Annotated in this window: 29 protein-coding genes; 10 read left to right on the forward strand and 19 right to left on the reverse strand. The window is 47.7% G+C overall.

The window, feature by feature from the left end; genetic code table 11:
* Positions 1 to 5: 5 nt before the first annotated feature.
* The 4 genes from ABFZ84_RS13260 to ABFZ84_RS13275 all read right to left on the reverse strand — a co-directional run bounded on the left by ABFZ84_RS13260 (position 6) and on the right by ABFZ84_RS13275 (position 7640).
* Positions 6 to 1775 carry an amidohydrolase family protein gene (locus ABFZ84_RS13260; RefSeq protein ID WP_369314497.1) on the reverse strand — a complete coding sequence of 590 codons (1770 nt, stop codon included), beginning with the start codon at positions 1773 to 1775 and terminating at the stop codon, positions 6 to 8.
* Between the two features lie 44 nt (positions 1776 to 1819).
* Positions 1820 to 3064 carry an amidohydrolase family protein gene (locus ABFZ84_RS13265; protein ID WP_369314498.1) on the reverse strand — a complete coding sequence of 415 codons (1245 nt, stop codon included), beginning with the start codon at positions 3062 to 3064 and terminating at the stop codon, positions 1820 to 1822.
* A 3-nt stretch (positions 3065 to 3067) separates the two neighbouring features.
* Complete coding sequence (locus tag ABFZ84_RS13270) at positions 3068 to 4435, reverse strand: amidohydrolase (protein ID WP_369314499.1); 1368 nt, start codon at positions 4433 to 4435, stop codon at positions 3068 to 3070.
* A 100-nt stretch (positions 4436 to 4535) separates the two neighbouring features.
* Positions 4536 to 7640 carry a TonB-dependent receptor plug domain-containing protein gene (locus ABFZ84_RS13275; RefSeq protein WP_369314500.1) on the reverse strand — a complete coding sequence of 1035 codons (3105 nt, stop codon included), beginning with the start codon at positions 7638 to 7640 and terminating at the stop codon, positions 4536 to 4538.
* 458 nt (positions 7641 to 8098) lie between these two features.
* On the opposite strand from ABFZ84_RS13275, the gene ABFZ84_RS13280 reads away from it, so the two are divergent.
* Entirely contained in the window at positions 8099 to 8683 is a 585-nt protein-coding gene (locus ABFZ84_RS13280) for a hypothetical protein (RefSeq protein ID WP_369314501.1), read from the forward strand.
* Between the two features lie 38 nt (positions 8684 to 8721).
* Positions 8722 to 10110 carry an alanine/glycine:cation symporter family protein gene (locus ABFZ84_RS13285; protein ID WP_407067094.1) on the forward strand — a complete coding sequence of 463 codons (1389 nt, stop codon included), beginning with the start codon at positions 8722 to 8724 and terminating at the stop codon, positions 10108 to 10110.
* A gap of 203 nt (positions 10111 to 10313) precedes the next feature.
* Here ABFZ84_RS13285 and ABFZ84_RS13290 read toward each other — a convergent pair whose 3' ends face one another.
* The 4 genes from ABFZ84_RS13290 to ABFZ84_RS13305 all read right to left on the reverse strand — a co-directional run bounded on the left by ABFZ84_RS13290 (position 10314) and on the right by ABFZ84_RS13305 (position 15274).
* Entirely contained in the window at positions 10314 to 11885 is a 1572-nt protein-coding gene (locus ABFZ84_RS13290; protein ID WP_369314502.1) for an ADP-ribosylglycohydrolase family protein, read from the reverse strand.
* Positions 11886 to 12086: 201 nt separating this feature from the next.
* Positions 12087 to 12986 carry a WD40 repeat domain-containing protein gene (locus tag ABFZ84_RS13295; protein WP_369314503.1) on the reverse strand — a complete coding sequence of 300 codons (900 nt, stop codon included), beginning with the start codon at positions 12984 to 12986 and terminating at the stop codon, positions 12087 to 12089.
* A 165-nt stretch (positions 12987 to 13151) separates the two neighbouring features.
* Positions 13152 to 14303, reverse strand: a complete 1152-nt coding sequence (locus ABFZ84_RS13300) for a CaiB/BaiF CoA transferase family protein (RefSeq protein WP_369314504.1) — start codon at positions 14301 to 14303, stop codon at positions 13152 to 13154.
* Between the two features lie 404 nt (positions 14304 to 14707).
* The gene (locus ABFZ84_RS13305; RefSeq protein ID WP_369314505.1) at positions 14708 to 15274 is read right to left on the reverse strand and encodes a TetR/AcrR family transcriptional regulator; all 567 of its coding nucleotides are present in this window, start codon (positions 15272 to 15274) and stop codon (positions 14708 to 14710) included.
* Positions 15275 to 15722: 448 nt separating this feature from the next.
* On the opposite strand from ABFZ84_RS13305, the gene ABFZ84_RS13310 reads away from it, so the two are divergent.
* From ABFZ84_RS13310 to ABFZ84_RS13335, 6 genes are all read left to right on the forward strand, one after another.
* Positions 15723 to 16418 carry an isochorismatase family protein gene (locus ABFZ84_RS13310; protein WP_369314590.1) on the forward strand — a complete coding sequence of 232 codons (696 nt, stop codon included), beginning with the start codon at positions 15723 to 15725 and terminating at the stop codon, positions 16416 to 16418.
* Between the two features lie 127 nt (positions 16419 to 16545).
* The gene (locus tag ABFZ84_RS13315) at positions 16546 to 17031 is read left to right on the forward strand and encodes a YHS domain-containing (seleno)protein (protein ID WP_369314506.1); all 486 of its coding nucleotides are present in this window, start codon (positions 16546 to 16548) and stop codon (positions 17029 to 17031) included.
* A gap of 78 nt (positions 17032 to 17109) precedes the next feature.
* Positions 17110 to 17514 (forward strand): DUF1348 family protein, encoded by a 405-nt coding sequence (locus tag ABFZ84_RS13320; RefSeq protein ID WP_369314591.1) that lies wholly within the window; start codon positions 17110 to 17112, stop codon positions 17512 to 17514.
* 28 nt (positions 17515 to 17542) lie between these two features.
* Positions 17543 to 18133, forward strand: a complete 591-nt coding sequence (locus tag ABFZ84_RS13325; protein WP_369314507.1) for a pyridoxamine 5'-phosphate oxidase family protein — start codon at positions 17543 to 17545, stop codon at positions 18131 to 18133.
* 709 nt (positions 18134 to 18842) lie between these two features.
* Positions 18843 to 19904 (forward strand): YncE family protein, encoded by a 1062-nt coding sequence (locus ABFZ84_RS13330; RefSeq protein ID WP_369314508.1) that lies wholly within the window; start codon positions 18843 to 18845, stop codon positions 19902 to 19904.
* 95 nt (positions 19905 to 19999) lie between these two features.
* A complete protein-coding gene (locus ABFZ84_RS13335; RefSeq protein ID WP_369314509.1) occupies positions 20000 to 21094 on the forward strand; it encodes a PepSY-associated TM helix domain-containing protein in 1095 nt (364 codons plus the stop codon).
* 5 nt (positions 21095 to 21099) lie between these two features.
* Here the strand turns inward: ABFZ84_RS13335 and ABFZ84_RS13340 are convergent, their stop codons facing one another.
* The 7 genes from ABFZ84_RS13340 to ABFZ84_RS13370 all read right to left on the reverse strand — a co-directional run bounded on the left by ABFZ84_RS13340 (position 21100) and on the right by ABFZ84_RS13370 (position 34112).
* Positions 21100 to 21813, reverse strand: coding sequence for an ABC transporter permease (locus ABFZ84_RS13340; RefSeq protein ID WP_369314510.1), 714 nt, complete (start codon positions 21811 to 21813; stop codon positions 21100 to 21102).
* Between the two features lie 80 nt (positions 21814 to 21893).
* Complete coding sequence (locus ABFZ84_RS13345; RefSeq protein ID WP_369314511.1) at positions 21894 to 23186, reverse strand: amidohydrolase family protein; 1293 nt, start codon at positions 23184 to 23186, stop codon at positions 21894 to 21896.
* Positions 23186 to 24421 carry an amidohydrolase family protein gene (locus ABFZ84_RS13350; RefSeq protein WP_369314512.1) on the reverse strand — a complete coding sequence of 412 codons (1236 nt, stop codon included), beginning with the start codon at positions 24419 to 24421 and terminating at the stop codon, positions 23186 to 23188. The genes ABFZ84_RS13345 and ABFZ84_RS13350 overlap by 1 nt, the downstream gene beginning before the upstream one ends.
* Before the next feature lie 425 nt (positions 24422 to 24846).
* Positions 24847 to 25923, reverse strand: a complete 1077-nt coding sequence (dgcN, locus tag ABFZ84_RS13355; protein WP_369314513.1) for an N-acetyltransferase DgcN — start codon at positions 25921 to 25923, stop codon at positions 24847 to 24849.
* 434 nt (positions 25924 to 26357) lie between these two features.
* Positions 26358 to 28451 (reverse strand): amidohydrolase family protein, encoded by a 2094-nt coding sequence (locus tag ABFZ84_RS13360; RefSeq protein WP_369314514.1) that lies wholly within the window; start codon positions 28449 to 28451, stop codon positions 26358 to 26360.
* 58 nt (positions 28452 to 28509) lie between these two features.
* A complete protein-coding gene (locus ABFZ84_RS13365) occupies positions 28510 to 31755 on the reverse strand; it encodes an amidohydrolase family protein (RefSeq protein WP_369314515.1) in 3246 nt (1081 codons plus the stop codon).
* A 197-nt stretch (positions 31756 to 31952) separates the two neighbouring features.
* Complete coding sequence (locus ABFZ84_RS13370; protein WP_369314516.1) at positions 31953 to 34112, reverse strand: TonB-dependent siderophore receptor; 2160 nt, start codon at positions 34110 to 34112, stop codon at positions 31953 to 31955.
* Positions 34113 to 34453: 341 nt separating this feature from the next.
* Here ABFZ84_RS13370 and ABFZ84_RS13375 point away from each other — a divergent pair, with 341 nt between their 5' ends.
* A complete protein-coding gene (locus ABFZ84_RS13375) occupies positions 34454 to 35239 on the forward strand; it encodes an AraC family transcriptional regulator (protein WP_369314517.1) in 786 nt (261 codons plus the stop codon).
* Between the two features lie 29 nt (positions 35240 to 35268).
* Here the strand turns inward: ABFZ84_RS13375 and ABFZ84_RS13380 are convergent, their stop codons facing one another.
* The 4 genes from ABFZ84_RS13380 to ABFZ84_RS13395 are packed head-to-tail and all read right to left on the reverse strand — an operon-like array spanning position 35269 to position 39446.
* Positions 35269 to 35865, reverse strand: a complete 597-nt coding sequence (locus ABFZ84_RS13380) for an FMN-binding negative transcriptional regulator (RefSeq protein ID WP_369314518.1) — start codon at positions 35863 to 35865, stop codon at positions 35269 to 35271.
* 5 nt (positions 35866 to 35870) lie between these two features.
* The gene (locus tag ABFZ84_RS13385) at positions 35871 to 36899 is read right to left on the reverse strand and encodes a dipeptide epimerase (protein ID WP_369314519.1); all 1029 of its coding nucleotides are present in this window, start codon (positions 36897 to 36899) and stop codon (positions 35871 to 35873) included.
* A complete protein-coding gene (locus ABFZ84_RS13390) occupies positions 36896 to 38467 on the reverse strand; it encodes an amino acid permease (protein ID WP_369314520.1) in 1572 nt (523 codons plus the stop codon). The genes ABFZ84_RS13385 and ABFZ84_RS13390 overlap by 4 nt, the downstream gene beginning before the upstream one ends.
* A 16-nt stretch (positions 38468 to 38483) precedes the next feature.
* Positions 38484 to 39446: an alpha/beta hydrolase fold domain-containing protein gene (locus tag ABFZ84_RS13395; protein WP_369314521.1), complete on the reverse strand. Its 963-nt coding sequence runs from the start codon at positions 39444 to 39446 to the stop codon at positions 38484 to 38486.
* Between the two features lie 377 nt (positions 39447 to 39823).
* On the opposite strand from ABFZ84_RS13395, the gene ABFZ84_RS13400 reads away from it, so the two are divergent.
* Positions 39824 to 40288: a hypothetical protein gene (locus ABFZ84_RS13400; RefSeq protein WP_369314522.1), complete on the forward strand. Its 465-nt coding sequence runs from the start codon at positions 39824 to 39826 to the stop codon at positions 40286 to 40288.
* The last annotated feature ends 207 nt before the right edge of the window (positions 40289 to 40495 follow it).

Below are 40495 nucleotides of genomic sequence, written 5' to 3' on the forward strand. Positions count from 1 at the left end.
ACTATTTAGTAAAATGACACATTATCGATTTCGACCCACAATTCCTCTCCGGGTTCGCGGTAACCACCGATCGCAACAGCCAGAAGTGAATCAATTTTGGGCGCGCCGTCTGCCTTCATATCGCTAAACGGGACTTTCACAGATCTCCATTTTGTTCCCCCCTCGACCATTGCGCTTAATCGGCCCTCGACAGCATCCAACCGGACCTGATATTCGCCGTCGCCCCGAATTTCGAACGCCACGCCTTTAAATTCAGACGCATCTTTTGGTGTAAAACTACCGAGCGACAAAGGGAAAGCAGCGAAGGCCCGAGCGTTATTTTTCTCCGCCATATCAGCGGAAAGGTGTAATGCATGTCCGCCCTTCTCTCGCGCTTCCGTCTGTACAACAAGATTTGAACGCGGGTGCCCAGCATCGGCAAGCTCAAGCCGAGATGCACCGGATGCCGTTTTACCATCGGCACTTTCGAAATCATCAATCAGCTTTCCTGCTGGCACCGCATCGGGGCGCGCACTACCTTGCTCTGCGGTCAGCGAACCGCCCTTTGCCACGACTTCACCGTCAATGATGACATATTCAAGGTTGCGGAAATCGGAAATGTTTTTCCACGGTTTGCCTTTAACCAACACAAGATCTGCGCGCTTTCCTGACTCGATTGTTCCGCGATCATCGCTCAACCTAAGTGCCGCCGCGCTATTGGCCGTCCCCGCCATAAGGGCCTCTTTGGGTGACAACCCAAAATCAACAAGCAATTCAAGCTCCCGCAGTGTAGACTCGCCCAATGGGGTTGATGCAATTCCGGAATCTGTACCGAGAGCAATTTTCACGCCATTTTTTGCGAGGGTTTTTAGATTGTGTTTGGAATGTTTTTGACGCTTCCAAATACGATCCAATACCTCTTGGTCATCCTGACCTTCGAGTTTATCATCACGTGGTTCGTATACGGCCAATGTTGGCGCATAAATTGTATTATGCTTTGTTAGCAACTCCACCAACTCTTTGTCGGAATCCCGATCTTGAATCGCATGAACAATCGCCGAGACATTTGCTTTGGCTGCGCGTTTACCCAAATCTACTGAAACCACATGAGTTAGCACCGGAATATCGAGTACGTTTGCCTCCTCAACGATCGCCGAAAATGCATCGATATTGATGCTTGTATCATCAACGCCCGTGCCATACCGCCATCCATCAGCAAAAACCTTGATCACATCTGGCTCAAATTGGCTCAGCGATTTGACCGCTGCCCTTGCCTGACGCTCCGACCAGATGGCGCGGGTCATGTTTTCATCACCCCAGTCCGCCCCGTGACCGCCGGGGGTACCTACACGCGACGTATAAAGCACATGAGGAGAAATGAGTGTTTCATGATGTGCACGCTTAGGTCCGTAAGATTCTGGTGCCGAATGAAAATCGGTCACCGTGGTGACGCCACTAAGAACTAAGGCCGTTGCGGTTGTCGCACGATCCATATTGTCATTCGACGTCCAATGTACATGAATGTCGATTAGACCCGGAAGCAAACTCAAGCCGCTACCGTCGATAATTTCAAAATCAGACGACGGTTGGTCAATATCTTGTCCAACCGCAGAAATGCGCCCATCAACCACCAAAACATCTGCGGCGTATGGTTTGTCACGAACAGAATCGAAAACCGTTGCGCTCTTGATCAATAACGAACCACCCTCAGCATATGCGGCTGTCGTAACGCTTAGCGCACTCGACAACGCCAATGCCATTAGGTGAATTCCGCTTTTAGATCTTTTCGCTGTCATTCCGTCACTCCGATTTTCGTTTCTGTCCGCTTTAACTCAAAAGCTTAGTCGGCGCTCAAATATTTGTCGCGCAATATACTTTGTCGGTTCTCAAGGCTTTGCTCTTCTCCGTTAACATAGAGCGCCACAAGGTCAGTCAGCGGTTCAAATGGATCGCCAGACCAGATCGCAATATCTGCTTTTTGGCCAACAGCGATTGCGCCATAATTTTCCTGGCCCCAAATCCGGGCCGGGTTGATTGTTATTGCCTCCAACGCCGCCTGGCGCGAAAGACCATGCGAAACCGCAATACCCGCGTGATACCGCAGTAACCGAGCGTCATGACCCGCACGCGGGCCGATAATCGCGATTTTCACGCCCGCATCAACTAACCGCACTGCATTTTTGAACGATGAAGCGAGACGGTCAAAGGATTGCGGCAAGTTATCCGTTGGATCAAGAATCACGGGGATGTCTGCCGCCGCGATCTGATCAGCAACCACCCAGCCTTCGTTCGCGCGAGACAAAATAATCTGGATCTTCTCGTCTTTGCTCAACTGAATAATGTTGAGAATATCCGACGCTCGATCAACCGAAACGATAAGCGGCTTTTCTCCGCGCACTATTGGCACCAACGCATTTAGATCTGCCTGTGTCCAATCATTGGCATTCAACTCACCATTGTTCAACGCAGACGCCCTTTTCGCGTATAACCGAACATCCGCAAAAGCAGATTTCAGCTGTACGAACAATGCACCGCGACCAATATTTTTATCACTTAAATTCAACGTGACGCCAAGTTGCGACACATCAATAACCTTTAGACCCCCACCGGTATTAATAGACACAGATTGGCCGCCGAATTTTAACCCGCTCGGGTCACGACCAGAGCTTGTCGGCGTAACAAATGCACGCGTAACACCACCACTTCGAGCAACAGGTAACAGCGAAGATTGTGGATTGATCGCATATTGAAGATCGACCCCAGACGTCAGCGTGCTCTTCGCGCCAGAACCATCATTGGCATTTGCACCCGCATTGACCTCAACGGCACCGAGCGTCGTGTTCGCGACCACTAAACCGGGCGTAACTATCGCCCCTTTTAGGTCAACTATTCGCGCGCCATTCGGTACCCGAAGTTCCGCCCCAACAGCCGTAATCGTTTCGTCTTCAATAACAATAGACCCGGTCTTTAATTCGGCTTCCGGCCCGCCCGTAAATATCGTCGCATTTTGCAATAAAAGCGGCTGTGCGACAGCAGCGCCAAAGAGGCAGACAGATGAAACGAAAGCACTAAAACAGTAACGCATTGCCTATTCTCCCAAGCCTGGTTGTCCGAGTTCAAAATCTGAATGGTTTTGATATTCATTGGTTGCACGATCTACCATCAGTACACCATCGATATAGACCTGATCTGCGCGCGCATAGACACTAAATGGATCAGCCGACCAAAGAACAACATCAGCCATTTTGCCGACTTCAAGCGTTCCTGTTTCGTCAATAATGTCGAGTAATTTCGCTGGGTTCGCGGTGATCCATTTTATCGCTGTCTCACGATCAAAATTAAGACCGGACCGGCGCGCAGACGCCATTCCCAAGGCGGCTTCTACGTTAAGCCGCTGTATCAGCTTCGCACTGTCAGAATGCAAAATGGTGTTGACGCCAGCTTTTTCTAAAATCGCTGCATTTGCGTCGATCGCATCATAGGCTTCGAATTTGAAACCCCAGCGATTCGCCCATGTGGCAACGCCGATATTTTCTTTCGCAAGCATGTCTGCAATTTTATAGGCTTCAACTGCGTGATGAAACGCGCCGATGTTAAAACCAAACTCTTTTGAGACATCGACCATTTGGGTCATTTCGTCAGCACGGTAACAATGAATGTGTGGAATGATCTTACCGTCAAGAACATCGGCTAACGTCTCTAGCTGAAGATCAACCGTAAACGCATCGGGCTTAGCTGACCCAGCCCGCACAGCCGTTCGATGCTTTAACCGTTTTTGTTGATACGCCTTCGCTTTTTGCCAATGTTCACGAAAACCGGCGATATTTCCCATACGGGTAAAAGGCGTTCTCGCCTTTGAACCATATAAGCGCACTGGATTTTCACCACACGCCATTTTCAATCCCTGTGGCGCATCCGGAAACTTCATCGCTTGAACAGAAACGGCCGGTACATTTTTCAGTGTAACGCTCCGCCCACCGAATAGGTTTGTCGATCCCGGTAGCACCACCAAAGACGTTACCCCACCGTCGCGTGCGGCATCAAACGCAGGGTCCTGTGGCCAAATCGCATGTTCTGCCCACACTTCTGCGGTATTATTCCCCGTTTTCTCATTCCCGTCACGATTCGATGGAAGTGATGGCGACGGAAAAACACCGAGATGTGAATGCGCATCAATTATGCCGGGCGTAATCCAGCGGCCATTTGCATCAATGACATTCGCATTCTGCGGCACCGAAACATCTTTGCCAATGGCAGTAATTTTACCGCCTGACAGGATGATTGTACCGCCATCAATTCGTGGGCCCGCAGCAGTCAGAATAGTTGCGTTGATAATTGCCGTGGTCGGCGACTCCTTCGCCACATAAGTAGACGGATACAGCCCATCGCTTTGCGCGAACGCACCACTCAAAGTTGCCCCAAGGGCCGCGATTATAGAGAAAACAAGTCGGAACATGTGATCGACCTTTTATAAAAACGACAAAATAGCAAGGTCCGCTTCACCGTATTTCGCCAAGCAAGGCTATAATACGGTGAAGCGGCATCAGTTGAGTTGTTTAGAACTCTTTGCTGACATTTACATAGAGATATCGACCGATAGGTGACGCTAGGCGACCCATATATCCGTATGTTTCATCGGCAATTGGTGGCTCGTTGTCGAATAAATTTCGAACCCCAACGCGAATACGCGACTCGCGCAGCAATCCATCGTCGAAATTATATTCACCGAACAAATTCACCACAAGGTGCGAGTCCGTCAGATAGGTATCGCCGGTAACGTCATTCGTTAGTGACGTGTCATAAACACCACCAACATAACGCGCATGCGCACCAATTCTAACTTGATTTAATGCCCAGGTCAGAGACGTCGAATAGCGCCATTTTGGGTTACCATTCTGTTGGATAAGATCCGCTGACTCTGGAAGATCTGTACCGGAATTAATGGTCCCGTCTTCTTGGGCTGTAATCAAGTCATCAACACCATCAAGAACACCACGAGAGAATGAGATCAGCCGCGCCGCGTTAAAGCTTGCGCTAAAATCACCAATCGATGTTCCATTTAGACGCCACGACATACCAATATCGAGACCTTCAGCAGATTGTGGCGCCAGGTTTCTATATTGATCGTTAACATAGCGAACCTCACCGACGGGATCTAAGCCCGTACCAGCAAATTGCGCAATGTCAGTCGCAGTTGGTGCCGCACGTACAACATCAGGGTTTTCACTTCCCTGAAGGCGATTGAGATAATCTAGAGCGAGGGCATTTCCTCCGCCAAAGACGCCAACAATACCTTCTTGTTGGACCGACCAATAATCCGCCGTAAGTGTCAATGCACCCATTGATTGCGGAATAAACTGCGGTTCAAGCACTACACCGACCGAATAGTTTTCGGATGTTTCCGGTTTAAGATCTGGGTTACCAGCGCGTCGCGCCGTTGCAACAACATCAGCGTTACAATCGTCAAATGACGCAATTCGACCAGCCCGTAAGTCAGCTTCACAGCGGACCCAATCCGTACGCGTATTACCACGCGTAACGATCAGCGCATTTACCTGTTCAAGGTTTGGCGCACGGAAGCCTTGTGAGTATGACCCGCGGAAACGCAACCCATCTAAAACATCCCATTTGAAAGCGACCTTCGGCTTACCAACGCTACCAAAGTCACTGTAATGTTCAAATCGCCCCGCAAGCTGAAGATCAAGTGATCGCATCAAAGGTACACCCATCTCAGGTGAGACAAGCGGTACCGCAACCTCTACATATGCCGATGTCACTTTGCGAGAACCAAAATTATCTGGTGTTGGACTTACGCCAAACAAGTTGCTGTTTTGCGTAATTCCCAAAACCGAGTCGAACCAGACATTGGTGCCATCAACATTAGGGTCACGGTCATCAAGTTGCGTTTCTCGGCGGAACTCAAGACCACCTGCAAAACCAACATCCCCGGCCCACATAGTAATCGCATCGGGGCGTGAAAAGCTTAGGTCCCATTGAAACAACGTCGTTTTGTTCCGGCGGTTTGCTTCTATACTAATCGCATCAATTGCCGCTTGAGAACTAACCGTCGTATCCACACCCGGATTGGCGAGATCCCCGCCATTAAATGGGTTGAATGCATCCGGCGTAGATAGCGCTAGATTCTGTTGGAAAAGAGTGGCGTCTATTCCCTGTTGGCGATCATCGACGCTCGCTTCGCTATACAGAAATGCCGTTTCCCAATCGAGGCCAAATGCTTGGCCGCGAACCCCTGCAAGCGCCCGGAACTGTTCTGCTTTAACGCGAACCGTAGTTGGCCCCAAGTCCGAAAAGCGTAGCGTACGAAGGATTACAGGAACGCCTTCTGCTGGCGCGTCAATGCCCGGCAAACGATTGGGATTAACCGACCCATCCGCAAAGGTAACAGGGCCGAATGGGTTCCAATAATTCGTTGCAGGAACGGTCATTCTGATCGAACCGATTGTGAAGATCGAGTCCTGAACACTTTTGGTGTTAGAGCGATAATAACCGCCCTCTCCGAATAATTCCAAATTGTCAGTTAGCTCATACTTACCGGTTGCGAATAGATTTAAACGCTCAAGGTCGGGTAGCACTGAGACAGGGTTGACAGCCAAATTATCCCAACGAAGGTTTTCATCTGTACTTGTTGTTGATGGATTTCCATCATCAATACAAACGCCGACTTGCGCTGTATCAGCTCGACATCCGACATTTGTCGCCGGTTGCAAATGGAAAATCCCGCTGGAATTCGTCACCCCAACTCCGCCTTGGCTAACAAGGGATCCATCCGCCGTCTGAAAAACGCCCCAGGGTGTCGTTGTGCTGGTATTACGAAGCTGTGTGTCACCCTCGTAATCAGTGCCTTCAAAAAGGAATCTCTTGTCTGCTGACGACGTGAAATCTTGATCACTAGAGACTAAATCGGTTCGGTCAGTGTAATTTGCAAAAAGCGTGATGTTTCCGCGACCACCGTCGAAATTTTTGCCAAAAACACCGTTGAGATTGATCTCACGAAGGTTCGTACCCAACGCGTTACCATACTGAGCATCAATTTTTGCTCCGTCGTAATCATCAATCAAAACAGTGTTCACAACACCAGCAACTGCGTCTGAGCCATAAATTGCGCCCGCGCCATCGCGTAGCACTTCAACCCGTTCGACACCATTCACAGGGATAGTATTACTATTGAACGTCAACACAGGGGCCAGATTGCTGCTGGCTTGACTGCTCGGGTAATTGACGCCGCGTCGGCCATTGATCAGTACAAGTGTATTACCAATACCTAAATTACGGATGTCAATTGAACCGACATCGCCGCGAGCAAAATTGCTACTGACCTGGCCGGATGTCTGGTTAAAACTTACATCACCAGCCTGTGGAATGGATAGAAAAAGCTCCTCGCCAGATACGGCAGCGATTGTGTCAATTTCTTCGCGGTCCATGACGGTAACCGGTAATGCATCGCCAATCTGGGCACCTGATATTCGGCTACCAACAACGACGATTGTATCGTCGTCTGTGCCTTCTACTTGCTCTTGTGCTTGGGCCGTTCCGAACGCCCCTATCATTGCGACCAGTGACACCGAACCCATCGCGAAATGACGTTTCAAGTGGGTTGATTTTGATGCGAGTGAATGTGTGGTGATTGTCATTTTAGACATTATTCCCCTCTTCGTTTGTTCGAATTTATTATCGAGGCGCAAATTCGAATGTGCTGAATAGTTTCCCTCGCAAAAATCCTAGCGCGAGATTCGCGACGGATTTTTTTTATAAATGGGGGATTGGGATCAATACGAAGTAGGATTTCTTCTGTAACTCGATAACTAAAGAAAAATTTTTTGCAGCGCTATTCTCTGCTAGTGCAATAAGTCTTTCGCGTTTCGCTTTGCGCAAGAGCGGTCGCGCCACGAGAACGAATGAATACCAGACACTTTTACGGGCCATGCAGCGAATACAGCGCATTCAAAGAGAAATTTTCCTCAAGAACGCAAAATTTGAAATTTTCTACGATCCATTCCGAAGATTGAACTTAAGAACAAAAATTTTTTCTCAGGAATTGCGGCACAATCAGATCGGTACACAAAGGCCCGAGATAGAAAAGTAATTGGTATTTAAATTGATGATACAATCTACGCCGACTTTTGAATCCCCAACAGCCGCAACCCACAAAACGCCAGATTTCGTCTTAAAAACGCGTGATGACATTCGCGATAGCCTTCAAGCATCTTCGAGTCATCACCGTAACAACCTGCTTAAAGAGTGCGTTAAAGCGGCCGCCAAAAATTCGGATTTTGAACGATACATCACAGCACCAAAACCGGGCGCTTATGACCGCGCCATTATTTATACAGACCCCGCCTTCTATTTTAGCCTAATGATGTTGACGTGGGCACCGGGCGCTAAAACACCGATTCACGGGCACAATTCCTACGGCTTTGTGGGTATTTGCTCAGGCAAGATTGCCGTAGAGTGCTTTGAGCGGGTCAACCTTGGGGATAGCCAATTTTCCATCGTACCCAATTATAGCTGTATCAGTAATGCGGGCGATGTTGCGGATGCCCATAGTGGGGCCGAGGGAATTCATCGATTGAGCAATCCGACCACAAGACAAGCGGTATCACTTCATCTATACCGGATGGATCTATCAGAAGATCCCGCTGCGATTAATGATGTTTACGAAGAACGCCGTTTATCGTCCTTGTGAAAACATATACCACATCTGCTTTTTAGAAAGATAAAACCTTGGGTGCGTTCGAAGCTTTAATTACGACGATGGCAAACTGGATTTGGGGCTTGCCGCTTGTTCTGTTGATCACGGGCAGCGGGATGTTCTTCTTTCTGTTCTCTCGGTTTCTGCCGTTTCGACACCTGCCTCACAGCATCGCTGTGCTTACCGGGCGTCACGACCAATCGGGTGATCCAGGTCTCATTAGCCATTTTCAAGCGCTTTCGGTCGCCCTCGCCGCCACTATCGGCATGGGCAATATCGCTGGCGTTGCTATCGCCATTTCTGTGGGAGGGCCGGGCGCAATTTTTTGGATGTGGATGTCTGCGATACTCGGAATGGCGACGAAATATTTCACTTGCACACTCGCCGTAATGTATCGCGGCCGCGACTCCGAGGGTGTCCTCCAGGGCGGGCCAATGTACGTCATCGTTGAGGGCCTCGGTAAAAAATGGAAGCCCCTCGCCATCTGGTTCTGTGTCGCAGGTATGGCCGGCTGTTTGCCGGTGTTTAATGCAAATCAGCTCACCCAAGCCGTACGGGATATTTTACTGATCCCGGCGGGTGTCGAAGACCTGAAAACCGCAAGTTTTATCATTGGGCTGATCTTAATGTCGATCACCGCAGCCGTCATCTTCGGCGGACTCAAAAGGATCAGTCATGTCGTCACGATGGTCGTGCCATTTATGGTCATCATCTATGTGATTGCCGTCTTGGGCATCATTTTAATCAATGTGGAGGATGTCCCGAAATACTTCACCTTGATCTTTACTGATGCGTTTTCCGCTAACTTTTTTAAGGGCGATGCAATGTTTGGCGGAGCCTTGGGCGGCTTGATCCTACTCGGCGTGCGACGTGCGGCCTTTTCAAATGAGGCCGGTCTTGGCACCGCCCCCATGGCCCATGGCGCAGCAAAAACCTCAGAGCCAGTCCATGAGGGCCTGGTCGCTATGCTTGGTCCGGTAATCGACACCCTTATCGTCTGCACCATGACCGCACTCGCTATCCTCATGACCGGCGTGTGGCAATCAACTGAAAGCAATGGCGTGACCCTAACGGCCAATGCATTTGAATCCGCCTATCCCGGTTTTGGCGGCTATATCCTCTTATTGTGCATTTTATCATTTGGCGGATCGTCGCTGATCTCTTACTCATATTTTGGAAAGAAGTGCTTTTCCTTCCTCTTCGGCGTCAAACGATCTTGGGTTTATAATGCCGTCTATGTGGCAACTATTCTTATGGGTGCGGTCTCATCTCTTGGGCTAATTCTCAATTTTATTGATTTCAGCTTTGCCATGATGGCCATACCGACCGTCACCTCTGCCCTCATCCTCTCTCCCAAAGTCATCAAAACGTCAAAAGAGTATTTCCAAAGACAACGCGCGGAAGAACAACAAAGTATCTAGGGGCGACCTACTCTTTTGAACGCAGCCACGCTCAGGTAGCAAAATGGCTGCATCAAAGAAGATGACGGACGCATGAACAGCAAAAGCGTTTTGAGAGCCCTAACCAATGTGATAATGGCGCACGGCGTGTCTGATCACATTCGCACTGATATTTGAATTTGCAAAAATTCCGGATTTTCGGGCCAATCCAAAAGTCGGAAGCGTTAGTGGAGAGTAATGCGTTCCTTCGGCTTCTCATCATAAGTAATGATATCAGTCAAATAGACCGAAGCCCCCTCGGAAGGGTTAAGCAATTTTATTTCCACCTGATGATCACCCGCAGCAAGTTGGTATTTCCAAAATAGGTAAAATCGGCGAACGTCAAAATCACTCGGCAACGAAGCAGTCTCCACCAACTCTCCGTCTACATATAATTCTGCTTTAAACTCATGTTGATTTTCCGTATCATCCTTTGCGTATCCCATAACCGCAAAACCGTTACCGTTGAAATCAAACTGATAACTCCCTTCGACCCGCGTGCCATCAACGGTCAAAAACGGAATCACCGCCGTGTAATAGGATAAATTACGACGTTCTTTCAAATAGTGGCCATCGAAAGAGACTTCTAATGGCACGACCTTTGGGTCCTGAATTTTTATCGTGACCTTTTCGCCCGTAACGGCACCGCCACCGCTCTCTATCACATCAACGGCATGATCGAATGACATTCTGTATGCATCATTTAGTGAAATTTCTGTATGCGCAAACTGCGTATCCTCGACATCACTTAGCCCTTGCATCCAATAAGTCGGGATCGCGTCATATCCGTATATGGTACCTAAAATGCCAGCAGCCGTTGCAGGGTTACAATCGGCGTCGTCACCAGCACGAGTTGCAATTTCAATCGTTTTTGCAAAATCACCATCGCCATACAATAACCCTAACACAACCCATGCAGCGTTTATTTTCGCATCGATATTAAACGGAGAATGAGCGCCTGCGGGACCAAGATCCGTATCCGACCATTTTTTGTGAATTTCAAACCACGCGTGTTTCCAATCCTCAGGATTGTCATCATGTAGTTTTACAACGTCTAAAATGGTCTGATGAAACTGGCTTTCTGGTGGAATAGTTGACAGCGCCGTATCAATAATCTCACTAATATCTGCGGTGATAAAAGCTTGCGAATACATCGCGGCTACAAAAACTCCGCCATACCAGCCATCTCCATAATTCATGATATGGCCGATTTTATCGCTCAACTGGGTCGCCGTATTAATCATTCCAGGGCTCATTATACCAATGAAATCGGCTTCAATCTGAAAATCAATATCATCCGCTGCCGGATTATTAAGCCAATGACCGGACGCAGGCGGCGTTAAACCATTCAAAACATTATATCGCGCCATTTGATTAGCGAACCACAACGGATATTTCGCATTTGCAAATGCGTCGGCAAAAGATTGAACAGGCGCGTCCACGCCTTCATCTTCGATAACCTGAACAAAACTCAAATCCATATAAATATCATCATAAGCACCCGGCGAGTATTCATATGTATTTTTCAATGAATTCTCGTCCCACGGGACCGGGAAACTTTCTGGTACCAAAGCGCTCTGGAAACGAAATTCGACTGGAAAACCATAGGTCACGCCAATCGTTTGCGCCGCCCACGCACCTTTAATTTTATTCATTAATTCGTCGCGTGACAGCTTGAATTCCTCAGCCAAAGCTGGCGCGGAATACATGACGCTGGAACAAAATAAACAAACGGCAAGTCGGCGAAAGTGTTTCATTGACATCATGGCTCCTGCTTTTCGCTCCTACTAGCCGAAGTAACATGGCGGCTCGCCTAGGATTCGGTCATAACGATGCCCACGTCTACAGCAACTGAATAGTCATTTTGCGCAGATTAACCGACCGAGTATCAAAAAACTTCGTCGCGCACACAGGCGGTTACGACAGGCATAATACTTTGATGCAAAAACGTCTAACTACTATAGTTGGAACGCACGATAATAGAGCGATTCCATATCGAGATCTGATTGACTGAACCATAGATCTTTGTGTTCGATTATCTGTTCGACAATGACATCGAATGGTTTCGTCTCGTGTCTTTGCAGCGCCTCAAGGTCAATGATTTCTATATGGTTTTCAACGCTACCAATAGCGCATGATTTACCAAAGGGGTGGTATCCCACGGAAAATATTTGCGATGTGGTATTTCTATAAACCCACAATTTCGTTTCTAAACTAAATAATACCGAGCCGCGCTTGGTTCCGGCCAACAAAAACTTTCCATCCGGACTAAATGAAAGAGCCGCCTCATGATCGGGTGCTTTGAACTCCCCGAGATACTCACCACTCTCTAATGTCCATACCCGAACCGCATTATCATATGCATATGAAACAGCGACATGCTGATTATCATGGCTGAACGCGACATTTACGGTACAGGCCTCATATGAATCGCGCTGCCATGATAATTGCGCAACTTGTCGCCCCGTCGCGTTTTCAAAAACCCCGACATAATCGCTACGGTCTGCGTAATAGACCCCGTCGTCACTTTTTCTATTTACGCGTGAAGCTACTTCTGCGCCATCAGGCGGCGGTAGCCGCTTTCCGTCCGATACCCGAATATGGGTCGGCCCATCTTCACTAAGGTAGAAAATACTCTCGCCAGTCGCAGAATAATTTATCCGTTCAAAAACTTCCGGCCCCTCTTCGACCGATATTTTCTGAACATTGGGCCCTATGGTGCCAGTGGTTTTATATCCGTCGAGCAGTAGAGTAAGGCGTAAAGAAAAACTTTGATGCAAGCCAGGGTCAAGCGGCACGTTCTCGCCCGTATCAATCCGCGATTGCAAATATTCGCTAAACTCTGTCAACGCATCCATATCTTATCTCACTAGTCTTCAGTTTTTAGATAAGAATATTATTAATGCATGCCTTTCGAGAAAGCCAAGACCGAGAACGCGACGCACCACAGTCAATGCGTTGTTGGTTTATCTTATCTCCAGCGGAACCACCGACATCAATTCTTTTGGCATTCTAAGGACTGCCTAGTCCTCGTCATCAGACTGAATTTCAGACAAAACCTCTTCGCGGTCTGCATCAAGCGCAGGAGCCGGACGGTCTGGCATTTCTTTCGCTGTGTAGCTCGCGAAGGGTGAACTTGCATACAGCAATTTACCTTCGCGCGGATGCGACATCGTTTTAAAATATCCGGTTTCCGCTAAATGGGGCTCCGTGGGCAAATCTTCCAATTTATTGACGGGCGCGCAAGGGATGTCAGCTTTGCGTAACGCCTCCAGCCATTCTTGCGTGGATTTTTCCGGCGCTGCCTTTTCAATTAACTCATAAAGTTTTTCGATCTCGCTGGACCGAGTCTCATCATTTAAAATCAGTGGCGAGTCAGCGAGATCATCCCGATTGATCAGACGCAGAAACCGCCGCCACTGAGCCGCCGTATAAGGCATGATAGCAACATAGCCATCACGCGTCGGATAAGGGCGGCGCCCGGCCGCGTTTAGCCGTGCATATCCGCGATCCGGAAGGTCGGGAATAAAGCTTTGACCACTGAGTTGTTCAATTAAAAGGAACGATGCCATCGCTTCGTACATTGGCGTTTCAATATGACACCCCTCACCCGTTCTAGCGTGAGCTGCAACGCCCGCTGCGATCGCAAATGCCAAATGCAGACCGGCCACCTTATCGCATATTATTGTACGAACAAAACGCGGCGTCCCACTTTCATCTGCGTTCAACCAAGCCATGCCCGAAGCAGCTTGAATGCAATCATCATAAGCCGGCTCATCACCATACTTCCCTTGTCCGAAGCCTCTGGCAGAGCAGAAAACAATGTCTGATTTGTAGTTTTTGATCGACGTGTAATCGACGCCAAGTTTAGAGGCGCTGTTGTCGCGCAAATTGTGAACGAAGACATCAGCCGTTTGAACTAATCTAGCCAGAATATCGTGATCCGCACTATCGGTAAGATCAAGCACAATAGAACGTTTGTTGCGGTTTACGTTCAAAAAGCCGGCACCGTCACCGCCCTTTCGTCCGGGGCGCGCCGCCCGAAATACATCCCCGCCTTTCGGCTCCACCTTAATGACATCGGCGCCCATATCAGCCAAAAGCTGAGTCGCGTATGGCCCCAGAACAACCGTACTTAAATCGATTATTCGCACCCCTTTTAAAAGGTCGTACATCGTTTACCCTCTACCCATCATGCTTCTTTCTGAACCAGCACATTCATAGCACGACTACAACAAATATTTAGAGCATTGCATGGCTCACTCACCGTCGGCATCCCAACCTTCACCCAACAGATCACGATTAAAGTATCGCATCCACCATTTAAAGGCTTCATCATCAATATTGTTCAGCATAGCGCGTAAGGTATCAATGCGTTCATCCTACCGTAGATTAAACATTCATAAATCACGGTCACATGCGCCTCTTGGCTGGTAAACATCAATCCGAAAGCCGGGCGATGCGAGCGCGAGTCCGACTGTTCGGGATCAATCAGCGCATGCGCAGCAAACAGAAATTACCGGAGCATTTAAACTATAAGGCTCTCGGAAAAAACGCGGGAGCCAATGGGAATACACGGTCAGCTATGAAGCGTTGAGATTAATATTTTTTCGGCTGCTTGACGGGCATCTTTTGCTACTTGTTTTGCATCATGCAAGTGCGCGAGTACAATCGCCCCTTCCTTTACGATGAGAAGCTCTCGCGCAAGCATTTCAGGGTGCTTCACACCTGCTTTGCTTGCTCGTGCCGTAAAGTCCTTAGCCAATAACCGCTTATGTTCTGCCGCTGTGGCGTGAATCGGATGGGTGCGATCTTGAAATTCAGACGATGCTTTAATGAACATGCAGCTTTTAAATTCGGGCTCTTCAAACCACTCACCTAGGGCATCAAAAATTGCAATAAGCTGATCTTTTGGATCCTGCGCCATTGCTTCAATTCTCCGCACTAACCAGTTCCGAAATTGTTCATCACGCAACCTCAGCGTTGCGAGGATCAGCTCTTCTTTTGTACGGAAATGTTTGTAAATCGCCGTTTTAGAAACGCCCGTCTCTTTGGCCAAGCGATCCATGCCGATTGCATGGAACCCCCCACTATAAAATGCGCACAACGCCTTTTGGACCAACTCATCACGCTTTGAAGCACTCATTTCATAAACCCTAAATCAACACAATAACTGAGTTGTAAATATGCAAACCCGTGATTTCATACAAGGGGTAATATTTTTCGCAATGTTTTCAATGCACAAATGAACACGGCACCTCCTGAATAGCTATCACCTGAAATTATTTCACCAGACAACATTGACAGATTGGTAATCCCCCTCCATTTTACATTTACCGATCGGTTACTCTTGTCGTTCGGCAGCCCGGCGGAGGCTTTTCCGTCGTTTACGATCGAAACAATTTCGTATGAAAGGGGATGGAGAGATGGAAAACTCACTTCGTCATTTTTACCGCCGCGGCACCGACGCCCTGGCTCTTGCCTACAGTATCTTCGCAATTCTAGCACTTGTTGCCGCTGTTATAACTCTAGCGTTCATATTCACTCCTGTTGCCCACGCCGACAGTCAAAAATCTCGGGCAGCCACAGCAACCATGCCACCACAAAACGATGGCCTCCCAGAACCTGGCTTCGACATCACAACCGATGATACAGCCATCGTTATCACTGATCCGCAAAACGACTTCCTATCGCCCGACGGCGTAACTTGGGGTGTAGTCGGACAAAGCATTATAGAAAACGGCACGGTTAAGAACCTGGAATCCTTATTCAAGGTGGCGGATAAAAATGATGTACCAATGTTTGTATCGCCCCACTATTACTATGAGCATGATCACAAGTGGAAATTCGAAGGTACACTCGAAACATTAATGCATAAACTCGGCATGTTTGACCGAAAAAATGCCTTGAAGGTCGACGGATTCGAAGGTTCTGGAGCTGATTGGCTCGCCCCTTACAAGGCATATATCAATAACGGAAAAACTGTCGTCACCAGCCCGCACAAAGTCTATGGACCTGACAGTAACGATCTTGTTCTTCAGCTACGCAAGGCTGGCATAAACAAAATCATTCTTGCAGGGATGTCATCCAATCTGTGTACTGAATCACACATGCGTGCACTTATCGAAAATGGTTTTGAAGTAATGGTGGTTACCGATGCCACAGCCGGTGCCATTACTAAGCATTACAACGGTTACGCTTCGTCGCTTACCAATTTTCGTATGATTGCAAGCGCTGTGAATAACACAAAGAACACTGTGAAAGCCATCGAAGTCGCATATCGCCACTAACCCGCTCGCTACCTCTGAGGCTTTGGGTGACTAACTACACCCGGTCGACACAATTACTGGCTGCACTTCTCAAAAATACCCAAACACCTCTGAGAAACCCCAATTCATCCACCTAAAGGAAAAGACAATGAATAAGACTTTAAAATTCACCACTATAGCAATTACTTCTATCTTATGTTCTGCCACAGTGGCCTTCGCCGCAGATGAATATAATGTCTCAACTGGAACAACGACTGCCGGGGTGCCGCTTGGTCTCCACGGAGTCGACGCTGTTGCACTTTCAACGCTGAACGCTGTCGCCGAAGGAGACGCCGCTTACACTGTCGTCAATGACGGTGTCGCCTATTATTTCGCATCCGCAGAATCAGCGCGCCTTTTCAAAGCGGCTCCAGAGAAATATGCACCGCAATATGGTGGCTATTGCGCATTCGCCGTTGCACTTGGTAAAAAACTAGATGGCGATCCGAAATATGCCGACATCGTCGATGGCAAACTTTATTTGTTTGTAAATGCGGAAATCTTCGAAAAGTACAAAAGAGATTCGAAACGCACACTAACAAAAGCCGCGAAAAAATGGCCATCGATACAGCACAAGGCTGTTGCAGACCTCTAACCTGACACTAGGCATCCGGGCGGAACTGCCCGGGTGTTATTGCCACCATTCTCCCAACATACAAAGTGGAAACACGACATGCGCCCCCCATTACCGCCGTTCACATTAGAATCTGCATTAGCCAAAGTACAAGCAGCAGAAGATGCGTGGAATACCTGCGATCCAGAATTAGTTAGCCTTGCATACACAGAAGATTCTAAATGGCGCAATCGCGATAGTTTTATAAACGGCCGTACAGAAATAAAATCATTTCTCGAAAAAAAATGGTCCGGAGAACGCAACTATAAGCTCAAGAAAGAACTCTGGGCTTTTACCGATAACCGCATCGCTGTTCGTTTTGAGTATGAGTGGCAAAACGCCGATAACCAATGGTTCCGAAGCTATGGTAACGAAATGTGGGAATTCGCCTCCAACGGACTGATGTGCAAACGCTATGCAAGCATCAACGATCTGAAAATCAAACAATCACTGCGACGGCTATAATAGCCATACCCCAATAAGGAAATAGATTATGGCTCGCGCATTCGCAGAAATCGCATTTACGCCGTCGGTTCGAACCATTCAAGAAAAGAATGGATCCGCCACAGCTTACGCAAAAGTGTTGGCACCTGATATAGAGGGCGGAAATTTACTCACCGACCGTGAAACATCATTTATTCAACAACGAGACGGGTTTTATCAGGCGACAGTATCCGAAACCGGATGGCCGTATGTACAATTCCGTGGCGGCCCACGTGGGTTCCTAAAAGTCCTCGACCCTTCAACTATTGCCTATGCTGACTTTCGAGGAAATAGACAGTATTTGAGCGTAGGAAATTTATCTGTTGAAAAACGAATATCCCTCATCCTGATGGACTACCCTAATCGGCGCCGATTAAAGGTTTGGGGCCGTGCAACAATAATTGAAATTAGTGATAATCCAGCCATCATCAAACAGCTCCATGATTCAAGCTATGCCGCTCGACCAGAACGTGCAATATCAATTGCGGTCGAAGCGTTTGATTGGAATTGTCCCGCGCACATTCCCCAACGCTACACGCTAGATGAAATCGAACTGATCCGCCAACATCATAACAACTTTAAAGATGTCAGCGAAATATAGATTAATGTTATGTTACAAAGGCAATAGCCCCCCTTTATTTACGGAAACTCATTGGAAATATATGATATGAAAACAGAGAATATCTTGCCTCCGTCGGCATCGCTAGGTACGATCTGAACGCTATCACATGGCTATATTTTCATTCTTCGTCTTCTATCCTCGTCGAGATTATCGGTAGACGTAAGTGTTTTACTTACTAAATCCGCTACTAATATATCTGTACGTTTAAACCCAGACACGGCAATGGAATTGTTATTCTCAAGACCGACAGTGCACTAAATGTGGGCAATCCTATATTCGCTATCGTGAATTAATAGAGCTCTTTTGTGGGTAGAAAAAAGCCCCTTTTTATCGAGCCGGGCGCGCCATGGAAGAACGGCAATTGTGAATAGCCTTAGATGCTGATTGAAAACTAGCGCGGTTACTACAATAGAGCGAGACCGCACTCGTCTTTGAGCTTTAGATATCCAGCGCCAGAACCCATCTCCGCGACGTTCATTACAATTCTTCTTATGAAGGCCAAAATTACCCTTGGTCCGGCCAATATAGAGATAACATATTGATTACCCTGACCGACCATAATTAAATCCCCCGCACCTGATCGATTGAAGTGTTTGCGCTTGGATATTTTGCGGCAAATTCGCTGGCAAGGTGCCCATCCCACCAATCTAGCACTCGTACAGAAGAACATAATTCCAGAGAGAGACTGATGATTGCTAAATCTTTAAAACAACTCCTTACAACCATAATTGTAGGCACTCTTTTTCTGTGCGGAACAGCGAATGCTGGAGAAACTTTGTACAAGCTCGAAAAACGGACGACTTTGCCGAGCTCGGATACTTGGTGGGATTATGTGAAAATGGAACCCGGTGGCAGCCGTTTATTTATGGCGCGAGTGGCAGATGGTTTAACCGTTTTTGACGTCGATGAAAACAAAGTCGTTGCTGACGTCAAAAATTCAATAGGCGCGAACGGCCCCCTAATTCTTCCTGAATATGGGCGCGCTTACGTGGCAATGACAGATGGTACGCTCCTGACCGTGGATCTAAATACACTTGAACCGATAGAACGCTCTCAGTTAGCAATTGATGGCGGACTAAATAGTGCGATCTATGATCCTGCTACAAAGCGCATTCATGCCATCACAGGGACGCGTAAAGAAATATCTACCTACTTTTCCTTAGATGCAAAAACCGGAAACCTTATTAGCAAAACAACATTCCCATATAGAAAAATGGATGATCCTGCCACGGATGGTGATGGGACGCTTTTTGCACCTGTGCGCTATGATGATTTAATATTGATACTGGATTCTAAAACACTTCAGGAGAAAGACCGCTGGTCTGTTCCATGCCACCCAGCGAAAGTTAAATACCAGAAAAAAACACAACTCCTATTTATCGCATGCATCGGTGAAAACCCCTTATTTCTCGCATTAAATGCAAAAACGGGAGAAGAGGTCGCAAGAATTCCGATTGGTTTGGGTCAGGATGCTTTGATTGTGGATAATCAACGCGGCCGGATCATTACATCAAATGGGATTGACGGAACAATGACAGTAATAGGCCAATTCGGAACCAACAACTTTCGTTATTTGGGAACTGTTTACACACAGATTGGTGCACGAATGATGGATATCGATAAGCGCACGGGTCACCTCTATTTGGTCAATGCCGACGTTACTAAAAGTCCTGGCAAGAGCGAAACAGACGAATCAATAACTACCTATCACGACGATAGTTTTGTCGTAATGACCTATGCACCGCAATAACAAGAAAGGATACACACACTTAGTTGTAACAACGACTGGAAAAGTCGTCTCATTTCATCCAAGAATTGACTCTATCGAAACGCGAGGAAACCGTGGTGCTACGTAAAAATTTATTATCAGTTCACCGTTGGGTATCAATCGTCTTTGCAGCATTCTGGGTCATTCAAGCTGCTACCGGCATGATCGCGGTTTTCCATTGGGAAATCGATGACGCCACCATCCCGGGCGCACATCATCCAACGAATTTTTCATTAATCGAACAAAGAATAGATGAATATGTCTCTGCAAGCCCTGGCCGAAAGGTCTCGTCGATCTGGAGTAGCGCCGGATTTGCTGATCGTTATGATGTCAATATTTCTACAATAACGTCAGAACCAAGCCACGTTCTTCGGATAGATGGTATCGGTACAATCCTTAGAAAGCGTACTGAAAACGAAACACTTGCGAATGGCGGTTTCATTAGTTTGATAATTTCGCTTCATCACAATTTGCTCGGCGGCACATTGGGGAAACTCATCGTTGGCATTAGCGGGATTGTGTTGTTGAGCAACCTTTTTATCGGAGTTTATTTTGCCTGGCCGCGCCACGGCAACTGGCGCAGTCTTCTTCCCAAGGCTGACAACAATCTCAATGTCGCGTGGTATCATTCATGGCACCGTGCCCTCGGTCTTGCGTTTTTTATTCCTGCCATTTTTGTTGTCTTTTTTGGCGTAAGTCTGGCTTTTGAAAAAAGCCTGTCAAAACTACTAAATGCTCCGGCAGCCAGTCACCCTGCCCCCGATGACAGTTGGGTCAATCATGAGGTAGGCCTCAGGGATGTCGTCGAAGGTGCTTTATCGCGCTATCCTGAGGCAAAAGTTGCAGGCATATCTTTTCCGTCATCTGATTATCCCGTTTGGAAGATTACGTTAAACCAACCAGAAGAAGCCGCCCGCGCTTATGGAAAAACGCGCGTGTTTTTAAATGCGGCAGACGGATCCGTTCTTTCCGACTACAATACGCTCACTGCACCTGCCGGTAATCGTTTCATGGATGCCTTATTCTCAATCCACAACGGAGAAATTGGCGGCGTCATAGGTCGCATCATTACTTTTTCTGTTGGATTGTGGCTCCTGCTCATGATCACGCTGGGCATCGGGCTTTGGCTAGCACGCAGAGACCGTGCCCGAAGACGTCCAAAAAAAGGCTAAACGATTTAACGCGCCTCAATGATGCTTTCCTGTGGCCGGCAAAACCAAAGATATAAAGCCACTGAAAAACCCGCAGATTGCAACACCATCGCCATGACAACGATTTGATAGCGAACAGCAATGAGTGGATCTACGCCGGCAAGAATTTGCCCCGTCATCATTCCTGGCAACGACACTAATCCGACAGCAAGTAGAGCATTGATTTGCGGTATGAGTGCTGCGTTCCATGCCATATTCCGAGCATCGGGATAAGCAATATCCAAACTGGACTCACGTTCAAACCGATCTGCCGCCAGTGTAACCGCAGTCATTGAGTTCGAAAATATCATACCCGCAATCGGAATAATGAACCGCGGTTGATATGCCGGGTCATGCAATTGAAGAACACCATATAGCACAAAACCCAAGACACATCCGCCACCTATCGCAATACCAGCTAATGCACGCCAAAATGCTGTACGACGATTTTTTTTAACTGTGCGGACACTGATTACCCCGGAAATGGTAATCATAACCAAAATGACCAACAAACCGACCAGATAGTCCTTTCCCGTAAACAAAAAGTCGAGAAAAAACCCTGCCGCCAATAATTGCACGAGCATTCTCGTTGTCGCGTAAGCGATTTCTCCTCCATTGCCCGACCATTTAAATGAAATCCACGCGATGACCATCGTAGGAAGCAAACATATTGCCACGGCGAAGAGGGAAATTTCAATCATGGCGCGTCATACCTAAACCAAATTATTTTTGTGCTACGACAGATTCTTCGGCGAAGGTGCCACCGCGCGAAGAAGCAACGTCAATGCTTTGGTTCATCATTCGCGTCTAGTGCATCACGCCGAAGATATGCGGGGCGAAAACCATCGTTTGCCGGTGCGTATCGATGTGTCAAAATATCCTGACGCGAGGTTAACGATACCTCCTTGCCTTCTATGAGCATAAATTCCGGCATACTCAACGGCTCCAGCGGATCACCGCTCCAAATCGTAATATCTGCCGATTTTCCTTCCGATAACGTGCCATACACATTAGAAACACCCCACATTTCGGCTGGGTAGGTCGTCAGTGACCGGACCGCCTCTGACCATGGAAGTCCGAATGCAACAGAAAACCCCGCGGCATCTCGAATTCCTGAGCCGGCATCATGACTATAATGGATACTCGTCGCCATAAATGCCACTTTGACACCGGCGGCAACCAAAATTGCGGCGCTATCGGATCGGGCACCAAACTCATCAAAACTATTCGGCTGACCAGCATAAGCATCCAACACAATGCCAATGTCGCGGTCGGCAATCTCATCGGCAACGCGCCACGACTCCGCTCCGCCAATTATTACCACGCGAATACCAAAATCATCGACGAGTTTTAATGCATGGCGAATATCGGATTCACGGGAGGCATGGATCGCTAACGGTTTACGACCATCCAAAACTAAATCTAATAAGTCGGCTCGCGGAACGGCGTCTTCGGTGCCTTGTTCGATATCCCTCTTTGCCGTTTGCAACTTTTTACGTAGAATTTTCCATTGCGCTGAACGAGACCCTCCGACGGATGCCGAAGAAGCCCCGCCCACCCGCGCGAAAAGCGCTGCATGCGGATGGTCGAGAATCTTACCTCTGTCTCGAAGCGTGATGGTTGCGCCTTGCCCCTCGAATGGTGCCGCCGCCGCACCACCCGGCACGACCATCGCACGCGCAAGACCGTCACTGCGCGCTAGACCGATTAAAGTTGAGTTCGGATTTAAACCATATTGGATATCAAATGCTAAACCAAGGTCGCCACTTGTTACCGTGTGATCAACTGTTCCTGACACCGAATTGATTTCTGTGAGACCGAGCTGTGTCGCACCATTCATGAACCCCGGAAGAACAAATTTTCCATCGGCATTGATCACTCGTGCCCCAACCGGCACCGCTATACCTGTCCCGATCGCCTCGATCCTATCATCACGAATAATGATCGTTGCATTTTCTATAATTTCGTCACCAATCATGGTGACAGCTCGCGCATTTATAATCGCAATAGGGGCTGAAAAAGCTGGCGACCAAACGCTTATGAAAAGCGCAGAAAGAACAAAAATTATTTTCACTATATATGCTCCGATGCCGGTTGCCCTAGCTCGATATCTGAAATTGGCTGCAAAGCGGGGTCAAATCGATCATAAACCATTGCACCATCGATCATGACCAGGTCTGCACGAGAATAGATACTGAGCGGATTCCCGGACCATAAAACGATATCTGCGTTTTTCCCCGGCTCAAGCGAACCGATGCGATCTTCTAGGCCAATGACGCGCGCAGCATTGAACGTAATCCAGCGAATAGCCTCTTCTGGCCGTATATCGATCCCGGCTCGATGCCCGGCGGCGACTGCTTTCGCCAGCTCGACATTCATACGCTGCCCTAAGCTTGGGGAGTCCGAATGCAGGGTCACGCAAACACCCGACGAATGTAGCAGCGCTGCATTAGCTCGAATCCCATCATAGGCTTCAAGCTTATACCCCCACCAGTCAGACCAGACGACCGCACAAGAATCGGCCGTTAAAAAAGTATCTCGTATCTTATAGGCCTCGGACGCGTGGTGTATGGCAGCGATTTTAAACCCAAATTCTCGTGCCATTCCGAATAGATAGGCGATATCTTCCGCACGGTAACAATGGATGTGCACGTGAATTTCGCCATTCATTGCGGCACGTAATATCTTATACCGCTCATCCGTTTGATCCTCCCGTATATCAGCGCGTGCGCGTGCCCAAGCGCGCCGCATTCCTTCGACAACACCCATCCGGCTTGCCGGTGCTTTCCCATCTTCGCCATAGGAAAATTTTGGATTCTCCCCACAAGCCATTTTCATCCCTGCTGGTGCAGAAGGAAATTTCAAATCTTGTACAGTGACACCGGTGACATTTTTTAAAATTACGGTCCGCCCACCAAACAAATTTGCCGAGCCCGGCAAAATCTGGAGCGTCGTTACTCCACCAGCTAACGCGCGTGCAAATGCGGGGTCTTGCACCCTCACCCCATGCTCTGCTCGCATATCCGCACCGTTTGGGTCGGTAATTTCGTTCACATCCCAAACGGGCAATTCATCCGGTACAAATGGAAGCGCTGCATTCCCCAGGTGGGAATGCGGGTCAATAATGCCCGGTGTTATCCATCGCCCCGTCGCATCTATAACGGTCGTTCCTTCCGACCGTTCAAGACCATTTCCGATGGCAACAACTTTGCCGTCTCGCACTCGTACATCAGCACCATCGAACCGATTGCCTGCCCCATCCAGAATGGTCCCATTTGCAAATAACGTATCGATCTGGTTGCTGGGCACATAGGTGCTTGCGTATGGGTCTACGTCCTCTCCCAGACTCCCCCCTCGCTCCCCTGTGCAAGCCGCTAGAAGAACGATGCAGCACCATAAAATTACATCGCGTACCGACGATATAGTATTTGGCTTACCACCCAACGGGGCAGTATTTCCTATTTGTGTACAACGCTGCGCCATCAAATGTTTTTTCATAAAAGCTCAATCTCAAATTGCATCAACTCAATCTGTTCTCATGTAACTATACGCACTACCCCAAAAGGTACAAAGACCTCTTGTACCATGCGCGACGAAAATCAGAACCTTAAATTCCACACGAGCTAGCTTTTCCATGCGTGCCGCACGCATATGCATCGCCGGACTCTGCGCATAGTCTTCAATCTCATCATTGCAAATAAAATCATTGCTTAAATGAGGGAAACAAGCATGTGTTAATTGTAAATCTCAAGCATATATTTTGCAATTTTCTCCGTGCCTTCGCGCACGGGGTCACAACAAGGAAGACCCACCTCATCTTCAATGGCGCGGATAGCCACTTCCGCCTCTTGAGCAGAGAGTTTTGACGTATTGGCACACACCCCAACTGTCTTAACCGCTGGGTTGGTCAGTTTTGCCATCGCCATATTCAACTCGATACAATCGCGTAATGATGGAAGTTCATAATTCTCTACACTGATAATATTTTTCCTGCCTGGTTGATGGCAAATTACGAGTGCGTCAGGTTGGCTACCGTGCATCAACCCTACAGACACACCGGCATAGGCAGGATGAAACAACGATCCCTGCCCTTCAATAACGTCCCAATGGTCCGGGTCATTGTCCGGAGAAAGCCATTCTGCAGCACCAGCCATAAAATCCGAAACGATTGCGTCGATCGCAATGCCGCGCCCGGCGATCATGACACCGGTCTGCCCTGTCGCTCTAAAATCCGCCTTTACACCAAGATCACGCAAAGATTGTTCAATCGAAAGCGCACTATATTTCTTGCCGATGGCGCAATCAGGACCGACAGTAAGGACTCTTTTTCCTGAGCGCTTACGCCCGGTCCCCGTTTCAAAGTTCCGCGTATTGCTGCGGATATCTATCAGCTTCTGTCCGTTGCGGCGGGCTGCCTCTTTTAATGCAGGAATATCCGAAAGGCTCTGGTGCATTCCCGACACCAGATCCAATCCTGCGTCAAGCGCCTCTACAAAATAGGAAACCCACTCATCAGAGATGAAGCCGCCCGCATTCACAACCCCAATGACAAGCGACTTTGCGCCCATCGAAGTGGCTTGTTGAATCGTCACATCCGACAGACCAACGTCAATCTTGCAATCAGACAATCGAAGTTGCCCGATGCAAAGCTCCCGGCGCCACTGTACCAATCCAAAGGCTGTTTTTGCGGCTTCCTCAATCTGGCAATCGCCTAAAAACAAAAGATATGGGACGGGCATCAATACCTGTTCATTTGTTTGGTCTTCTACACTATTTTTTGATGCGGAGGTTGTCTTCTCTATTTTCGCCATTTTACGAACCATTTCATCCCTTAACGGATTATTACGTCATGTATTTCTTATTCGTCCAAGTAGGTTTTTTTCGGACTGGCACAGGTTATGAGGAAAATCCCAAAGACCGTTGCAATGCTTTTGAGATAAGCTTTGATTTTTTCATTATCACCGCACACCAAATGACCAGTTCAAAAAAAGCGGCTTAGTTGTGAACGTAAACAATAAAGTCATCTAACGTGATAGTCGGAAAATGGGCTATCTTGCCAAAGAAATTAGTTAGCTGGAGTGGGCCAAATATAAGCCGGATCTAGATAATCTTTGTACTCCGCTAACGCGAATTCCGGACTGTGCATATATGTTGAAGCCAATAGCCCCAGTGTAACTAGCTTTATGAAAAACCAAGGCTTGAGACCAACACCGTACAAGCGGACGGTATCAATGTCGCAAAAAAGCTAGTTGACAGGTTTCACGCCGACTGCGGTCAGTAACGATTTAGGATCGTAGATTTTGTCATGAGCGAACACGTATTCGATATCGCGCACAGCGCTAATATCTTCAAGTGGGTTAGAATTTAACAAAACCATATCCGCACGCTTACCAACTTTAATGGACCCGCTTACCTTCTCTTCACCGGTTACCCGCGCAGCATCAATAGTCGCAATTTTCAATATATCGGCGTTTGGAATACCGGCCTCGGCATAAAGTTCTAATTCTCTATGAAACGCAAAACCCGGTAAGGCATCTGTACCCGCGAGAATTTGCACGCCACCATCATGAAGTCGACGGATAAACTCAAGAGAATTACGCTGTGAGTTTGACCACGCTTGTTCATTTTCAGACGTGATATCAAAACTGGGGGACAAAGCCGAACGATATTCACCTATAGGAAACCCGTCGATAACTTTTGTGAATAACGGATTTGGCTTTCCCGCATGATGGCCAATCATAGAATCGAAAACGGCAATTGTCGGATCTACGACAATCTTTTCAGAAGCCAACAACGAAATGAATTCTTGAACGTCCGCACCATCCAGATCGAGGTTTCCCGCTTCATCACCATAAAGATAAAAACGAAGTCGCGTGCGTGTATCGTCATCTTGGTCAGCCAAAAAATTTAAAAACAGAAAGTTAATATGCGAAATTTCATCATATCCCGCGTGCACCGCCTGTTCTGCGGACATAAACGCCGGGATATGACCACCAACACGAATGCCTTTTTCAAGGGCTAAGTCCGATAGCGGGGCCACCCACTCAGGCGCAATAGAACTATAGAGTTTAATCTGCCCGTACCCATTGTCTGCATACCACGCAACTTTTTGCTTAGCTTCTTCCAATGTTTCGACGGCTCGCGTTTCCGCAAAGGGACTTTTCTGATCGATAAAACCAGCCGCATACACATGCGGGCCAACTAGCCTGCCCTCCAGAAAGTTATTCTTAGATCGCATTAACGCATCATGATCACTTCCCATATCGCGAACTGATGTTACACCGCCAGCAATATTAAAAATGCCGCCATAGTTGCCAAAAAACTCGATATGTCCGTGCATATCCCAAAAACCGGGAATCAGCGTTTTCCCGCTACCGTCTATGGTACGAATATCCGCATCTTTGGACTGAATTTCGTCTATAGCGGTGATAACACCGTTCTCGATCAAGACATTTTTCTCAAGAAGCAGAGACCCTGTTTCAACATCTACAATATCGACATTGCTAATTTGAACACGGCCAGCAGGGTTTTCAACTCTCTCGGCGGCGACGTTGTTATAATACCGCTCCTCTATCTCGGTTTGGGCTTCGTGTAATTGTTCGCGTATATTAGCTCCCCACCCTTTCGGAGCCAATGACATACCCCAAAACGTAAAGGCGAAAAAATTCTGATCCTCATCAAGCCATACATAGGTTGGTGCAAACTCTAATCCCGTGATGGCGTACAAACTGACGGTCGTTTCCATATTTCCATTGCGAACAGCTTCATCTGCTAGTTTTTTGATACTGGCCTCACCGCTCGGCAACAATGCGACTGTACCATTTGGTGATTTCAGCCCTACACGGATAAGTCCGGCCAACGTTTCTGTCGCGCCACTACGCGCTGGCACGTAATATGCCGGTTCGGCTACCACCTTCTCACCCTCTTCTGAGGGATTTTTCCAACGCGCTATCTTCTCCTTGATTGAAAATAATTCGTCGATTGTGGCCCCAAACGCGGATGTGCCGGTAAGGTGTTGCTGTGTTACATAACCAGAATCGTCGAACTGCATGGTGTTGTTTAGAACAAAGTCGCGATTATTCCACTGAAGGCGCATGGTTGATTGACGCTTGCCATCATCGCCAATCGAAACTGTTTGCTCACCAGCAGGCGTAACACCATTATACCATTCATATTCGATGGTACGTGAACGTTCAGCATCCTTATTACTCTCTTCATTGCCTTTCTCTGCACATCCCACAAAAGAAAGGGCTATGAAGGCAACGCACAAGATAAAAGGTTGGCGTAAACGAAGGTGAGAGGTCGACAATGTATGTTGTTTATTTCTTTTTACGGTCATCAGATCACCATTCATTTAGCCCTCTATCTCCTGATAATTTTCATATGTAGCGTACACATCATTTAAATGTGTCTATTGGGAGCACCTCGTGATGCCACCCTGGTGACAATCGACGCTTTTCCGGCCAGATCTCATCAAGAGTTTCGTCTTCGTAAATACGACCATTCTTAACAACAAATTTGATCGACCGTGCGTTGCGAATATCCTCAAGCGGATTTTTCTCCATAACAAGAAGGTCGGCTAACTTTCCGATTTCAATGGTTCCGATGTCTGCTGATCGACCAATGATTTCGCTTCCCATACGGGTCGCTGATTGAAGTACTTCGTGAGGCGTCAAGCCGCCTGTAGTTAGCGCTTCCATTTCCCAGTGGTAACCTAATCCCTGAAACTCAGCATGACTTCCGACGCCGATCAAACCACCCGCCCGATAGATATCCGCGATTGCCTTTGCTGTCTGAGGATAGAGACGTTCTTCCGGCCTCACCCATTTTGCTGCACTAGCCCGCGTATCTAAAACATAATGCGGCATGAACCGCGTTACTTTTGGATTATTGTGTGGTGGGTCGTTAACAAAAAAATCGTCCTTAGCCGTACTACCGCCGCCATTAGAATCTATCATCAATGTGGGGGTGTAACCAATTTTCGTTTCGGCGATTAACTTAATGACATCGTCGTAGAGCGGCACAACGGGAAGCGCATGTTCATTCCCGGCAAAGCCGTCAATTGCGTGTGTTATATCAAGAGAAAAGTCGTCGCCGCCCTCTGTGGTGACCACAACACCATATTTGTCGGCCGCTTGTACAACCCATTGGCGCTGTTCGCGATCACCGATGAAATACGATTTTACATTATGAGTACGGTATTTTTCTGCATATTTACGAACGATATTCTCGGCCATTTCTTGTGAGCTGATTTGATTATTTGGGAACAGGCCTTGTCCCACTGACCATGCTCGCGGACCAATCATCATGCCCGCATCAATCATGTCCTGATAGGCAAACATATCTTGGTCCATTGCCTGCGGATCCAATCCGGAGGTTATTCCGAAAGCGAGACTAATGCGAAAACTCCAGCTCTCTAGATCTAAAACATCATGCCGAATTTCATACCAATGTGCATGGGTATCCACAAAACCCGGTGTAATATACGCGCCATCAAGTTCAATAATTTTAGCGTCGTCCGGGATTGGCAATTTTCCACGCGGAGCAACACCTGAAATGCGGTTATCCGTTACAAGAACATCGGCATCCGGTACAACTTCAGTACCTTTCATCGTAATTGCCGTCGCGCCGCGAAATAGAACTGTTCCATTAGGAATATCACGGGGGCGTTGAACTACGATATCGACAACTTGATCGCGCTTCGACAATTCCGCTTCGGATGGCGGTGTTGAAACAGAAAAGTCTACACTATCAATTTTTTGACGATAAAAGCTTGAACCCATAGCCCAATAAAAACTGCTTCCATCACTAGCCCAACCGTAATAATCGGCCCCTAAGGGAGAAACTTGCTTTATCGCAGGACCGGGTTTAGCAAAAATATCGACTACCGGCGTTTCACTTGATGGTTTTGGAACTGCGCTGAGGAATAATTGATTTGCAGATAGCGTCAAAAACCATTTTCCATCCGGGCTAAACACGACATTGTTTACAGGGTACGGAGATCCAGCCCGAGTCCATGCATGAAGTCCATCGACGCGGACATGAAGTTTCTCATCTAGACCTTCTCCGTCTATACCCGAATTAAGAACTGACTTCACGCCTTTAGGAGTCGTGAAGAACACGCGATTGGAAGCGTCTGTTACAAATGGACGCTCCGCGCCAACGCCCAGATGCGTAATGATCTGCGCCGCCCCACCATTAGCTGGCACTTTCACAAGATCAGAAAACCGTCGTGGTGTAACTTCCTCTTGAAGCCCCATTCTTTCATGATTATTCGACATTAAGGCGTAAACCCACTTGCCGTCGGGAGAAAAAACCGGTTCGCTGTAATACATACCAACGGGCGTAAGGCGATGCGGTTTTCCGCCTGTCGCCGCAAGCTTCCATATCGCACCGCCGTCTTTCGCATTCCAAGTCACATAGGTTATCCATCGCCCGTCAGCCGACCAAGACGGTTGGAATTGTCCATCGTCACTTTCAAATAATTGCGTTACATCTTCGGAAGAGAAATCAAACGCATGAAGCTTCGCGAATGCAGTAAAAACCACCTTGGTTCCATCCGGTGACAAAGCCGGGTCCTGAATTAGACGCGCTCTTACAGGGCCTGTATCAACACGCTTTATCGGCCGAGGAAAACTAGCAATATCTATATCTAAATCAGCCTTAAACGGAATTTCTTTAACTTTTCCTGAGGCAATATCAATTTGTCGTAGCTTCCCACCAAATGCGGCTATGACAGATTTGCTATCTTTTGAAAAACTATAAGCAGGTAACAGATCACTGTTGAAACTTGCGTCCCGGTTATCACGCTGGACCGGATAAGCCAGCCAGCGATCTTCGCCAGAATGTAGGTCACGAAGACGCAACCCGGTCTGTCCGTCAAAGCGCGTTCCATACGCAAGCCATTTCCCATTCGGGGAAAGCCGCGGACGAAATGCACCAGTCAGTGAGGTAACAACGCTATCAGTTTGTTTCGTCCTCAGATTATGACGAACGATTTTCCATGCAGGTATTGAGTACAAAGTCGCCGTAGCAGTATCCAGACTTGCGAAATATAGCGAGGTACCATCATTTGACGCCACTGCGCCGATTGAATGAACTTTGTCACGCGAGGAATCCGAAAATACATTCTCCCCTTCGCCATTCAAAAAATCGAAAGCCCATAATTGGTAGGGTGCATGCCTTCCTAGTCGCTTGGATGCGTAAAGCGTCGAACCATCCATCGACCATGCTGGCGAGGTAAAGTGCGAAGCATCAGTGCTGTTCGAAACCATTCGCGGTGCAGAACCATCCGTCCTTGCAACCCAGATATTTTCGCTGCCCGATACATCACTAATATAAGCAATGGATTTTCCATCTGGCGAAAATGTCGGCTGCGTTTCGTACGCCATGCCGCCACTGATCAATTTCGCACGACCGCCATCAATCGGCACTGTGAAAAGGTCACCCAAAATATCAAACGCCAACATCTTGCCATTTGGGCTAACGTCAACGGACATCCAGGTCCCTTCTTCTACCTCGAAGGAAAGTTGGCGCGAAGGCTTAAGGGAAAGGCCGTTATCTGCTGACAGCGTCTGTGTATGTGCTGTACCCGTGAAGAGGAACGCAGCGCTCAAGGCGATACACAGCTTGTATAGAGACATATATTTCAAAACCCTAACCATCTACAACATTCCGTAGAATTAAAAACCTGTTGTCGACTGCAAGACTAGAAAAACACCTTTTAGAAAAATTTGAGAAGCAACTGTCATAATTGACTTGCCACACTTACCCAAGCAACCAGCATCACAAACAAATAGACGGCCGAACACTTATAGGTTCGGCCATTTATTCTAAGAGGCTAGAAGCGCCGTGTGATCGTACCCGTTACGAGCCGACGGGAACCATAGAAGCAATTCGCATTACTGCTACACCGGTCAATAAACGTCTTATCGGTAAAGTTGCTTGCGTTCACCGAAAAACGCCAATCACTTACGTCATAATGCACGATAGCATCAAACAAAGTGACAGCATCGCTTTGAAATGTGTTTGCAACATCCCCAAACTGCTTTCCGCGATACCGAACACCAACACCCGCCCCGAAACCAGCCAAAGGTCCGGTTTGAAATGTGTAATCAGCCAAGAAAGAAGCCACCGTCTTAGGAACAGCACGAAGCTCTTTGCCTAGATTTGCTGTATTACTTTTCGTAACTTCAGTATCCGTGTAAGTGAACGCTGCATTCAGCGACAACCGCTCATGGATACGGGCTGCAGCTTCAAGCTCCACCCCTTGAACTTCTACCTCACCTGTTTGAATACTAAACCCAGGATGATCAGGGTCCGACGTAGAAATATTCTGTTGTGTAATGCGATAAACCGCAGCAGACGCAAAGAGGTCCACACCCTTAGGCAGATTCCGGCCATCATATTTTATGCCGCCTTCGATCTGATTCCCGGTAGTTGGTTTAAATATATTGCCAGCAAAGTCAGCACCAGCCAAAGGGCTAAACGACTTTGATGCCTGCACATATGGAGTAATTCCACTCTCGAAGACGTAGTTCAGCCCAGCCCGATAGGAAAATGCATCTTGGCTAGTTTTATCTACCGATTCCGGATCTCTGGAAAAAAAGTCTTCTCGAGCACTCAGTGTTAAGATCAATTTATCTAACCGAATTTGATCTTGAACATATAGCCCAATCTGGCTTTGTGTTTCATTCACAAAGGGAAAGATCGTTGGGTCGTCCGTAACCACAGCATCATATACCGGATCAAACAGATCGATCGAGGGCGCAAGATCAAATCCGAATTCGGAAAAACCATTGTAATGGCGATAATCTACGCCAACAATCATTGCATGTTCAAGCGCTCCCGTATCGAATTTCAGGCTCGCTCTTGTATCCACGCTGGTGGTCTTAATATCCTCATTGAACGGAAAGTCATAACGAATGACAGTACGATAATCGTCCGGAACCCCATCAAAATCAGCATCAAGTAACCCGCCACCGTAAATGGCTCTCGAAAACACTTCCACATCGAAATGCTTCATGTTCTGCTCTAATGTGAGCCAGTCATTGACTTCATGCACTAATTCATAACCGATGCTATATTGCTTCCGGTCAAAAAAGTTTACGCCAGTTTCACCGAGATTGCGGCCTACTGGGACTTCGCCAAACGGATTCGGCAAAATCGTTCCGAATGCTGGTAAGAATCCTGTGCTCTGGTTTTCTAGATGGTCCTCTTGATAGTTTGCCAATAATGTCAGCGTTGTATTTGGCGATAAATCAAAAGTAATTGCCGGAGCAACAAACAAACGTTCGGAGTCAAGAAAATCGACTTGTGTTCCGCGATCGCGATAAAGCGCAGTTAAGCGAACTGAAACGGAATCACTAATCGGACCCGTGATATCACCATTAAATTGGAGATGATCATATTCACCGGCTTGAAAACCCAACTCGCCGCTGAATTCATTCTCAGGACGCCGGCTGGTCATGTTCACAATCCCACCGGGAGGTGATTGCCCATATAGGCTAGACGCAGAACCTTTTAGGATTTCTACCGATTCAAATCCATAAAGATCCGTACCAGAATTGTTTACTGATGCGATCGGCGCTCTAACGCCATCGATAAACTGTACAGGATCGAATGCGCGGACGGTAAGCCAGTCATAACGCTCATCAGGACCAAACGATTCCCCTAGCGCCCCCGAAACATAACGCATAGCGTCGTTTAGACTATCAAAGTTCAGAAGATCAATCATATCCCGCGAAATCACCGCAACTGATTGTGGTGTTTCTACTAATGGGATGTCAGCTTTATTTGCCGAACGCCCGCCAACTGAAACATAATTTGGTGCGGTAACAATGATCTCATCATATTCATTTGTTTCAACTGAATCAGTTGAAACATCTTGCGCTAATACTGGCATCGACATCGATGTTGTGCCCAGCAAAACACACATTGCGAAAGGCCTTTTAAATGTGCGCAATGCACCCTTTCGACCTAATTGTTTTTCCTTAGCCATGATTAGTCCCCTGCCAACTCTTATGGTTTTTTGAACTATCATACACTGAAGTGACTTTAGGCTAATGGCTCACGCGCGAAGGCCATTGATTGTCGAATGAACGCCATTCGATATAAATACGACAATAGCGCGCCTTAGCTTAACAACAGTGTGCGGACCGTCTTTTAGTTAATGGCGTCCGTAGCGCCCGCTCTGCTCATCCATCGCCACTTTCATCTCAACAATTACACGAAAATGGCTCGGGCCGACTCGTGACAAGAAAACAACATTAGAATTGACAACATGCGGCCCAACACCTAGCGTATAGCGACGATTTAGGCTTTTTTATCGAGAATGGGCCAATGGCAGATTTTGATATCAGCTCCGAATATGACCACCTTCCCGTGATCGGGCTGGCCGAAGAGTACCGGCCAAGCGAGGTGCACCCAGCGCACGCACATAGCCGAGCGCAACTGCTATATGCATCATCTGGTGTAATGTCTGTGACCGTCAGTAGTGCAAATTATGCGATACCGCCTCAAAGAGCACTATGGATTCCAGCGAATGTGGCGCACGAAGTTTCTTGCCGCGGTCACGTGTCGCTGCGAACCTTGTACTTCGATAACACGTTGGCGGGCCGTGTCGGACAGGAGTCCTTCATTGTCGATGTTTCCGACTTCTTAAAGGCATTGATTCTCGAATTAGTTCGCCTCGGCACAGAATATATCAACGAAGAGCGAAGTCGGATCATTACCAAGTTGCTGATCGGTGAATTGATCTCCATGCCCCCTGCACCTTGCACCGTTCCCTTACCCGACGATTTTCGGTTGCGAAGAGTTTGTGAGCATATTCTGGAAGACCCTTCGAGCAAATTGACGCTTGATGAACTTGCAGCCATAGCCGGTATGGGACGAAGAACCTTTTCTCGACTGTTTAAAGTGCAGACCGGGGTCGGGGTCGCGGCATGGTGGCGACAAGTTCGCCTTATGGAAGCATTATCAATGCTCTCTTCTGGAGAACGCGTGACGTCCGTTGCATTAGCCGTCGGTTATGAAAGCCCTAGTGCCTTCACATCAGTTTTCCAAAAAACATTTGGCATGCCCCCGAGCGAATATCGCGCATTAGAAGAAACATTACACACTCAATAAACCTTTTCACGTATTGAGCGATAATCTGTTTACCGATTATTAAATCGTCGCATCCATCGCGCCATATCATCCGATGGTAAATGTTCGATTATATCCGAAAAAATTTCGGGGCTTTCATCCTGACCTAATTTGAATTTCCCGTGTATCTTATCAACTGAAATTCTAAACGGAATCACCATTGCGGCGAGTCCCCGATATCGTTCACCCATTTTGGTTATATTCCATGGGTTTTGGCGTCCGCTTTCCTGTACTTTAACTAACCGCTCCAGTGCATCATCGATTGTCAACGCATCAAACTTAATCTGCCCACCGACAGTAAGGTGCACATAGTTCCACGTCGGTGCCCAATCGGGTTTGCGGACCCAAGACGGAGAGATGTATGATTGAGGTCCCTGAAAAAAGGTGGTTACATTAGGTCTTGTTGAAAGCTCGCCAACTAACGGGTTGGTTCGCGCCATATGCCCCACCAAACTTTCAACAGCACCTTCTGCATCGAATTCAGCCAGTAACGGCAGGAGCGAACTAGTTTGATTTCTGTCTGGCAATGGTTGCACACGCGCAAGCGGGTATTCCGCGATTAAGTCCGAAACATCCTGTTTATTAAAGTTTTCGAAAATAGAAGGCATAATGATCACCCCCAAATCAATGATGATGCTGAAGGCGATACCCAACCATTGTTATATTCCATAGCGGGGTCGCGATCCTTGCCAATCAACAGCGGGGCATCAAGATCAACAAAAGAACATTTTTGCGCGATGTAAAATGCCGGTGCCACTGCTAAAGAGGTGCCAAGCATACAACCGACCATCGGTTGCAACCCACGTGATAACGCACCATCAAGCAATCGTAGTGCCTCTGTGAATCCCCCCGTTTTATCGAGTTTGATATTCACCACATCGTAGCGCCGCGCAACTTGATCAAGGTCATTCGATACATGACAAGACTCGTCTGCTCCTATGAGCGTCAAGTGTTCAGCGGATTCCAGAAGGCCATCGTCATTTGCGGGCAGCGGTTGCTCGAGCATAGAAATTCCGGCCGCAGCAATAGCCCCCTGGAGAGAGGAAAACAGCGCATCGTCCCAGTACTCATTTACGTCAGCGATTAGCACCTTGTCGGGCGCAACCTTCCGAACCGCCTGTACACGCTCGAGATCGCCCTCACCGCCGAGTTTTAATTTCAGTTTACGAAAATTCTTTGCTGAGGCCGCTTGCTTCGCCATGACATCAGGCTCCGCAAAGCTAATCGTGAAAACAGTCTCGACCGGTTGCGGCGCAGCGACGTCAATGAGATCAAAGATCGGTTTTTCAACCCACTTAGCCGCAAAATCCCAAACGGCGCAATCAACCGCGTTTCGCGCCGCACCCGCTGGCAGTTGGTCATGAATCGACGCCCAGCTTTGTCCGCTCCGGAGTCTTTCCAGAAATGTTTCAACTTGCGCCGCAACGCTTTTCGGCGTTTCACCATAATGCGCAACAGGACAGGATTCACCGTAACCAGTTGCGCCCTTTCCGGATAGTTCTACGACGACCAGTGAAATTTCATACTCAACACCACGTGCAATCGTAAATGGTGTTTTTAGACGCCATGGCTCAATACGGACAGTCGCTTTTTCGACCGTTGGTAAATCAATACTTGCAATTCTGCTAAGCGGATCGATCATTGGTGTACTTCACCTGCCGGCTTTATATCACCTTGAACAAGCCGCCCTTCATCAGCACCCATTTTCGAATTCTTATGGCCATAGAAGACATAGATGAGCGCACCAATACCAATGAACCCAAGCAACAAGTAAACCGGAAGCGGATTTCCATTCATTGCCTTCGTCGCCAAATCTAAAATTAACGGTGTGATCATGAAGAGGCACATGAAAATACCAAACGCCGGAACATAACCAATCCAGTAGCCGCGAATGTGAAAGCCGCCAAACGGTACTTTAAACGGGCGTTCAATTTCTGGCGCACTATTCCTCAAACTAATCACCGATAGACAAACAATGCTGAATGTTGCCGCAACGCCAATGCTAATCAAATCGCCTAAAAGTGTAATTGGTAACGCACCGGCGGCAAACGCCATGCATGACGCAATAATGATTGTCCCAATCCAAGGGGTTTGATGCTTCTTGTGCAACTTCATAAATGCCTGGGGGAGAAGGCCATCTCGGGCCATAGCAAAGAAAATCCGAGACTGTCCGTAGCATGTGGACATCAAGATTGAAGTCAATCCAATCACAGCACCGACCTTGACAAAAAACAGTAGCCACGGTTTGCCAATATGATCGACCGCCAACGCAAGCGGATCTGGTACATTTAACTCTCGGAACGGAACAATACCGATCAGAACGGCAGCAACCGCCATATAGATGATCGTGCAAACAGCGAGCGAGCCAAGGATACCTATGGGCAAATCTCGCTGTGGTTTCCTTGCTTCCGCAGCCGCGGTCGAGACGGTCTCAAATCCAATATAGGCAAAAAAGATCATCGAAGCCGCGCGGAAAACACCCTGCCAGCCATAGGCGAAACCGCCTTCATTTTCGGGAATCAACGGCGTGAAATGATCGGGTATGATCGAGCTGAATCCGAAAACAACGAATACAACGAGTACTAAAATTTTTAACAATACAATTGAGCTATTTACTAGGGCAAAATTCCGCAATCCGAATAATAGCGGCGTCGCCATTAACAAAACGGCTCCGGCCGCGATTAGATTCACGCCGCCGCCAGCCACAAACGAATACCCGCCCGCAGCTGGCAGAGACTGGACAAACGGAGTCGACAGCGCAGTTGGAACAACAACACCAAAACTCGCCAGTAAGCTAACAAAATAGCCCGAGAAACCGACGGCAACCAACGATCCGGCTACACCATACTCGAGAACTAAAAGCCAACCCAAAATCCAAGCGGGTAATTCGCCTAGTGTAGAATAAGCATAAATATATGCCGACCCCGTCACAGGCATACTTGATGCTAATTCGGAATAACATAAGCCGGCAAACACACACGCAAAGCCCGCAATCACAAATGAAAATAAAACACCCGGCCCGGCAAAACTGGCGGCCGCAGCACCAGTCAGCACATAAATGCCTGCGCCGATAATCGATCCAACCCCAAGCAGCAATAGATCGAATGGCCCTAAACTTCGCTTTAAACCGTCATCAGGATTACCTGCACCGGATGCCAGAAAAGGCTTTTTTACAAACAGTGAATTTTTACGTCGTTTCAAGCCACTCATTATACTTCCTTGTTTGTTAGGAATTTAGTTTCTTATCAAGCCAATCAGATGAAACCTGGAAAGCCTCGTCAGCTAATTTCGATATAGCCACAGCCTCAAGAAAACTATGTGTGGCAGATTCATAAACCGAAAACTCGACATCATTCCCCGCCAAAATCAGCTTCTCTACCATACGCAAATTACTGTCCGCCAACGGATCACATGCTGGAATAACATGATAGCTCGGCGGTAAGCCCTTCAAATCAGCGTCCATAGGAAATGCCAACGGGTTTTTTTCATGGATGGTCCCACCAACATAATTATCCCAATATATCTGTAGTTCCTCTGTGGTCAGCAACTCGCCCGGGCCACCGTATTTTTTCTGGGATACGGTTTTGCTATCCATTTCAAAAAATCCGTAATTGAGGACAAGAGCTTTGATGGGCGAAGGAACTGATCTGTCGCGGAACATGAGAGACACTGCAAGACAGAGGTTAGCACCAGCAGAATCCCCTGCCATGGCTAATTTATTACGATCAATACCCATTCGATCGCTATTTTCTATCACCCAATCGATCGCTACCGCGGTTTCATCAAGTGCTGTCGGAAACTTCACTTCCGGTGATAATGAATAATCGACCCCAACAACTACCACGCCAGAACGTTGCGCATACTCCCGCATCACCCTGTCATGTGTATCAAGACTAAATAACGTGAACCCGCCGCCATGCATATAGACCAGTGCCGGACAGTTGTCCTGTAGATATTCTGGGCGATAAATGCGGATACGAATACGACCGTCGGATTTGGGGATGAATAAATCTTCACTATCAGCTGGCGGTCCGCCCTCGGTCCAGGGCTTTCTCGTTTCTTCGGCTCGCTCCCGCTGAGTGTTCAGAAGCATCGCCTCAGATACATGGCCTTCATCACCACCTATCATAATTGACGAAATAAACTGTTGAATTTCAGGATCAATCGAACTTGATTTTTTGTTTTTCATTTTACGCTATTTTTTCCGCGACCGCATGGACATTGATTGACGTCCTTGAATGCTAAATAGCGCAAAGCAATGCTAAGCTGACACATTTAAGAGGGTCATTTAAAGTCTCCATAGGGCCGCAAGCGATCAATGGAGGCATCGCCACAACGTTTGAAAGTTGTAAACTTACCTCTTAAACGTACTCATGGCGCTCATGCAAAAGCCTAAAGACACTGCCGACGCGGTGCGTGCGCGCGATAGTAACTTCCGCAGCGCCACATTCACCACACGAATAAATCGCCCGGTAAATGTACTTTTTTGCCCAATCCCGACAGCGCCCATAAATACGACTTCGATATGCTCGCTTAACCCAACCAACAATGAAAGCGAGACCTAAAATGCATCTTCGCCGGCAACGCCGCAACATCTTTCAAAAACTTGCGCTGTCTCTAGTCAGCGGACTGTTTCTGACAACCATGGCGGTTCCAGCGCACGCCGACGATAACGAAAAAACCCAAACAACACCGAACAAGGTATTGATTGAAATTTATCGTATTGCTCCCGGCAAACATAAAGCATTTTTAGAAGCCATCGCTAGCTATGACGAAGCCAATGCTCGCGCTGGCCTCCCTCCACGGCAACTATACGTCCATAGTGATGGCGCCAACTGGGATTTCATGCTGATTCAACCCGCAAAAACGCCAACCGAAAATTCAGAGGCGCTTAGCAAAGCATGGAAAGATTTAGACCTTCCTTCTGGTGCCCAATTCTTTTTGACATTTAGAGAAAACATCGCCGAACACAGTGATACATTTGCATACGGACCACTATCAGCTGCAAAATTTCTTTCAACTGTAGATTAATCCAGATCATTCGGGATGCTTCCTCGAAGGGGCATCCCGATAATCACTAAGTACGTTGCAGGAAGCATATTTTCATTTGTGCCACAAAATCTGAAGTAACAATAACTGTAATATCGTACGCGCTTTATTCTCATTTTCCTTGTCTTGAAAGGAGTTGTTTGAGCAATGTCCCTATCTAAATTTCTTTTCGCATCATCGTGTTTTTTT

The organism is Hyphococcus lacteus, assembly GCF_041058985.1.
Classification (GTDB): domain Bacteria; phylum Pseudomonadota; class Alphaproteobacteria; order Caulobacterales; family Parvularculaceae; genus Hyphococcus; species Hyphococcus lacteus.

Excerpts from the sequence above, each read along its gene's own strand:
- ABFZ84_RS13265 (WP_369314498.1), bottom strand. The coding sequence starts at position 3,064 with ATGCGTTACTGTTTTAGTGCTTTCGTTTCATCTGTCTGCCTCTTTGGC.
- ABFZ84_RS13400 (WP_369314522.1), top strand. The coding sequence starts at position 39,824 with ATGCATCTTCGCCGGCAACGCCGCAACATCTTTCAAAAACTTGCGCTG.
- ABFZ84_RS13385 (WP_369314519.1), bottom strand. The coding sequence starts at position 36,899 with ATGATCGATCCGCTTAGCAGAATTGCAAGTATTGATTTACCAACGGTC.
- ABFZ84_RS13305 (WP_369314505.1), bottom strand. The coding sequence starts at position 15,274 with ATGAGTGCTTCAAAGCGTGATGAGTTGGTCCAAAAGGCGTTGTGCGCA.
- ABFZ84_RS13395 (WP_369314521.1), bottom strand. The coding sequence starts at position 39,446 with ATGAAAAACAAAAAATCAAGTTCGATTGATCCTGAAATTCAACAGTTT.
- ABFZ84_RS13310 (WP_369314590.1), top strand. The coding sequence starts at position 15,723 with ATGCCACCACAAAACGATGGCCTCCCAGAACCTGGCTTCGACATCACA.
- ABFZ84_RS13295 (WP_369314503.1), bottom strand. The coding sequence starts at position 12,986 with ATGGATGCGTTGACAGAGTTTAGCGAATATTTGCAATCGCGGATTGAT.
- dgcN (WP_369314513.1), bottom strand. The coding sequence starts at position 25,923 with ATGGCGAAAATAGAGAAGACAACCTCCGCATCAAAAAATAGTGTAGAA.
- ABFZ84_RS13320 (WP_369314591.1), top strand. The coding sequence starts at position 17,110 with ATGCGCCCCCCATTACCGCCGTTCACATTAGAATCTGCATTAGCCAAA.
- ABFZ84_RS13325 (WP_369314507.1), top strand. The coding sequence starts at position 17,543 with ATGGCTCGCGCATTCGCAGAAATCGCATTTACGCCGTCGGTTCGAACC.
- ABFZ84_RS13315 (WP_369314506.1), top strand. The coding sequence starts at position 16,546 with ATGAATAAGACTTTAAAATTCACCACTATAGCAATTACTTCTATCTTA.
- ABFZ84_RS13280 (WP_369314501.1), top strand. The coding sequence starts at position 8,099 with ATGATACAATCTACGCCGACTTTTGAATCCCCAACAGCCGCAACCCAC.
- ABFZ84_RS13365 (WP_369314515.1), bottom strand. The coding sequence starts at position 31,755 with ATGTCTCTATACAAGCTGTGTATCGCCTTGAGCGCTGCGTTCCTCTTC.
- ABFZ84_RS13340 (WP_369314510.1), bottom strand. The coding sequence starts at position 21,813 with ATGATTGAAATTTCCCTCTTCGCCGTGGCAATATGTTTGCTTCCTACG.
- ABFZ84_RS13290 (WP_369314502.1), bottom strand. The coding sequence starts at position 11,885 with ATGAAACACTTTCGCCGACTTGCCGTTTGTTTATTTTGTTCCAGCGTC.
- ABFZ84_RS13275 (WP_369314500.1), bottom strand. The coding sequence starts at position 7,640 with ATGTCTAAAATGACAATCACCACACATTCACTCGCATCAAAATCAACC.
- ABFZ84_RS13375 (WP_369314517.1), top strand. The coding sequence starts at position 34,454 with ATGGCAGATTTTGATATCAGCTCCGAATATGACCACCTTCCCGTGATC.
- ABFZ84_RS13330 (WP_369314508.1), top strand. The coding sequence starts at position 18,843 with ATGATTGCTAAATCTTTAAAACAACTCCTTACAACCATAATTGTAGGC.
- ABFZ84_RS13370 (WP_369314516.1), bottom strand. The coding sequence starts at position 34,112 with ATGGCTAAGGAAAAACAATTAGGTCGAAAGGGTGCATTGCGCACATTT.
- ABFZ84_RS13390 (WP_369314520.1), bottom strand. The coding sequence starts at position 38,467 with ATGAGTGGCTTGAAACGACGTAAAAATTCACTGTTTGTAAAAAAGCCT.
- ABFZ84_RS13260 (WP_369314497.1), bottom strand. The coding sequence starts at position 1,775 with ATGACAGCGAAAAGATCTAAAAGCGGAATTCACCTAATGGCATTGGCG.
- ABFZ84_RS13380 (WP_369314518.1), bottom strand. The coding sequence starts at position 35,865 with ATGCCTTCTATTTTCGAAAACTTTAATAAACAGGATGTTTCGGACTTA.
- ABFZ84_RS13270 (WP_369314499.1), bottom strand. The coding sequence starts at position 4,435 with ATGTTCCGACTTGTTTTCTCTATAATCGCGGCCCTTGGGGCAACTTTG.
- ABFZ84_RS13360 (WP_369314514.1), bottom strand. The coding sequence starts at position 28,451 with ATGACCGTAAAAAGAAATAAACAACATACATTGTCGACCTCTCACCTT.
- ABFZ84_RS13300 (WP_369314504.1), bottom strand. The coding sequence starts at position 14,303 with ATGTACGACCTTTTAAAAGGGGTGCGAATAATCGATTTAAGTACGGTT.